The organism is Ruegeria sp. F5 (assembly GCF_056533845.1).
The window spans coordinates 230,687-288,357 of record NZ_JBQFOU010000001.1 but is presented as its reverse complement, the minus strand read 5'-3'; the positions used below and the strand labels follow the sequence as shown (position 1 = coordinate 288,357).

The following is a 57,671-nucleotide window of genomic DNA, read 5'->3' as shown; positions in this document are numbered from 1 at the left end:
TCGCGCAACAGCGTGGTCTCGCGCGCCGAACGGATGATCGTGCAGGAATTCGAGCTGATCGGCGACGATTTGATAGATACCGCACGCGAAAATCTGCTAGAACGGTTGAATACGGTTCTGGATCACTACCTGGCGTTGTTGGCCGGGCATCTTGAACACAGGGCCGGAACCGGAGAAACAAATGCCAAGGCCGAGGCGCAGGGTGCCTTCGACCGGGCGCGCCGCATCTCGGACGAGCTGGGAACAGTTTTCGGCACGGACGCGGTGATTGAACGACAGGCAGAGGCTGCGGAATGATCGAATTTCCCGGAACCGAACAGGAAGTGCGTCAGCTTGAGCGCTTTCTGACTGCGACGGAATCCCTGCCCTCGGACGCGGCGCTGGACGACATGCGCACCCGCGCGGTGGCCCATGCCGAGCGGCTTTCAAACGCGGTCAATATCGGTTTCGCCGGGGAATTCGGCGCGGGAAAATCCAGCCTTGCCAATATGCTGGCAGGGGCCGACATTCTGCCCACCGGGCCGCAGCACCTGAAGCTGCCGCTGGTGATCGTGGCCTATGCCGACGCACCGGAAACGACCGTGGGCTGGTGGGGCAAGGAGCCCAAGACCTATTCCGGCATCGCTTTGGAAAAGGCGGCTGCTGACAACCCCGATTTCATCTCGGTCGGGTTGAACACCCCTGCCCTGCGCGAAATCTCTCTGTTCGATCTGCCAGGGTCGGGCGCTTTGGACGATACCTACAAGCCGACGCTGGATCTGCTGGAATATGTCGATTGCGCCATTTGGTGCACCAACGGCACCAACGCCTGGCGCGAAACTGAACGGCATCTTTGGGCACAGGTTCCGCAGGAGCTACGTGCCAACAGCCTGCTTGCGGTGACTCATGCCGACCTGCCCCCGGTGCGCGACGCGCTGGACCGGGTTGTGGCCCGTCTGAACAAGGAAAAGGGCGACATGTTCCGCGCGGTCGTTCCCATCGGCACCCCGGTCGCTGTGCGGGCCATGGCGCAGGAGCCCGAGCCGGATTTTGACTTATGGGAAACCTGTGGTGGCCAGACTCTGGCCGAACAGGTCCTCGAGGTTGCCTCGCGCCGACGTCAGAACGATCTGGACGCAGCCCGCAAGGATTTGCAGCAGGACTTCCTGCCCTATCTCGAAGCGCTGGGTGAAGCTGAACCGGAACCCGAACCTGCCGAAAGCCCCGCGGTACAATCGGCGCTTGAATCCGCGCTGCCGCCGTTGAGCAACCCAATTCTGGAAGACTGGCTGGCTGCGATTGCAAGCATCTACGATGATCTTCGGGAATCCTCGCACATCGAACCGGCGGCCTTTCTGCAAAGCTGTCAGGAAATTGTCGAGGATTTTGCCGAGCGTCTGGAACAGGGTGGCGAGATCGACCCCGACGCGGATTGGATTCCGGCCGAGTTCGAAAAGGCGACCGACCTGCTGTTGCTGCTGCAGTTTGAAAGCGGCGATGCCCCGTTGCAGGATGCGATCAGCATTCTGGCGCAACTCAGCGACAATCTGGCATGGGCTGGCAGCACTGTGGCAACGGTGCAGACCAAAACCGGAACATGACAGTTTCCCGCTACAATTGAGCTGCACCGCGGCGATTCGAAGCCGCCAGGAATCGCCCTTCTATTGTTTCGCAATCAGAGACCAAGCACCTTGAATCGAGGTGTCAGTCCACATTTTTTACACCCGAATAATCTATATATAGATTCTAGTCCAGCCAGAACACTAAATATGGGATTCATTCAAAATCGATCCTTAGTGAAGCCATGCGGCGGCCCCAATAAAGTCAAATTTGAAACGTCTAACCGTTCTCAAGTGTCCTGCGGTTGTGTTTGGTTGTGAGTTTGCGGGTCGTTTGCCCAGTTAAGAAACCGCAAAACGATTAGAACGGGCGAAAAGAAATGAGCCACAACCAGGCTGTCGGCGCAACGCACGACGAACCAAAAATCGAAGGACTGCAGCCAGGCGCAAAGCTGTTGCGCGGGCAGTACGAAATCCTCCGTTTTCTCAGCAATGGCGGTTTCGGAATTACCTATCTGGCACGTGACAGTCTGGAACGCGATGTCGTCATCAAGGAATGTTATCCAAGCGCCCTGTGCCGCCGCGTCGGCGATCTGGTCGAGCCGAACGATCCCGCCCACAAGGACGACCTGCGCTCGATCATCGACCTGTTCATTCAGGAAGCCCGCAACCACGCACGGCTGGTGCATCCCAATATCGTCGATGTCCATCAGGTGTTCGAAGACAATGATACCGCCTATATCGCGATGGACCTGATCCGCGGGTGCGACCTGCTGGACTATGTCGAGAACCCCGACAACGACGGCGGGCCGGACTTTATCGTTCAGGTCACGGAGAAGATGCTGTCGGCGGTTTCCTTCATCCACCAAAGCGGGATGCTGCATCGGGACATCTCGCCCGACAACATCCTTATCGACGAAAACGGCGACCCGGTCCTGATCGACTTTGGCGCCGCCCGCGAACAAGCGGCCAACAAGTCGGCGGCTTTGCTGACCTTGCGTGTCATCAAGGATGGGTATTCGCCGCACGAGTTCTACGTGCGCGGGTCCGAACAAGGCCCCAGCAGTGACCTCTATGTTCTGGCGGCCACGCTGTATCACGCCATCAGCGGCGAGCGCCCAATCGACGGTCAGACCCGCCTGAACGCGTTCAACAACAGTCAAGACGACCCCTATTCGCCGCTGGCCGGGCGTTTCGAAGGGTATCCCGAAGGGTTCCTTGAAGCGATCGACAAGGCGATGGAGGTGCATGCCACCGACCGTCTGCAATCGGCGCTGGACTGGCTGCGCATGTTCCGTGGCCCGGGCGTGATGTTCGACACCTTTGCCTATCGCCCGGTTTCCGTCATCGTGGGCATGGACCGTGAAGACAAGGAAGCGGAAAAGGCCCGGATCAAGGCTGAAAGCGAAAACGCAGAAGCTGTGGTCACGGCCCTGCTGGCCGGCAATTCCGATCTTGTTCGGGGTGCCGAGGACAAAAAAGACGAAGGTCTCGCGAAGCTCGCCCCGAAAGAAGAAGCCCCGGTTGCCGTAGACACCGTCGTGCAAAGCGGATCGGGCGGCAGCGGCAAGACCATCGTCGCCGCGGTGGTTGTTTTGGCGGCTCTTGCGGGTGGCGGCTATTTCCTGATGGAAAGCGGCCAGTTTGGCCCCGGTGCAGAGACCAAGACCGTTGCGGTGCAAACCCCTGCCACTCCGGCACCAGAAGAAACAGTGACAGCGGAGCCTGAAGCGCCCGCCCAAGATACAGAAATTTCTCCGGCGAAACCTGTCGAGCAGGCTCAGGCCGAAACTGCGGAACCGGCCACCACAGAAGTGGCCCCCGCAGAACCGGTGGTCGCCGAAACCGCAGAGGTCGCAGCGGAGCCCGAAGTGCCCGCTGCCCCTGCAGCCCCAGTTGACATGCTGGAAAATCAGGTCGCCTTTTCGCATTGGGACGTGGAAATCCCGTTTGCAACCTCGCGCCGTCGTGCCTCGACCGGGAACATCATTGCGGTGACGGGCCTTGAAGCCGAAACCGATATGACAGTTATCGGTGAATGGGTGCAGCGCGGTGTCGCGATCTTTACCCTGAACGGTGATCCGGTGCGGGCCGATGCCTCGCTAGCGGCGCAGGTTCTGGAAAACCTCATGGTTGACCCGGACGGCTATACCCGCGTGACGGCCCGGTATCGCCCGCTGGGCGAAACGCGCGCGCAGAACGGGCTGCTCGCCCTGCCCGCGATCCGGTCGGTTGGTCTTGAGAACGGGTATTCCTTCTTAATCCGGGGCACGGGGGAAACGGGGTGGAAACCCACTGTCACCGACGTTCCGTCCGAAACCGCCGGTACCCTGCAGCCGGGCGATGTCCTGCTGGGCGAAACCCAGACCGGCGCTGTGTTTGACGGGCCTGAAAGTTTGGATGCCGCGCTGGCCGGTCTAGTCACCGAAAATCATCCCGAAGCGCGTCTGACCGTGATGCGGAACGGGGCCGAAACAGATGCGGTCATGCAATTGGCGCAGGAGTAATCAGACCGGTTCGAAACAATCTGCCAGCGTGTGTTTGCTGAGGATGGCAACGTCCTGACGGGAACCGGACCGTCGCAGCCATTACAAGTTCCCTTTTGTTTTCAAGTTCGTAAGTGCCACTGCGCGAGTTGTGCAGCGGATTGTAGCAGCCCCAGGCACAGGTTTTCGTGCCGTCAGTTTAAAAAGGTGTCGACACCATGTTCAAATACAAAAGCCCTCTGAGCCGGCTTCTAGAAGGTGCCGGCAAAGCCAAAGAAGAAGCGCCGGAAGAAACCCCCGCCGTTGCCGAGGAAAAACAGGAACCCATCGCCGATTTCAACGCCCTGCGTGAGGCGCTGGCGGGCGGGAACATGACGTCTGACTCCTACGAGGAAACAGACGAGCTGATGCCTGAAGACAAGATGCCCGACTTCGCGCAAGACGAGGCCGAGGTCAGCGAGCAGGAAGAACCGGTCGAGGAATCGCTCTTTGCCGAAGAGCCGGCAGTAACCGATGAGGTCGAAGCTGAGACGCCGACCATTGAAGAGGAGCCCGAGGGTGAAACTGAGCAGGTCGTGACCCTGCTGCAGACACCCGAGGTTGAAGTTCAGGTCGCACCCGAAGACGTCGTGATTGTGGAACCCGAAGAGACGGTCGAGGTCGTGGCAGAGGTTCAGATGGAAACCCCCGAACCCCAACCCGAACCAGAGGTCCTAGTGACGCCGGAACCAGAGGTCGATGTAACTCCGGAACCGGAACAGCCCGTCCCCGCCCCGGTCGAAGATCGTCGTTCGCGTGTCAAAACCACCTTCCTGGGCTTTGAACGCGCCGACACCCATGTTCAGGACCTGATGGAAACCGCCGAACCGGTCGCCAAGGCCGAGGCCGCGCAGGAAACCTATCCGGTTGGCTGGCTGGTTGTCACCAGCGGTCCTGGCCGAGGCGCAAGCATCACCCTGACCGAAGGGCTGATGCAGATCGGGCGCAATGACGATCAGGCCATCCAGCTTGATTTCGGCGACACCGGTATTTCGCGCTCCAACCATGCCGTGATCGCCTATGACCCCGAGGATCGCAAATGCTATCTGGGCCATGGCGGCAAGGCCAACCTTGTACGGCTGAACGGCAAGCCCGTTCTCAGCACGGTCGCATTGGCCAGTGGCGATCTGATCCGCATCAGCGAAACCTCGATCCGGTTCACCGCCTTCTGTGACGACGGCTTTGACTGGCGGGATTCCTGATAGATGCTGGCGACCCCGGCATATGATATTGCGCTGATCCTGGATCAGGGTCAGCGCGACACGCAGGAAGATGCGGTTGCCGCGCATATGTATGACGCGGTGAATGCTGGCTACGTCGTTGTGGCCGACGGGATGGGCGGGCATGACGCGGGCGAGGTTGCCTCGGACATAGTGGTGTCGACATGGCGTGACGCGCTGGATGCGGAACTGGACGGTGATGAGCTGACCGAGTTCTCGGCCATTGACGCGCTGCCTCTGGCCGCGATGCAAGCCAATGCCGCGATTTCCAATCATAACGAGGCGAAAGGCGCCGGGTTCAACATGGGCTCCACCCTGCTGGGCACCCTGTTACTGGGGTCGCGGCTCTACTGGATTTCGATCGGAGACAGCCCGCTTTACCTTTTCCGCGAGGGCACGCTGACGCAGATCAACGAAGATCACTCGATGGCCCCGGTGATCGACGCCAAGGTCGCGCAGGGCGAGTTGACCGAGGCCGAAGCGCAAGCACATCCGGATCGCAACCAGCTGACCTCGGTCATCATGGGCGGGGCCATTCCCAAGGTGGACTGCCCCGAAGAGCCCCTGACGCTGACGCCCGCCGATATCCTCGTTCTGGGCAGTGACGGGCTGCAATACCTGGGCGATGCAGACATCCAATCCATCCTGCAGGAACACAAACAGGCGCTGGCGCAAGAGATTGCGGACGCGTTGCTGCAGGCGGTGCAGGCCAAGAACGATCCGGATCAGGACAACCTGTCCATCGCCGTCGTGAAACTGACAAGACCCTAAGAAGGCAAAGCAACAGGACCCATGAGAGCACAACTGATCATATCCAGCCTGGCCCTGGCAGCTGCAGCAGGCGCAGCTTCGGCCCAAGAGGCATGTTCGACCTACGAAATTCAGCGCGGCGACAGCCTGCGGGAACTGACAGTTCAGGTTTATGCGACCGAAGATTTTCGCATCATCTTTGACGCCAACCGCGATGTGATCGGCGCCAACCCGAATATCATTCGCGTCGGCGACGTGCTGACCCTGCCCTGCCTGGAAGAGGTCGGGCGCGCACCCGCCGAGCCCGAAACCGAAGCCGAACGTCTGGCATCTGAAATGGCGGCAGAACTGGTCCGCGCCGCTGAAGAGCGCGCCGAGAAAGCCATCGCCGAGGCCGAATCCCGTGTGGCAGAGGCTGAAGCAGAGGCTAAGAAAGCCAGCGAGGATGCGGTCATCGCCGCCAAGGCTGCGGCAAAAGAGGAAATCGAGGCCGCGCGCGTGGAAGCCGCAGCGTTGATCCGGGATGCCGATGCCGGAGAGCGGCCGGAAGTCCGGGATCGTCAGGTTCTGTTGATCACAGGCGGGAACTATGCCCCGTTCACGGATGAGGCGTTGCCGCATCGCGGGCTCTACACGCATCTGGTCGAAACGGCGCTTTTGCGCGCGGCCCCGGAACAGTCCTACAAGATCCAGTTCGTGAACGACTGGTCATCGCATCTGGACCTGCTGATGCCGACCCTGGCATTTGACGGCACTTTCCCCTGGTCACGCCCAAACTGTGAAGAGGCAGCGGCCTTGTCCGAAAGTGACCGGTCGCGCTGTGAAACCTACAACTTCTCGAACCCGTTCTACGAAGTTGTGGATACATTCTTCGCCCGCGACGGCTCGGGTTATGAGCAAACGCTGACCTATGCCGATTTCGCAGGCGCCACAATCTGCCGGCCCGAAGGGTGGTCGCTGTCGCATATGGATGCTGTCGGCCTTTACGAGCCTGTCATCACGCTGATGCGCCCGGTGTCCCCGGATGATTGCTTTCACGCAGTCATGGACGGCACCGCCGATATCGTCGCCGTCGAAGCGCATCTGGCCGTCGAGGCCATCGGGCGGCTGGGCTATGAACACCGCATCATCGAAAACCCCAACCTGGCGGCGATCAAGTCGCTTAACGTCATGACCCACAAAGACAATCCTGATGGCAAGGCGATCCTCGAGACGCTGAATCAGGGACTGGCGATCATGCAGCAATCCGGCGAGTGGCGCGACATCGTCTCGACCGCTCTTCGTCATCAAATGGAAAATGGCTAAGGCCCTGAACGGCCTGACACCCCAATAGTCTGGAGGACGTGAACATGTTTGATTTCAACCTTAAGAAAGTCGTGATGTCGGCCAGCGCCGTCACCGCCCTGAGCGCCGGAGCCGCCGTCGCGCAGGAAGCTTGTACGAACTATACCGTCGCGGATGGCGACACGATGGCCACCATCGCCATTGCGGCCTATGGCACATCGAACTACCAGCCGATCTTCAACGCGAACCGCAACGTCATCACCAACCCGAACGCGCTGGAGCCCGGCCTGGTCCTGGCCCTGCCCTGTGCCGACGGCAGCCTGCCCAACGGTCAATCCGCGCAGGAAATTATCGCTGCCGAGGAACAGCGTGCGGCAAGCGTGAAACGCTCCAGCGTCTATCAGCCTCCGATCAAACTGGTGACGGGCAATGGCTGGGCCCCGTTCGCGGATGAATCGCTGAACGGTGGCGGGGCGATCACCCGTCTGGGCACCACCGCCCTGCAGCGCGGCGGCAACGCGCGCGACTATTCGGTCAGCTTCGTGGATGACTGGAACGCGCATCTGGAAACCCTGCTGCCGCTGGGCGCGTTCGACGTGTCGATGGCGTGGAACATGCCGGACTGCACCAACCGCACCTACGACTGGTCGTGGGAAACCGAAGTGCGCTGCACCCAGTTCGACTCGTCGGTTCCGGTCTACGATATCGTGGTCGGCTTCTACACCATTCCCGAAAGCGAATACGCCAACGCCACCACGTTTGAAGAACTGAAAGGCTCGACCATCTGCCGCATGGATGGCTGGTTCATCCACGACATGGAGCAGGAAGGCCTGATCAACGGCGATACGATGACCCTGATGCAGCCGATCACCGCGCGGGAGTGCCTGGATGCCGTTCTGACCGGTACAGCCGATGTCGCAACCTTCGAAGTTCAGCTGTTCTCGGACACCATGGTCGAGATGGGCCTGAACCAGAACGATCTGGTCGAGAACCCGTTTGTGACCTCGCTGTCCTCGCTGCGGTTCATCAGCCACCGCAGCAACCCGTTCGGCAAGCAATATCTGGCCATGCTGAACAAAGGCCTGAACGAGATGCGCGAATCCGGCGAATGGTACGCCATCGTTTCGGACACGCTGCGCGAACATAATGACAAATTGACGGCAGCTTCGAACTGATCCCTCGGTTCAGCTGATCAACTGGGCCGGTCCTGCGACCGGCCCTTTTTTGGCAACAGACTTCGATTTTCACGCCTCGTTTCAATGAACCGCGTACTCAATGACCGGCAAATAGGATACCGTCACAGCACGCAGTTTGATCTGAAGGACACTGGACGCTCATGAACCAGAGCACGGGAGATTTCATAAGCGACGTCTTGGTAACGCCTGAGCTGCAGGCGCTTGATATCGCTGTAATTCTGCCCTGTTACAATGAGGCTGTCGCCATCGGTGAAACCGTCACGCAGTTCCGGGCTGCGTTGCCCAATGCGACGATTTATGTGTTCGACAACAACTCGACAGATGGCTCGATCCGCGCGGCACAGGAAGCGGGCGCGATTGTCCGTACCGAGGCGCTGCAAGGCAAAGGGAATGTCGTGCGCCGGATGTTCGCGGATGTGGATGCGGATGTTTATGTCATGGCCGATGGCGATGCGACCTATGACAGTGCCGCCGCGCCGGATCTGGTCAAGATGCTGGTCTCTCAGAACCTCGACATGGTGAACGGCGCGCGGGTGAACAAGGAAACACAGGCGTACAGGCCGGGGCACAAGTTCGGCAATGCTTTGTTTTCCGGGCTGGTGAAACTGTTCTTCAATAACAATATCGACGACCTGCTATCGGGCTATCGCGTTTTCAGCCGGCGATTTGTCAAAAGCTTTCCCGCCGCGTCGAACGGGTTCGAGATCGAAACCGAACTGACCGTTCACGCGATGCAGATGCGGATGCCGATCAGCGAGGTCGAAACAGATTACGTCTCGCGCCTGCCGGATTCGAATTCGAAACTGTCGACCTTCAAGGATGGCTGGCGCATTCTCAAGATGATCAGCCTGCTGATCAAAGAGGAAAAGCCAATGTCGTTTTTCCTGTCCCTTGCCCTGTTCATATTTGCCCCGTCGCTGCTGGTCTTCATCTCGCTCCTGACCGAGTTTTTTGAGACGGGCCTGGTGGAGCGGTTTCCGTCGCTCATCGTGGCGGCGTCAGGCTTTGTCGCGGCAATGCTTTCCGTGGTGTGCGCCCTGATTCTGGACTCGCTGGCGCGGGGCCGCCGGGAAACCCGGCGCCTGTCTTACCTGCAATATCCGGGCGTGGCCCGGGTGCTGGAGTTGAAAACCAAAACCTGAAGTTTTAGGTCCGGGTTGGCCCTTGGGCAGTGCTCGAAACAGTAAATGGCCAGCACCCAAAATGCTGGCCATTTCTTCTGAGTGAGTGGTAGTGCCGAACGGCGCCACCGGTAGTTATCTCTGGTTGCTCCCAATTTACCAGGACGAGGCCGCGACGGGTACTAGGGGAATCCCGTAAGTTTCGCAGTTTTTTGGGTGTAGGCGCGAGAAAGTGTTTCTTTTTCGCAGTTTGACCGAACAACCACTGGTGCTAACACGCTATATGTTCAGGCAAATGGCCGCGCGGCCATTTCTGACCGTCGCCCGGTATCAGTGATTTTGCTGGGGATGAAGTGGCTCGCGCCGTGTTGGCGCGGGCCGATGGTTTTAGTCGATGATCGCGTTCAGGGTCGCGCTGGGACGCATGACCGCTGCGGCCTTGGCAGGGTCTGTGTGGTAGTACCCGCCCAGATCAGCAGCACCACCCTGAGCTGCCGCCAGTTCTGACAGGATCTGCTCTTCCTTCGCCGCCAGTTCCTGCGCAAGCGGCGCGAATTCGGCGGCCAGTTCCGCGTCGTCCGTCTGGGCGGCCAGAGCCTCGGCCCAGTAGCGGGCGAACCAGTAGTGGCTGTCGCGGTTGTCGGGCTGACCGACCTTGCGGCTGGGCGACCGGTTGTTGTCCAGAATCCCCTGCGTTGCGGCCTCGGCTGCGGACCCAAGAACACCCGCTTTGGCGTTGCCCTTGCTGTCGGCGAGGAAGTTCAGCGATTCACCCAAAGCGCAGAACTCACCCATCGAATCCCAGCGCAGGTGGTTTTCTTCGACCAGCTGCTGCACGTGTTTCGGGGCAGAACCGCCAGCGCCGGTTTCGAACAGACCACCACCGTTCATCAGTTTCACAATCGACAGCATCTTGGCCGAAGTGCCCAGTTCCAGGATCGGAAACAGGTCGGTCAGGTAATCGCGCAGCACGTTGCCGGTGATCGCAATCGAGTCCTTGCCTGCGGTGATGGTTTCCAACGACTGCCGGGTTGCCTCACGCGGGGCCATGATCAGGAACTTGTCGGCAACGCCTGCGGCCTCAAGCGCCGGTTTCACGTATTTGATCAGTTCCGCGTCATGGGCACGGTTGGCGTCCAGCCAGAAGATCGCTTCGGACCCGGTCAGGCGCTGACGGTCCATTGCCAGTTGAATCCAATTCTCGATCGGGGCCTTCTTCACGGTGCAGGACCGCCAGATATCGCCCTGCTCGACCTCATGCGAATGCAGCACCTCGCCATTGGCCAGAACGATGCGGATCGTGCCGTCGGCGGGGGCCTGGAACGTGGTCGGGTGAGACCCGTATTCCTCGGCCTTCTGCGCCATCAGGCCCACATTGGCGACGGCCCCGGCAGTGGCCGGGTTCAGCGCGCCATTGGCTTTGAAGAACTTGATCGCCTCGTCATAGACGGGCGCATAGCAACGGTCGGGGATCACACAGTTGGTGTCGCCCTTGGCACCGGTCTCATCCCAGCCCTTACCGCCTGCGCGGATCACGGCGGGCATCGAGGCGTCGATGATCACATCCGACGGAACGTGCAGGTTGGTGATGCCTTTGTCGCTGTCGACCATATACATGGAGGGACGGTCGGCTTTGATCGCATCAATTGCCGCCATAATGTCGGCGTTGTCCTTCACACGCTCCAGCAGGTCTCCGAGCCCTGAGTTTGGGTTCACGCCCAAGGCATCCAGTTCTGCGCCGAACTTGTCGAAAACCGGGGCCAGCCACGCCTTAACCGCATAGCCGAAGATGATCGGGTCGGAGACCTTCATCATCGTCGCCTTCATGTGCAGCGAGAACATGGTGCCGTCTGCCTTGGTGTCCTCGATGGCTTCGGTCAGAAACGCCGACAGGGCCTTGACCGACATGAAGGTCGCATCGGCCACCGTGCCTTCCTCCAGCGGCCAGGCGTCTTTCAGAACGGTCACGCTTCCATCCTTGCCGACAAATTCGATCCTTGCGTCCCCGGCCTGCGCGGCGGTGATGGTGGCCGATTTTTCGTTCGCGTAGAAATCGTTACCGGGCATCGACGATACTTTGGTCTTGCTGTCCGAGGACCACTCGCCCATCGAATGCGGGTTCTTCTGAGCATAGTTTTTCACTGCCCGCGCCGCACGGCGGTCGCTGTTGCCCTCACGCAGAACCGGGTTCACGGCCGAGCCCTTGATGGCATCATACCGCGCTCGGATCGCCTTTTCTTCGTCGGTCGAGGGCTCTTCGGGGTAGTTCGGAATGTTGTAGCCCTGCGACTGCAGCTCTTCGATGGCCGCCACAAGCTGCGGGACCGAGGCCGAGATGTTCGGCAGTTTGATCACGTTGGCATCGGGTGTCTTCACCAGCTCACCCAAAGCAGCCAGATCGTCGGTGATGCGCTGATCATCGGTCAGGTTCTCTGGGAAGGTCGCGAGGATGCGGCCTGCAAGCGAAATATCCTTGGTCCCAACGCTCACCCCTGCTGCCGAGGCAAACTTGCGAATGATGGGCAGGAACGAAGCGCTGGCCAGTTCGGGCGCTTCGTCTACAATGGTATACAATACGTCGAAGTTCGATTTATCTGCCATATTCTTTTACCTTTTTTAAGCCTTTCAGGGGCGAACGATCCAAGAGTTGGGGCCACAGCATCGCGGCGCGGGAGGGGCAAACCAATCTTATCGCCCCTGGGTGACTCTGTTTTGACAGGGCCTCCCTTAAATCAGGTTCGGGTTGAAATCAATCGTTGGAGGGCGCGCGTTTTGCCACGGGTTGGTTAGAACCTTCGGCTCTCAACGATCAACTGGACTTAGGACCCAGTTTCGAGAACCCCATTTTTTGTTCCAGGTGACGGATGTGGTCACTAATTGCCTGATCGATGTGTTCCGCCGAGCCTGCGCGCGCGTGTTTGGAAACTGGCACGCCGTCGCGTTCAATTATATCCAGAACAAGCTTTTGTGCGTGGTGTCCGCCGTTGTTCAGAAAACTTTGGTATTCTGCTCGCGCGAGGCCTACTTTGCCTAAAGCCGCATAGGCGTGGCTTCGGAAAATCCATTCTGTGTTCTGTCCGGTTATTATGTAGAAAAAAAATGGGCAATTGTATCTCTGAGAACACCTCTTCTACGTGAAGGGAGTTTATTGCTCTCTTCCGCGTAACGTCTGACGTATTTGATTCCTTCATTTTCATTGCCGAGCTTCATGTGGATCATTGCAAACAGAAAGAGGTCGTTGGTCGGATCTGGCTTTATGCTTGTGCTCAACTCGGCCGCCCGCAAGGCTCTCTCTGGATCAAAGCCTAAGAGTAGTTCGTGATAAACACGACCTTCGTGGGGCCAAGCCTGATCCGCCCAACGAATTTCGGCGGCAGCTAACGAGGTCTCATACTCCTCCCGGGGGAAGTTCGCATAAAGCAAATCCAGATATTTGAGACCAGCATCATGATTGTCTGGGTCAGTTTCCAAGACTTGCTCATTGCCCCGCTTTGCAGCGTCCAACTCGCCCAGCAAAAAGTGCATCTTTGCCTTATTAAACAAAACATATATGTCGTTGGGGTCTATGTTTGCAGCCGCATTGATGTCAGCCATGGCACCAGACTTGTCTCCCAAGGCGTTCTGCGAAACCGCACGTTCCACCAAGGAATGTGAGTCTTCTGGGTTTATCGCCAAGGCTCGGTTTGCGTCAGCAAGGGCAAACTCATGCTTGCCATAAATATTGAGCGCGACGGCACGTTCCGCAAAATAGGCTTGCCGCTCTTCTTCAGATGCGTCCTCCCGTTCCAATAGTGCTGTGCATGCGACAATCACTTTTGAAGCCGTGCCGTCATTTTGGCATGTGGAGACCAATTCAGAGTGCTCGGTTTCAGGTTTCGGCGCATTAAGCAGCAAAACCAACGTCGCAGCGACAATAATCAGCGCAGCAATACGGACGTGCATTCAATCTCCTATGTGTCAGCAATACACACCTTAAAGTGGTATCCACCCGCTAACACACAAGAGCCCGCCGCCTCGACAAATCGCCAAAGATGCAGCAAGGTTACAGTGGTTTACCGGAACCGCATCCCCGTCTCGGGATCGAACACCATTGCACGTTCCGGCTGTACCGAGATACCGATGCGCTCACCGTTCGTACTGCGCTGGTCGTCGCGTTCCTCAACGATCAGCTTGTCGCCATTGGGTGTCAGCAGATACGTATAGGACACACCGCCAAGCGCCTCGGTCAGGTCTACCGTGCAGGTATCGGCCGCGCGGTCGATCAGTATATGTTCCGGGCGCATGCCCAGTGTCAGCTTGTTCAGACCGGGTGGGACATTGGCCGAAACGGGCAAGGGTTGGCTCAGCGCCGGGTGGGTCACGTGGCCGTCGGCATAATCACACTCAAGGAAGTTCATCGCCGGCGACCCGATGAACCCGGCAACAAAACGGTTGTCGGGGTCGCGGTACAGGTCCATGGGCGCGCCAACCTGTTCGATCCGGCCATCGCGCAGCACGACGATCTTGTCGGCCATGGTCATCGCTTCGACCTGATCGTGGGTCACGTAGATCATGGTCGCGCCGATCTCCTGATGCAGGCGCGCGATTTCCACCCGCATCTCGACGCGAAGTTCGGCGTCGAGGTTGGACAGCGGCTCGTCGAACAGGAACACCTCGGGGCCGCGAACGATGGCCCGGCCGATGGCGACACGCTGGCGCTGACCGCCGGACAAGGCCTTGGGTTTGCGCTTCAGGTACTGGTCCAGCTTCAGGATATTCGACGCTTCCTGCACCTTCGTGTCGATCTCGGACTTCGCCACGCCGTTCATGCGCAAGCCAAAGCCCATATTCTCGGCGACCGTCATATGCGGATACAGAGCGTAGGTCTGGAACACCATCGCAACACCGCGCTTGGCGGGGTCCATATGGGTCACATCGCGGGCGCCGATGCGAATCTCACCCTCCGAGGTTTCTTCCAGACCCGCGATCATGCGCAGCAAGGTGGATTTACCACATCCCGAGGGGCCGACGAAGACGCAGAACTCACCATCCTCGATCTGCAGGTCAATGCCGTGGATGACCTGGGTCTGGCCATACCGTTTGATCGCCTGATTCAGTGTAACACCTGTCATGTCGCTTGCATCCTGTTGTTTCTGGCGTTTCGGCGGTTCTCGGGGAACTGCCATGTTTGGGCTTCGGTCCCGATCTGTTCAGCCACGTGGCGAACCAGCGGAACCCATGATTCCAGTTGTTTCAGATCTATGCGTTCGGTGGATCCGGTCACCGAAATCCCGCCCAGCATCCGGCCGCCCGAGGTCAGAATCGGGAAGGCGATACAGATAATTCCGGGCTCGTGTTCTTCGTCATCGACGGCATATCCGCGGCTGCGAATAAGGCTGAGATCGTCCCGAAGCGCCTGTTCCGAGGTCAGGGTCTTGTCGGTAAACCGATGGAAGCTCTGCTGCGAGACCGCCTTGTTCAGCGCCTCATCGTCCAGATAGGCCATCATCGCCTTGCCTACCCCGGTGCAATAGGCCGGGCCGACCTTTCCGGCCTGCGAATACATCTCGACCGGCTGCGCGGCGTTGCGTTTGTCGACATAGAGGACCTGACTGGAGTCAAGCTGCGCCAGGTGAACCGTCTCACCTGTCTTGCGGCTGAGCGCGTCAAGGAACGGCCGCGCGATGGGTGCCAGCGAGCTTTGCGTCCACGCCGCATGGGCCAGCCGCACCAGACGCATACCGGGCGCATAGGTTTGCCGGTCCGCATCGTATGACAGCATGCCCTGATTGGTCAGGGATTGCAGAAACCGATACAGCGTCGCCTTGGGGAAACTGCTGCTATCCAGCAATTCCGCAAAACGAACCGGGCGTTGAAACGCCGCCACCTGATCCAGCACATCACATGCTTTGCCTATTGTTCCGTCACCTGCCACGGGTGCCTGATCTCCTCCACTTACCCGGTGGCCGAGCCACGTGGGTCTTGACAACGCTAACCGATTCGATGTGTAGTTTTCAATATGTAAAACACGGTTTCACTATTTGGAACCAAAAATGGAAGCTTCTAGGGAGGAAACCATGCATTCCATGTTCAAGCGCACGACGGCGGCGCTGGTTGCCAGTGTCGCACTTGCTGCGCCTGTTGCCGCCGAGTTGACCGGCGAACTGAGAATTTTCCTTGATACATCGAACCCGGCGCCCCGCGCGACGATGGAAGCGATGATCGAGCGCTTTGCGGCACAGCATCCGGGGCTGGAGATCGAAACGACGGTGATCGACCGCGAGGCTTACAAGACGCAGATCCGTAACTTCCTGACAGCAGACACGCCGGACGTCGCCAACTGGTATGCTGCAAACCGCATGAAACCCTATGTCGAGGCGGGCCTGTTCGAGGACGTCTCCGACCTTTGGGAAGAACCCGAGATCGCCGAGAATCTGGCATCGACCAAGGGCGCGATGACGCTTGATGGCAAGCAGTGGGGTGTACCCTACACCTACTATCAGTGGGGCGTTTACTACCGCAAAGATATCTTCGACGAGCTGGGTCTGACCGAGCCGACCACTTGGGAAGAAGAGCTGGCAAACTGCCAGAAGATCGTCGATTCCGGGCGCACCTGCTACACGATCGGCACGCGGAACTATTGGACCGCCGGCGGCTGGTTCGACTATCTGAACATGCGCACCAACGGGTTTGATTTCCACAATCAGCTGGCAAATGGCGAAGTCAGTTGGGAAGATGACAGGGTCAAGCAGACCTTTGCGAACTGGAAACAACTCCTCGATATGGGCGCGTTCCCCGACGACCACACGGCGCGTAGCTGGCAGGAATCCCTTCCTCTCATAGTTCAGGGCGACGCCGCAGCCATCTTGCTGGGCAACTTTGCCGTGGCGCCCCTTCGCGACGCTGGTCTGAGCGATGATCAACTGGACTTCTATCAGTTCGTCGCGATCAACCCGGATGTCGAACTGGCCGAAGATGCGCCAACCGACACGTTCCACATCCCGGCAAATGCAACGAACAAAGAAGCTGCGCGTGAATTCTTGCGCCATGTGGTTTCTGCCGAGGAGCAGACCGAGATCAACAATGGCGCGAACCTTGGTCAGTTGCCGGTGAACGCCCAATCGTCGGTGGATAACGACAAGTTCCTGCAGCAGGGCTTTGAAATGCTGTCCACCAACAGCCCCGGCGGTATTGCCCAGTTCTGGGATCGCGATGCACCGGCTGAAATGGCGAAAGTGTCCATGGAAGGGTTCCAGGAATTCATGGTCAAGCCAGACGATCTGGACCGGATTCTGGCCAAACTGGAACGCGCTCGCGGGCGTATCTACGACAATTGAGCAAAGTTGCTGACCGGGCATCCATCCGGTTGGCATCAAACAGACAAATTGTGAGGCGGGTGTTTTCTCGCCTCATCCACCTCACAACGTGAGTATACAAATGACTGTTGCAGCCGAAGTCCCACAACAGGAAAGCTGGTTCCACAGGAACCAACAACGCATCGCCCCTTGGCTGTTTCTGGCCCCCGGTCTTTTGTTCTTTTCTGTTTATGTGATCATCCCTTTGTTCGAATCCATAAACCTGTCCTTTTATGAATGGGACGGGCTGGGTGCGGCGGAATATGTAGGCGTACGCAACTACGAGGACCTCTATTGGGAATGGGTTGATCGGGATGCGTTTTATGTTTCGCTTAAGAACAACCTGATCTGGTTGATCCTGTATCTCGCAGCGATCCCAGCGGGGCTGTTCATCGCCCTGTTCCTGAACCAGACGGTTTGGGGCATCCGGCTTTACAAGTCGTTGTTTTTCTTTCCCTTCGTCATCTCTCAGGTCGTCGTTGGCCTCGTGTTTACGTGGTTCTATGACCCGACCTTTGGCCTGCTGAACGAGTTCCTCGGCCTCTTTGGCCTTGGCCCGATTAACGTGCTGGGCGACGAGCGTTATGTCACCTACGGCATCATCTTTGCCGGCCTCTGGCCGCAAACCGCCTATTGCATGATCCTCTACCTCACCGGCCTGAACGCCGTGGACCCGGAACAGATCGAGGCCGGACGTCTGGACGGCGCAAAAGGCGCGCGGATGCTGTGGCACATCATCCTGCCGCAGCTGCGCCCGGCCACCTTCATCGCCTTTGTTGTCACCATCATCGGCGCGCTGCGGTCCTTCGACCTGATCTCGATCATGACGCAAGGCGGTCCGTTCGGCTCATCCCGCGTGCTGGCCTATTACATGTTCGAGGTCGCGCTGTCCGAATACGGGTTCCGCATGGGATATGGCGCCGCCATCGCCGTGATCCTGTTCCTGATCATGCTCTGCTTCATCGCCTACTTCCTGTGGTCGATGTACCGCGAAGAAAGGGGGCACTGAGATGTTTCCCAAACCCATCGAAAAACAGCCCCGCGCGGCACAGATCACCTATCAGGCCATGCTGCCGCTTGCCCTGCTGCTGTGGCTGGGACCCTTGCTGGCGGTCGCCCTGTTCTCGGTCAAACCGGCGGCGGATTTCACCAACGCGAATTACTGGGGCATGCCGTCCAGCTTTGAAGGCGCGTTCAACTACGGGCAGGTGTTCTTCAACTCGGACATGCCGCGCTATCTGCTGAACTCGTTCCTGATCACCGTACCGACCGTTATCGGTGCCGTGGCGCTAAGCTGCATGACCGGTTTCGCGCTGGGGATCTACAAGTTCAAATCGAACCTCTGGATCTTTTTCATGTTCGTGGCGGGCAACTTCGTGCCCTTCCAGATTCTGATGGTGCCTGTACGCGACCTGACCTTGGAACTGGGTCTCTACAACACCAAAACCGGCCTCGTGCTGTTCCATATCGCCTTCCAGACGGGCTTCTGCACGCTCTTCATGCGCAACTTCATCCGCGCCCTGCCCTTCGAACTGATCGAGGCCGCACGGGTCGAGGGCATCAGCGAGGTCCGCATCTTCTGGTACGTGGTCCTGCCGCTAATGAAACCCGCGATTGCAGCGCTGAGCGTACTGATCTTCACCTTCATCTGGAACGACTATTTCTGGGCCGTCGTCCTGACGCAAGGCGCCGAAAGCCAGCCTGTCACCGCCGGGATCACCAGCTTCAACGCGCAATTCCGCGCCGCCTATCAATTGATGAGTGCCGGCTCCATCGTCGCGGCCCTGCCGCCGGTGGCCATGTTCTTCCTGATGCAGAAACACTTCATCGCGGGCCTGACCCTCGGGGCAGTAAAATAATGATAAGAACATGGTCGCTTCACGATGAGCGACAATCGCTGGTGCTTGCGGCCCATCGCGAGCATCTTCCCGAGGTTGTGTATTTTGGCCCCCGGCTTCCCGAGGGCGAAAACACCGAAACCCTGTTCAGAACCTATGGTCTGGACGTCACCGGAGGCATGCTGGATGCCAACCCGGAACTGTCCATTTGCCCCGAAGCCACCCGCAGCTTTCCGGGACAGCCCGGGCTGATCATCCGGGACGGTGACGGCACGCCGATCCTGCCGAAATTCTGCTATGAAAGCGAGGATGTCGGCACCAACCATCTGACCCTGACATTTCGGGATGAAACACACAGGATCACCTATCAGGCGTCCTTTTCGATCGACCGGAAAACCCACATCATCGAGGCCCGCGCAACCCTCGAGGCAGACCGACCGGTTCTGTTGCACTGGCTGTCTGCCCCGGTCTTTCCGGCACCGCAATTGTCGGATGAACTGATCGACTTTGCCGGGCGGTGGTGCGGCGAGTTCCAGATGAACGCGACCCCCTGGTCGCCGGGCATCCGGTATCGGGAAAACCGAACAGGGCGCACCGGACACGAGCACTTCCCCGGCCTGATTGTTCCCGTGCGCGGCGCGACCAATGCACAAGGCCAAGCCTATGGCTTTCACTATGGCTGGTCCGGCGGGCATCGGATGGTTGCTGAAGAACTGCCGGACGGGCGCCGTCAGATTCAGTTCGGGCACGCCGCGCGCATGGAACGCGAAGCATCGACGCGGTTTGAAACCGCGCCGCTTTACGCCGTGTTCTCCGCCGACGGGATCAACGGATGCGCAGTTGCATTTCAACGCCATGTGCGGGACCGCGTTGTCGCCTTCCCCAAGCCGGACCGCGCCCGCCCGGTTCACTACAATTGCTGGGAAGCCGTCTATTTCAATCACAATCTGCCGGAACTGAAGGATATCGCCGAACGCGCCGCATCCCTTGGGGCCGAGCGCTTTGTTCTGGATGACGGCTGGTTCGGACAACGCGATGACGACACGTCATCGCTCAGCGATTGGGAAGTGGATCGGCGGAAATATCCCGATGGGCTGGACCCGTTGATCAAACATGTCCACGCACTGGGAATGACCTTTGGACTCTGGTTCGAGCCCGAGATGATCAACCCGGACAGCAGCATTCACAGGGCCCATCCCGAATGGGCGCTGGGGAGCGAGGACCAGATTCTGGGTCGTGCGCAAAAGGCGCTGAACATGGCGCTGCCCGAAGTGCGTGACTTTTTGTATGACCGAATGGCTGCGATCCTTTCGGAATACGAGATCGACTATATAAAATGGGATCACAACCGGGTTCTTCCGATGCCGGACGCCGACCAGACTCGCGGATCTTATGCGCTGATCGACCGGCTGCGGCGAGATTTTCCGCATACAGAAATCGAAAGCTGCGCCAGCGGCGGTGGACGCATCGACTTCGGTATTCTCAAGCGCACGCAACGGGTGTGGCTCAGCGACAGCAACGACGCGCTGGAACGGCTGCGCATACAGCACAACGCTGCGATTTTCCTGCCCATGGCCGTCACTGGCAGCCATGTCGGACCACGTGTCTGCCACACGTCGGGCCGCCTGCTGGACATCCGGTTCCGGGCATGGGTCGCAGCGCAGCGCCACATGGGGTTCGAGATGGACCCACGCGAACTTGCCGAGGACGAAGAAACCGTCTTGCGCGAGGTGACGCAATGGTGGAAAGACAACCGCGACTGGCTGTATTATGCGGATATCCTGCGGCTCGACAGCCCGGACCCGTCCGTTGTCGCGGAACAGCAGCAAACCAGCGACGGATCGCGTTTTGTCGTCTTTGCCGGAAAGCTCGACACCTCACCGCAGATCGCGCCGCGCCCGCTGCGCCTGACACGGCTTGAGGCGAACGCGCAATACCATGTCGCATTGCGCAATACGGCTGAGGCACCTGCAACCCTGTCGCGCGGCAACCCCGCGCTGAAACAGGGACCGATAACCGTAAGCGGCCAGTATCTGATGAGCCATGGCTTGTCGCTGCCGTGGAGCTTCCCACAGTCGATGTGGGTCATTGAAGGCTATAAACTATGACACAGAAACGCCGATCACAGCACTGGTACGGAAAACTCGACAAGGATGGGTTCATCCATCGCTCGTGGATGAAGAACCAGGGCTTTCCCGATCACGCCTTTGACGGGCGTCCCATCATCGGCATCTGCAACACATGGTCGGAACTGACCCCCTGCAATTCGGGCCTGCGCGATCTGGCCGAGGGTGTGAAACGCGGCGTGTGGGAGGCCGGAGGCTTCCCGGTCGAATTCCCCGTCATGTCGCTGGGCGAAACCCAGATGAAACCCACCGCCATGCTGTTCCGCAACCTGCTGGCAATGGATGTCGAGGAATCGATCCGCGCCTATGGCATCGACGGCGTCGTGCTGCTGGGCGGGTGTGACAAGACCACGCCCGGTCAGTTGATGGGCGCGGCCTCGGTCGATCTGCCCTCCATCGTGGTCAGTTCCGGTCCGATGCTGAACGGCAAGTTCAAGGGTAAGGATATCGGCTCGGGCACCGATGTCTGGAAGTTCTCGGAAGAGGTCCGTGCGGGCGAAATGACCCTGCAGGATTTCATGAATGCCGAATCCGGCATGTCGCGCAGCGCGGGCGTCTGCATGACGATGGGGACCGCGTCCACGATGGCCTCACTGGTCGAGGCGATGGGCATGTCCCTGCCCACCAACGCCGCCCTTCCGGCGGTGGATGCCCGCCGCATGGCGCTGGCGCATCTGACCGGCAAACGCATTGTTGAGATGGTGGACGAAAACCTCAAACCCTCGGACATTCTGACGAAAGAAGCATTCGAGAACGCTATACTGGCCAATGCCGCCGTCGGTGGTTCGACCAACGCGGTTGTGCATCTGCTGGCAATGGCAGGCCGTGTCGGGGTCGACCTTACCCTGAAGGATTTCGAAATCGGATCGGAAATCCCGCTGCTGGTGAACTGCATGCCCTCGGGCAAATACCTGATGGAGGATTTCTGCTACGCAGGCGGTGTGCCGGTCGTTCTGAACGAACTCAAACCCTTTCTGCGTCCGGCGAAAACGGTGCTGAACAAGGATATCTCGGCCCATTTCGAAGGGGCCGAGTGCTATAACACCGACGTCATCCGCCCCTTTGATGATCCCGTCAAACCCGCCGCAGGCCTGCGCGTGCTGCGTGGTAACCTTGCGCCGAACGGTGCCATCGTGAAGCCCTCGGCGGCGACGGATGAGTTGCTGGAAACCGAGGCCGAGGCCTATGTTTTTGAAAACATCGAGGACCTCAAGGCCAATATCGATCGCGACGATCTGCCGGTGACGGCCCAGACCATTCTGGTTCTCAAGGGCTGCGGCCCCAAGGGCTATCCGGGCATGCCCGAGGTCGGCAACATGCCGATCCCGGCCAAGCTGGTGCAGGAAGGCGTACGCGACATGATCCGGATTTCGGACGCGCGCATGTCGGGTACCGCCTACGGCACCGTCATCCTGCATGTCAGTCCCGAGGCGCAGGCGGGCGGCACGCTGGCGCTGGTGAAAACCGGCGACCGCATTCGGGTCTCGGCCAGCAAGGGCGAGTTGGAACTGCTGGTGGATGAAGCCGAGCTTGCAACCCGCCGCGCCGCGTGGCAACCGGACGATCCGCATTACACCCGCGGTTATGCCAGACTTTATATCGACCACGTGTTGCAGGCCGATCAGGGTGCCGACCTTGATTTCCTTGTCGGCAAAGACACCCGCCTTGTGACCAGAGAGAGCCACTGATGGACCAACCCGCCACATTCCACGACCTGAACGGAGCCTCTGTCTACATTACCGGCGGCGGCTCGGGCGTTGGTGCCGCGCTGACCGACGGGTTCATGGCCCAGGGTGCCAATGTCGCCTTTATCGGCCGGTCCGATGCAAGCGATTTTGTCGAACAGATGCACGACAAACACGGCCGCGCGCCGCTGTTCCTGCAAGGCGACATGACCGATACCGAATTGCTGCATGCCACCATGGCCAAGGCATCTGAGGCGCATGGCCCGATCAAAGTGCTGGTCAACAACGCCGCCAATGACAAGCGGCACTCGCTGGAAGAAACCACGACCCAGTTCTGGGACTGGATGATCGAGGTCAACCTCAAGGCCTATTACTTCGCCTGTCAGGAGGCCGCCCGGCAGATGAAAGACGGCGGCGCGATCATCAATTTCAGTTCGATCAGCTATATGATGGGGAACGCGGGCTATCCGATCTACACAACCTCGAACGCGGGGATCACCGGCATGACCCGCTCACTGGCGCGTGAGTTGGGACCGCAAAAGATCCGCGTCAACGCGCTTGCCCCGGGCTGGGTTCTGACGCAGAAACAACTGGATATGTGGGCCACGCCCGAGGATCTGGCCGCGCATCTGGATCGTCAGTGCCTGAAAGAGCATCTGACGCCCGAGGACATGATTGCCCCGACGCTTTTCCTGGCGTCCGAGGCCAGCCGCGCGATGACAGGTCAGTGCATGGCCGTCGACGGCGGCGTTGTGGTGACGGGGTGAGCCGATGAACGTGGAATGGATCGCTGTCGATTGGGGGACCTCGCACCTGCGCGCCTGGGCGATGCAGGGCGATACAGTGGTGGATCAGGCGCAATCGGATCGCGGGATGGGCCGGTTGGCCAAGGGCGAATTTCAGGCGGCGTTGATGGATCTGGCCGAAGGCTGGCTGGGAAGCTCTCCGGTGGATGTCATTGCCTGCGGCATGGTGGGCGCGCGACAGGGTTGGGTCGAGGCTCCGTACAGCGCGGTTCCGTCCCCGCCAGTCCCGGATGCGCCGATCCGCGTGCCAGCCACCGACCCGCGCATCCGCGCCTTTGTGGTGCCGGGTCTGAAACAGGTCACGCCGCCGGATGTCATGCGCGGTGAGGAGACCCAGATAGCCGGTTTTCTGGCCGCGCGTCAGAACTGGGATGGCGTCCTCTGCCTGCCCGGAACCCATACGAAATGGGTGCAGGTCAGCGCGGGTGAGGTCGTCAGTTTCCGCACCTTCATGACTGGTGAGATGTTCGAACTGCTGCGCAAGCAATCGGTTCTGAAGCACTCGGTGGCCGAGGGGTGGGACGATGCCGCCTTTGCCGAAGCCGTCGCTGATGCATTGTCGAAACCCGAGCAGCTGGCGGCACGATTGTTTTCGCTAAGGGCCGCCGATTTGCTGGAAGGTCAGGACAAAGGCATCGCCAGTGCCCGCCTTTCCGGAACGCTGATCGGTGCAGAACTGGCCGCCACGCGTGCCTATTGGCTGGGCCAGCAACTGGCCATCATCGGGTCGGACACGGTCGCGAAAATCTACGCGCAGGCACTGCGTCAACAGGGTGCGTTTGTCGACACCGCGAACGCAACGCAAACCACATTGGCCGGTCTGGCACTGGCCCGAAACCTGACGAGGCAGACCGCATGAGACGTCCCATCATCGCCATCCTGCGCGGAGTGCAACCGTCCGAAGCCGAAGCGGTCGGTCAGGCCATCATCGACGCAGGCATCGACCAGATCGAGGTGCCCCTGAACTCGCCGGACCCGTTGCGCAGCATTGGCCTGATGGCCGACGCTTTTGGCGACCGCGCACTTGTAGGCGCTGGCACGGTGCTGACGCCGGAACAAGTTGAAGATGTCGCGCGGGTTGGCGGCAAACTGATCGTCTCTCCCAACTATGACGCCGAGGTGATCACCCGCACGGTCGCGCTTAACCTGCAAAGCTGGCCGGGTATTTATTCCCCGACCGAGGCGTTCGCTGCGCTGAAAGCCGGTGCAACCGGCCTGAAACTGTTCCCCGGTGTCATGGCCGGGCCGGCGGGCCTTGCCGCCCTGCGTCCGGTGCTGCCCGAAGGCACGCTTGTCTTTGCCGTCGGCGGAGCTGGTCCCGAGAATTTCGGGCAGTGGATCAAAGCCGGGGCCGATGGGTTCGGCATCGGTTCGGCCCTCTACAAACCCGGCATGAGTGTTGCGGACATTGCGGAGCGGGCGGCCAAAATCGTCGCCGCCTATGATGAGTCGGTGGGATGAGCTCTGTTTTTGACGACCGTCCTTGCGAACTGGGCGAGGGCCCCTTGTGGCATCCCGAACGGCAGCAGCTATTCTGGTTCGATATCATAAACAAGCGCCTGATGACGCAAGAGGGCGACGCCCCAAAACACTGGGATTTCGACGAACATGTCTCGGCTGCTGGCTGGGTTGATCGCGACACCTTGCTGATCGCGTCTGAAACCGGTCTCTGGCGGTTCGATCTGACGATAGGGCGGAAAGAACTGGTTGCGTCGCTTGAGGCTGACAACCCGGTCACGCGTACCAATGACGGGCGCGCTGACCCGTGGGGCGGGTTCTGGATCGGGACGATGGGCAAACAGGCTGAATCCGGCGCGGGCGCGATCTATCGGTTCTGGCGCGGAGAATTTCGACGTCTGGTGCCGGATGTAACGATCTCGAACGCGATCTGTTTCGCGCCGGACCGGTCCTGTGCCTATTTCAGCGATACGGCAAGGCAACAGGTCATGCGCCAGCCGCTGAACCCTGAAACCGGCTGGCCCGAGGGCGAAAGTGCCGTCTTTCTGGATTTGCGCGCTGACGGGCTGCACCCTGATGGCGCTGTGGTTGACGCGGCGGGCAACATCTGGATCGCGCAATGGGGTGCAAGCCGGGTGGCTGTTTACGACCAGACCGGAGTGTTTCAGAACGCCATCCCGGTTGACGCCGCGCATACCTCCTGCCCGGCTTTCGGCGGCGACAATCTGACCACGCTGTTCTGCACAACGGCCCGTCAGGGGCTGGGTGCGGAACATATCGAAGCCCAACCCTCGAACGGAATGACCTTTGCTGCATCCAATGCCGGGCAAGGTCAGGCGGAACACAGAGTCATCTTATGAAGCCGGAACTTGGCGTTTGCTACTACCCTGAACACTGGCCCGAAGCAATGTGGGCCGAGGATGCCGCGCGCATGGTCGAAACCGGCCTGACATGGGTCAGGATCGGAGAGTTTGGCTGGAGCCGGATGGAACCCACACCGGGCGACCTGTGCTTTGACTGGCTGGATCGCGCGATTGAGACGCTGGGCGCGGCGGGCCTGAAGGTGGTGCTTGGTACGCCCACCGCGACGCCTCCGCGCTGGATGTTGGACAAGTATCCGGACATGCTGGCCGTTGATGCGAATGGCAATCCGCGCAAGTTCGGCTCGCGCCGACATTATTGCTTTAGCCATCAGGGGTATATCGCCGAATGCGCGCGGATCGCGCGGATCATGGGCGAACGTTATGGCCGCAACCCGCATGTGGCCGCATGGCAGATCGACAACGAATATGCTTGCCACGAGACAACTGTCAGCTATAGCCAACCCGCCCTGCAGGCCTTTCGCAGATGGCTTGCCAAGCAATACGGCACCGTCGATGCGCTGAACGAGGCGTGGGGCAATGTGTTCTGGTCAATGGAATACAATGATTTCGCCCAGATCGACCTGCCGAACCTGACCGTGACCGAGCCCAGCCCGGCCCATGTGCTGGCGTTCCGGCGCTTCAGTTCGGATCAGGTGGTGGCGTTCAACAAGGCGCAGGTGGATGTTCTGCGTCCGTTGACCGATGCGCCGCTCTTGCACAACTACATGGGTCGCGTGCTGGAGTTCGACCATTTTGCGGTCGGCGCGGATCTGGATATCGCCACGTGGGACAGCTATCCGATCGGGTTCCTGTCCGATCGGCTCGAGGCGGATGAGGATCACAAGACTGCCTTTCTGCAACAGGGCGACCCGGATATGCAGGCCTTCCACCACGACCTTTACCGCGCCGTTGGGCGTGGCCGTTGGTGGGTGATGGAACAGCAGCCGGGTCCAGTGAACTGGGCCCCCTACAATCCGGCCCCCCTGCCCGGCATGGTTCGGTTGTGGTCGCTTGAGGCGGTGGCGCACGGGGCCGAAGTGGTCAGCTATTTCCGCTGGCGGCAAGCCCCATTCGCGCAGGAACAGATGCATGCGGGTCTGCTGGCACCGAACAACCGCGCGGCACCGGGCCTGTCGGAAGCACGGCAAACAGCGGATGATTTGGGGGGTCTGGGGGCGGTAAAACCCGGGAAAGCCAAGGTTGCGATCCTGTTCGACTATGCCTCGGACTGGGCCTGGGCGACGCAGCCGCAAGGGGCCGGGTTTGACTATTTCCGGCTTGTATTCTCAACCTACCGCGCGTTGCGCCGCGCCGGGCTGTCGGTGGATTTCGTCCCGCCGACGAACATACCGGCGGGCGGGTATAAACTGATACTCGCGCCCGGGCTGGCAACGCTGGAGGACGATCTGGCGCAACGGCTGATTGATGGCTGTGACCTCGCAATCCTCGGTCCCAGAACAGGAGCGATCACGCGGGATTTCCAAATCCCGCGACAGGGTCGTCCCGGCCTGAGTGGTCTGGACTGCGACGTCGATCTGGTCGAGACCCTGCCCCCAGATATCACCCGCCCGGTCCAAGGCGGCGGCGCGGCGCAGCATTGGATCGACCGTGTGTCAGGTGATGCGCCGGATCTGTTGTCATTTGCGGACGGGACTGCCGCGCTCAAGGGCATGGATGGTGTCTGGTATCTGGCAGGTTTCCCGGATGAAACCCTTTGGGACCGTGTCGTCGCCATGGCGGCGCAGGAAACCGGACTGGATCTGCACCCTATGCCCAATGGGCTGCGGCGCCGGGAAACGGCGGATCATGAGTTCCTGATCAACTACAATGCCGATCCTGTCGAGTGGAACGGCCACACAATCCAGGGTTGCGATGTTGCCATCCTGAACCGCACCCCGCCCGGACCGGCCTGAGGCCAATCCGGGCGGGTCCTGCGCCGCGATCAGTCGCTTTGCAGGGTGTTGGGATCAAAGGCCCCGCCGAAACCACCGTTGTTTGACGGCTGGTCTTCGCTTTCCGGAGCCTCCTCATCACCCTCGCCGCTCAACGTATTCGGAGCGAATACGTTGCCGAAGCCAGAGTTGTTGCCCTCGGCCTCCGGCTGCGCGTCCTCTTCCGTTGCGCCGGGCTGCAGATCGCCAGGCTCAAACACGCCTTCGAAGCGTCGCTTGCGCTCTTCCTCGCGCAGTCTGCGCTGCTCTTCGCGCTGCTGTCGCAACTCCTGAATACGCTGTTCCGCCTCGAGCTGCTTTTGCTCGCGTACATCGGCGATACATTGGCCGGGGTTATAAGCCGTTGCAGTGCCAACCACGGTGATCGTGGCGACAGCAAAAACGACAACCAGAACCGCCGCCATGTTTCCGGCGAAGAAACTGGGCAGTTTGATCTTGCCCGCCAGTTCCTCGACCGTGGCTTCCCTGCGCGCGGCTGCAACCAGTTCCTGACGTTTCAGCTTGGCTTCGTTCAGCAGGGCAAAGAACACGGTCAACGCCACGATGATGAAGGCCAGCGCCGAGATCGACGGCGTGATGCCATAGCGCACCTTTTGCGCCAGTTCGATGGTCAGTGTCGGGTATTCGCCAAAGGTGAAGGTGGTGGTGTTGTAGTTCTCGAACGAGGCAAGAAACGCCAGCACGGCAGCGCTGGCAATCGCCGGGCGCATGAACGGCAGCAGGATCTTGCGGAACGCCTGCGCATGGGATGCGCCAAGGTCCAGCGCGGCCTCGGTCAGCGCGATGTCATAGCGCTGCAGCCGCGCCACCAGCACCAGCATGCAGTAGCTGGCGATAAAGGTGGACTGGCCGATCACCGTCAGGAAAATCCCGTTCGACAGCACGCTATCCGCGCCCAGCCCCAGCATACGGTTGATCCGGTCCCAGAACACCAGTGTCGAGATACCCAGAACCACACCTGGGATCAGGATCGGCGCGATGATGATGGTGTAATAGGTCGCGCGCAGCTTGGGCCAGATCTGAGTCAGCATCAGCGCCCCCGCCAGACCCATCGCGACCGACAGAACCACCGTTCCGGCCCCGATGATCAACGAGTTCTTGATGCCGTTCAGAATGCGCTGATCCTGAAACAGCTCTCCGAACCATTGAAAGGTCAGACACTCCCACGGAGTCATCCGCGGGAACGAGGATGAGTTGAACGCCGTGACCGACATGATCACCAGCGGACCCAGCAGGTACAGGAAGAAGAGGGCCAAATAGACCCAGACGCTTACACGAAGGAACGACAGGTTCATTTCCCGATATCCCCCATGTTCACCTTGAACAGGCGCATCACCGCCAGCACGAACAGGATACAGGTCACCAGCAGCACGATGGCGTAGGCGGCCCCCTGCGGCCAGTCATTGTTGTCGTTGAACTGCTGATAGATCAGCTGCGTGAACCACAAGCTGGACGGCCCGCCCAGAATTTGCGGCGCGGCCAGCGCACCGGCGCTGAGCATGAAGACCATGGTGCAGCCCGAACTGATCCCTGGCTTGGCATAGGGGATCACGACCCGCCAGTGAATTCGCCACCATGGCGCACCCAGATCGCGTGCAGCCTCGATCTGGTTTCCGTCCAGGCTTTCGATGACGTTATACATCGGGAAGATCATCAGCAGGATGTAGGCGTATCCCAGACCGGCGTAGAGCGCGATGTCGTTGCGGATGAAGTCGAACGGCGTGTCCCAGATGCCCAGCCCCATGAACAGCGTGTTCAGTACTCCGGTCTCGCCAAAGATGATCCGCAGGGCAAAGGCGCGCAGGATCTCGTTGATCCAGTAGGGGATGATCAGCATGATCGCGAAGATACGGATATGGCTGCCCTTTGACTGGCCCAGATAGTATGCGATGGGGTAGCAGATGATCAGATTGAAGATCGTCACACAGACCGCGGCCAGCAGCGTCCGAAAAAATACCCGCAGATCGACGGTGTTATAGTCCTGACTGCCGCCTTCGGGGCCGTAGATCAGGTATTTATAATTCTCTAGCGTGTATACATCCTTTGGCCCGCCGATTTCAGGGGGCGGCAGGTTTGGGCGGAAGGAGAAGTCCAGCATCGACAGCTGCGGCAGGATGATCAGGCCAATGGTCCAAAACAGGACAAGGCCCAGGATCGCGATCCCCATGCCGGTGCCATTGCGGTTGAAGAAGTCTTTCAGGAACTGGGGCATGTGACCGACCCCTTATTCCGCAGCCAGTTCACCCGCCGGAACCAGAACCGCGTTGCGGGTCTCGTATTCCAGCGTGATGTTCTGGCCGGTGTGATCCTCGAAGGACTGGCCGAGGTTCGGCAGGGATACCTTGATCTCTTTGCCGCCGTCCCCTTCGGTGAAGATATTGAAGACGTTGCCCTCGAACTCTTCATGCGTCACGCGGGCGGTGACGAATTGGTCCCCGGACGCGCCATCAGGGGCGATGGCAAAGGCTTCGGGGCGGATGAACATCATCGCGTCGTCACCCACTTTCAGCTTGCCCTGATTGGCGGTCGAAATCCGCGCCACCAGATCGCCCGAACGGTTGGTTGCGATCAAAGCCTCGTTGCCCATGACCTGTTTGATCTTGCCACGGAAGACATTGTTTTCCCCCACGAAAGAGGCCGCAAAGGCGGTGTTGGGGTCGTTGTAGATGGTCTTGCCATCGGCAATCTGGTCGATCACGCCTGCGCGCATGACGGCGATGTTGTCCGACATGGTCAGCGCCTCGCCCTGATCGTGGGTGATGTAGATAAACGTGATGCCGACGCGCTGCTGGATTTCGCGCAATTCGGTGCGCATATGCTGGCGCAGCTTGAGGTCGAGCGCCGACAGCGGCTCGTCCAGCAGCAAAACGTCGGGCTCTGCACAAAGGGCGCGGGCGATGGCGACGCGCTGGCGCTGACCGCCCGACAGTTCACTGGGCAGCTTGTCGCCCTGCCCCGGCAGCGCGATCATGTCCAGCAGCTCATCCGCGCGCTTGCGCCGCTGGGCGGCGCTGGCCCCCTTGATCTCCATCGAGAAGGTGATGTTTTCCCACACTTTCATCAGCGGGAACAACGCGAGGTTCTGGAAGATCAGCGCGGTCGGGCGTTTGTTGGGCCCGATCCCGCGCATGTTGTTGCCACCGATCAGGACGTTGCCCTCGCTGGGTTCCAGAAACCCCGAGACCGCGCGCAGGATCGTGGTCTTGCCGCAGCCCGACGGGCCCAGAAACGAAAAGAAGTCGCCCCCGTTGATGTTGACGTTGGCATCGCGGACGGCGACAAAATCGCCGAAACGGATCCACAGGTTTTCCAGATCGACTCCGACCCCTGCACTCATGGCTGATATCTCCGTATTGGCCGGTTTTCACCGCACCACAGTAGGTCCCGGCACGCCCTTTAGACGCACGGGGGTAGAACCCCCCGCATCGCTGCGAGGGGCCAGTCTGCAAAGCGATCAGGCGCTTTTGAACTTGTTGACGAACTCGGTCCGGGTTTCCGCATACCAGGGCGCTTCGGCCGGCCACGGATTGAGGTTGGCCAGCGAGTCGCCCGGATAGGCCTCGGCAAAGTTCTTTTTGTAGGTATCGCCCGAATACTGGTCGGCACCCAGAACCGGCGAGTTGTAGCCGTGGCTGTCGATCGCCACACCGGCCGGTTTCGCCTGATAGGCGAAGTCGATAAAGGCGTAGACCTGATCGATATTGGCAGCACCGGTGGGCATCGAGATACCGTCCACCCATGCCATCGCGCCTTCGACCGGAGCCTGATAGTGCACCGGCTCACCTGCGGACTTCAGCGCCAGCGGCGGGCCATCCCAAGTCTGGCCGACAATAACGCCTTCGTTCAGCAGGCCGTTTTTCTGGGTGTCGGCGTCGTTCCAGATCAGTTTGATCCGATCCTTGCGGGCGATGCACCAATCGGTGATCTGGCCCCAGACTTTGCGCATCGTCTCTTCGTCGCCATACGCGGCCCAGACCGAACCGGGCTCCATCTCGCCTGCGCGCTCCATGTAAAGGCCAGCGCCCAGCATCATGGAATGCGCGCGGCCCATGGTCTTGCCGGCATTTTCTTCCGACCAGACGTCGCCGTACGAGGGCGCGTCGCCTTCCGGCAGCCACAGATCGGTGCGATATGCGATGCCTTCGGTGCCCCAGATATGCGGCAGCCAGTGCGAGCCGCTGCCTCCGAAATCCCACGCGTCGGTGCCGATTTTGGCCATCGCCGGGTTCACCAGATCAATCGGCACCTTGTTCATGTCGAAGGGCTGCAACAGTTCCAGCGGTTCCCACTGCAGTGACCGGTTGTTGGTGGGCGAGACGATGTCAAAGCCCTGACCCTTGGTGGCCTTCATCTTGTTGATGATTTCTTCGTTCGAACCGATGCCGGTGTAGTTCACCTTGATGCCGGTCAGGGTTTCGAACTCCTGAATGAAGGTCGGCGGCAGATAGTCCGACCACATCAGGATGTTGATCTCACCCGACGAGGCCAGCGCGCTTTTGCTGTAGAGCGGCGCCGCCAGAGCAGCAGCCCCCGCGCCCTTCAGCACCGTGCGCCTGGATATTGATTTCATGTCAGCCATTGTTTTTCCTCCCGATATTGGACTGATTCTTTTTGTTATTTTCTATTGATAGGACTTTCTGTGCGCGTTGGTCAGCCAAAAAGTGACAGTTCGCGAAATTCATAAGTCCAGATTGCCAGAGGCCCTGCAACACTGGTTTAGCCGGACGGCTCTTCCGCGTGCCAGATAGCAAGGCCATGTGGTGGAATCGGATCTTCGCCAACAAGCAGTTTCCTGTGCCCCTTGGGCAACGAAATCACCGTATCGCCGAAATTGAACGCAAATCGCAGACCGCCCCGCCGGGTTATCCGCAGGTCGGGTCCGTAATCCGCCCAATCAAGGCCGCACCAGTCCAGCACATCCTGAACGATTTCAGACAGCAACGCACCACGCGGCACCATCGCCAGATAAGTCGCCCGCTCGGACCGGACCACCGCCGGACTGCCGTTGCGATATGGGCTGACGAAGTGGCCAATGACGTCCCTGTCGGTCTCCAGAATCTCTCGCCAGCCCGTGAAGTCCAATTGTGCCCCGCCGGACAAACGCACGGTCTCCTGCGCCAAATCAGGCAGGGATTCCACGCGCAAGACACGAACGCCTGTCAGGTCGGCCAACGGCCCCGGTGCCAGATTGGCCGGAGTGTGCATTTGCAGCGTTTTGCTGCCGGATCGCGCTCCGACCAGCAATTTGGCTTTGCTGTCGCGCAGCTGTGCTGCAAGCGCGTCCGTCACGATCATGCTTTGCGGCAGCGCGATCAGAGTATACCCGCTCAGATCGTCATCGGGGCCGATGAAATCCAGATCAACGCCGCTTTGCGAAAAGGCCGTATACCACTCCCGCAGAATTTGCGCATTCGGGAATTCGTCGTCATGCGGCAGGATGTCGGCGGCCCAAATGGACGCATAATCGACCAGCATAGCCACTTTGGCCCGCCCCCGGGTTACGGGTGGCAAAACGCTTCGGTCTTTCACGATCTGCGCCAGTTCCTCTGCCGCCTGATCCCGGCTGTCATCCGATCTGAACAAGGCCGTATGATACTGTTCCTGCGCGCATTTCGCCTGCCGCCAGCGGAAGAACATCACCGCCTGTGCGCCATGCGCATAGGCGGTCCAGGTCCACAGGCGCACCATGCCGTCGGCGGGTGAAGGGTTCTTGTCGGCCCAGTCCACCGGCCCCGGCTGTTGTTCCAGAACCCACATCCGGCCTTTCCCCAGCGAACGGTAGAGGTCACAGTGGAACCCCTGATAATCCGGCGCGCCAGTGCGCAGGTAGCGGCGTTTTTCGGCATCAGACAGCGCCGAGCCCAGCAAATTGCCCAGCGGGTAGCTGTCAAACCCGGCGATATCCAGATCGGCTGCAACCGCATGGTGATCGAACTCGAAACTTCCGGCCATGAAGTTATGGGTGATGTCGCGGCCCGGGGCGTGTTCGCGCAGGATATCCACCTGCGCCCGGTTGAACAGCCGCACCCGGTCTGAGGAATAGCGCATGAAATCAAGCGCATGGGTCGGGTTCGGAGAGGCAACCAGCCCGTTAGGCAGTTCGATCTGATCAAAGCCGGAATAGACCGCGCCCCAGAACGTGGTGCCCCATGTCTGGTTCAGGTCTTCGATCGATCCGTACCGATCCGCAAGCCAGCGCCGGAACCCTTGCCGGGCCGCCTCGGAGTAACTGAGGGCGGTGTCGTGGTCGTTATATTCATTGTCGATTTGCCACGCGTGCACATGCGGGTTCCGGCCATAGCGGCGGGCGTATTCGGTGGCAATCCGGCGGGCCTCGGCCAGATAGGTCTCGCTGGAAAAGCAGTAGTGCCTGCGAGACCCGAAGCCGCGCACCCGCCCGTCGGGACCAACCGGTAGAATGTCCGGGTACTCGTCGATCAGCCATTTGGGTGGTGAGGCTGTGGGCGTCGACATCATGATGCGCAGCCCGGCCTGCCCTAATATGTCGATCACCTTGTCAAGCCAGTCCCACCGAAATGTTCCGCGTTCAGGTTCGATCAGCCCCCAGGTGAATTCGGCGATGCGCACCCAGTCCAGCCCCATCCCGACCATCCGCGAAGCATCCTCGCACCATTGAGAGGGGTCCCATTGTTCTGGATAGTAGCAGACGCCCAGTTCCAGCCTGCTCATCGGTGGTCCTTTGCGGTGCGGCGTTCGATCCACTTCAGGAAACTGGCGCAGCCAAGGGTGATGACGACATACAGGATCGCCGCCGTGTTGAACGGCGCAAAGGGCAGGAAGCTGGCGGCCTGAAATTCGCGCATCCGCTGGGTCATGTCGCGCACCGACAGGATCGACAGCAGCGATGTATCCTTGATCATCGCGATGAACTCATTGCCCAGCGGCGGCGTCACGATGCGCAACGCCTGCGGCAACACGATCAGCCGCGCGGTCTGCCAGCGCGACAGACCCAGCGAGCTTCCGGCCTCGAGCTGCCCCTTGGGGATGGCTTCGATGCCGGATCGGAAAATCTCGGCCATATAGGCGGAATACCCCACCGATATTGCGATGATCCCGCGGGTCATGTTCGTCATGTCGATGCCTCCGCCGGTGGCATCCTTGACCGCCCCGGCCAGCGGCAGGCCGATATACAGGATGATGACCAGCATCGGGATACCCCGGATCGTGTCCACGAAGAATTCGGCCCCAACGGCGAGCGGGTGTAGCTTGTGCTGGGCCCCGCCGATGGTCAGGGTCAGCAGCAGGAAGCCAAAGACCGCGAAGGCAAGCGCCGGATTGCGGTACTTGTCGGGCAGAAAGCTGGTCTGCCAGAGAACGGGATAGCCCTGCGTGTGCGCCTCGACCGGGACAAACGCGCCCGAGACACTGTCGACCGTTTCAATCTGTTCCAGCGCGCTGGCTGCATCCGTGGCGCTGCGGATGCGGTATTGCCGGTCTTCCCCGCCTTCGAATTCGCCAAACCTGATGATATCCGCCTGTGCCTGCGGCGTGCCGCGCACGATGGCAATACGGGCATCCGTGCTGCCGACGAGAACATAGTTCACTTGCGGCTGCATGAAGAAGAACGTGGAAACCGCCAACAAGGCCAGGCTGATCGACCCATAGACTACAGTTGTCCGGGCTTTCTGCTTGAAGGATTGCAGACCCACCCAGATCAGCCCGAGGATGGCTGCAAAGATGTAAGCGAAGATCGCCGCCCGGAAAGTGATCGCGACGCCCGTGGCGAATTGCCAATGCGCCATGAACAGCAGGTAGAACAGAGCCGCTCCGGTCAGGATTTCAAATCCCAATCGCGCATAGTTGCCCGGTTTCGCGGGCAGCCGCCCGGAAAGCAAAGACAGACCGACCAGAGCGGCGTAAAAAACCAGCAGAACCTGAAGCCCCAGCTGAACCTGCGCCACGACCTCGGGGAACAACACCCAGGTCTGGCTGGATCGATCGATCAGGGCCGAGGTGTTTTCGCTGAGGGCGTGAAAGAAGACCGACTCGGCGAATGGCATCAACACGTGCGGTGCGAGGAACCCCAGAACGGCCAGCCCAACCGCCGCCGGAAGCGCGGCCAGCGCCGAAAGGCGCAGCCAGACCGGGGCCTGCGCGGCAAACCGGGCGTGCCGGGCGCAGAGATATCCAAGAACAGCGACGATCAGGACCAGCAGGAACCCCACAAAGATCGGTCCTGCGTTGTTTCCGATCCCCAGAATGGCCACCAGCGACCTGAGGTATTTCGACGAGGTGGCGAACAGGTAGATGATGAACGGGGCGGCTGCGAGCAACACAAGGTTGCTCGGGCGGATCGAACGTAGGCGAGACATGGGGTTCTCCGCTGGGCTGTGGCTCCGGCGGCAGGAACCGCCGGGCCAGAGAAGGTTTCAGAGGCTCAGTCAGCGCCCCAGTATTTGCCGACCAGCGCATCCAGCGTGCCGTCTTCCTTGATCGCGGCCAGCCCTTCATTGATGGCGTCAACGGTTGCGTCGCCCTCCTGGAACACAATGCCCAGCGGGTCGGATTGCAGGCCGGTGATGCCAACGGTCAGTTCGCCCGCAAATTCCTGTTCATAGGCCGCGGCCGAGGTGCCATCGATGATCACACCCTGCACATCCGCGTTCTGCAGCGCCAGAATTGCCGCCGAAAAGTTGTCATACAGGCTGACATTCTCGCGCCCAACCAGTTCTTCGGCCAGTTGTGCATTGGTGGTGCCGGTCTGGGCCGCCAGTTTCTGACCGCCAGCCTTGAAGTCGTCCAGGGTCATATCGGCATTGTCGACCTGCAGCAGGACGGCCTGACTGACGACGATGTAGGGCTCGGAGAAATCCATCGTCTCTTCCCGTTCCGGCGTGATCGACACGCCCGAGATCACAAGGTCGAACTCGCCCTGTTGCAGCGCGGCAAAGATACCGTCCCATGCGGTGTTGACGAAGTTGGGGACGCAATTGACCTTGGCGCAGATCGCATTCATCACATCGACATCAAAGCCGACAATCTCGCCCGTCGTCTCATCGACCGTTTCCATCGGTGGATAGGTGGCATCCGTTCCGATCTTGAGCACACGCCCTTCCAGATCGGCGGCAAAGGCAGCCGGGGCCGTGATCGCGGCCAGGGTTGCGGCGGCTAGCAGTTTCTTGAACATGTCCGGTTACTCCTGTGTTGGGTCAGTTGGTTCACGCCGGTGCCGGCGCGGGTTTGTCAGGTTGCCGCTCGATGAAGGTGGCCCTGATCTTTTTCTGGGTCTCGGTCGGGTCGGCCCCGTCCAGAGATTTCAGCATGAATTCCCCCAGCAGGCGACTGGTTTCGCCAATCGGAACATAATAGGTGCTGGGAGGCGGGACAAAATACTGGCTGAGCCGCAGATCATCGGTCGAGATCACGACCACATCGCGCCCGACCTGAATGCCGGATTGTGCTGCAGCCGAAAGGGTGCCCAGCGTCATCGCCTCATTGGCGCAGATGATTGCGGTGGGACTGTCGGGCAGAAGTATCAGAGCGCCAAAGGCCCGCGCCCCGCTTTGCGCCGTGGTCGCGCCGTTGAAGACCAGCGCGGGGTCAAAAGGGATTTTGCTGGCGGCAAGCGCGTCGGAATATCCCTGCTGCCGTTGCGTGGCGTAAACCAATTCTGCCGGTGGATTGACCAGAGCAATCCGTTTGTGCCCAAGCCGCAGCAGCCGGGCGGTGGCCTCATGCGCTGCGGTCTGGCTGTCGAAATCGACGAACGCGTGGGGAATGTCGCTGTCGCTCATGCCATAAGTGACAAAGGGAAAATCCTGCGCCTGCAGGTAAGTAATACGAGGGTCGTTGTGCCGCGTGCCCGAGAATATGACGCCATCGGCCAGCCCTTCTTGCACGATACCGCGCAGGGTCTCCATCGAGTCTGGAAGGCTGGCAACGCTGAAAACGCTCAGATCATACCGTGAGCCCTGCAGGGCGGCGGCAATCCCGGCCAGGATTTGGGTGAACTCCACCCCCTCCCACTCCTCGGATGCGTCTGCTGAGACACCGACCAGCACCGCAATCCGGTAGGATTTGTTGGTGCGCAGTTTGAGCCCGTCGAGGTTGACGCGATAGCCAAGACGGGAGGCAACCTTTTGTATGTCGTCGCGTGTCTCGGCTTTGACCGTTTCCGAGCCGCGCAAGGCGTTCGAAACCGTGCCGACGGAATAGCCCGTCAGCTTGGCAATCGATTTGATCGTGGGCCGCGCCATCACGCGACCCGTTCCAACTGTTCCATCAGGAACTGCCGCCCCTTTTCCAGCGTGCGCTTGGGGTCTGGCGAGTCATCATGTTCGACAAACAGGTCGGTGCAACGGGTGGCGCGAAGCGATCGGAGAACGGCGGGCCAGTCCACGACCCCATCCCCTAGATCGCACCAACGTGCGTCACCCTGTTCTGCCGGATTCACATCCTTGGCGTGGATCGACAGGATACGGTCGCTATGGTGTCGGATAAGGTGCGCAGGGTCCAGCCCGGCGGCCACCAGCCAGCCAATGTCAGGTTGCCAGTAGATTTCGGGCTGCGACAGGATCAGATCCAGCGGCGTTTCTCCGGCGTCTCCGATCACATCGAAATCGTGGTTGTGATAGGCCAGTTTCACACCCTGCCGGGACAGGCGTTCCGCCCACTCGGATAACTGGCCCGACACTGCTATCCATCCCTTTGCAGTGCCGGGCCGCGCCTCGGGCGCCAGCCAAGGCATGACGGCCACTGGGCATTCCAGAAGGTGCAAAACTTCCAAAATCTCGGGAAACCGGTCGTCGAACTCTTCCCAGTCGAAATGGGCGGATCGCACACGCAGGTCGGATTGCCGGACAAGGCTTGCCATTTCGCCCGGCGACAAATGGTGCAGGCCAGTCGTTTCGACATCGGTAAAGCCGCACGCCGCCGCAAGCTGCAGCTGATCGCTCAGATCACCGCAATGCCGGACCGTATATAGCTGCGCCGAAACCCGCATTTCCCACCATTGAAACGTTTCAATTATGGTGAAACAGGCAAACCCGCGTTGTCAAGCGCCGCGAAACGGCGCTAGCGCATGGACATTCCGTTATGGAACAGGTGCACTTTCTCGGGGCTGGCCGTGACCGAAACACTCTGCCCCCGCAGGTTCCGCTGCACACCCGGCAGTTTTGCGATGACCTGATCCGCGCCGCCCGTGTTAGCGAAATACAGCAAAGTGACTTCTCCCAGAGCTTCGGTGAAATCCACCTCGCCCGTCAGAATTGGGTTGCTGTCGGTCATGACATAGTCTTCGGGCCGGACACCGATATTGACCTGTTTGCCCTCATCCGCCGCGTTCGTCGGAATTGCCGAAACGGCGACCCCACCGGCATCCAGCGCCACAGTCGTCGTCGCCCCTGTACCGGTGATCTTGCCGGGCAACAGGTTCATGGCTGGCGATCCGATGAACTGCGCGACAAATTCATTGTCGGGCGTCTCGTACAACTCCAGCGGCGTTCCGACCTGAGCAATGCCCTTGTTGGCCAGAACCACGATCCGGCTGGCGAGCGTCATCGCCTCGACCTGATCGTGGGTCACGTAGATCATCGTGCTGTCGGGCATCGCCTCTTTCAGCCGCGCGATCTCGATCCGGGTGGCAACGCGCAGCGCGGCATCGAGGTTCGAGAGCGGTTCGTCAAACAGATAGACCTTGGGGTCCCGCACGATCGCCCGCCCGATGGCGACGCGCTGGCGCTGCCCGCCGGACAGGGCTTTGGGCAAGCGGTCAAGGAACGGATCAAGCTGCAGGATACGGGCGGCGCGGTCAACTGCGGCGTCAATCTCGGCCGCGGGCAGTTTGGCGATTTTCAGTGCAAAGGCCATATTCTCGCGCACGGTCATGTGCGGATACAGAGCGTAGGACTGGAACACCATCGCGATACCACGTTGGGCGGGCGGCACGTCATTCATGACCTGCCCTTCGATCTCAAGCGTGCCACCGGTGATCTTCTCAAGCCCCGCGATCATCCGCAGCAAAGTGGATTTCCCGCAGCCCGAGGGGCCGACAAAGACGATCAGTTCGCCCTGTTCGATGTCCAGATCAATATGCTTCAGGACATCAACCGGCCCGTAAGATTTGGCCACATCCGTGAGTTTGAGTTCCGACATGGCTTACCCCTCGTCCCTGATCAACAGGCAGAACTGAGCTGCGTTCAGCGTGACTTTGCCCTGACCTTCGATTCCGCCCAATTCCTGACCGATGACACGCCAGTCACCGGTTGGCAGAGTGACCTCGCTTGGCTCAGAACCCAGGTTGAAGGCGCAGAAAACCTGCTCAGCCGCATCTGTGCGCAGGAATGTCAGCACAGGTCCGGATTGCGTCATCTCTGATTGCGCGCCGGATGCCAATGCAGGGTGTGCGTGGCGCAGCGCTATGGCCCGGCGATAGAAATGCAGCATCGATTGGGGGTCATGCTCCATCCGGTCGACGGCGCGTTCCGCTTGCGGGGCGCTGACCGGCAGCCATGGAGAGCCGGTGCTGAACCCGGACTGCTCATCCTGCGCCGCCCAGACCATCGGGGTCCGGCACCCATCGCGGCCTTTGTATTCGGGCCAGAACTCAATGCCATAGGGGTCCTGCAACTGCTCAAACGGCACGTCGGCCTCGGGCAGGCCCAACTCCTCGCCCTGATACAGGCAGGCCGAGCCGCGCAGACACATCATCAGGACCGCATGCTGACGAATGGCGGCCTCATCCAGATTCCAGCGCGAGGCGTGGCGTTGCACGTCATGGTTGGAGAACGCCCAGCAGGGCCAGGCGTCACCGGCCTTGGCCTCAAGTTCATCGAACACATGCTTGGTGTAAGAGGCTGTCAGCGCGCGCTTTTCCAGGAACTCGAAGGCATAGCACATATGCATCCGCTTATCGCCGGTTGTGTACTCGCCCATGATCTCAAGCCCGCGTTGGGCATCGCCGATCTCACCCAGACAGGCGCGGCCTTCATATTCATCGGTAAGGGCACGCAGCCGTTCAAGGAAGGCAAGGTTTTCGGGCTGGCTTTTCGAATACAGGTGATCCTGATGGTTATACGGGTTGACCTGCGGCGCGATCGAGGCGTTGCGCTGGTCCAGCGGCAGTGCCGGATTGTCGCGCAACTGCTTGTCGTGGAAATAGAAGTTGATCGTGTCCAGCCGGAAACCATCGACGCCCATCTCAAGCCAGAACCGCGCCACGTCCAGCAGCGCGTCTTGCACCTCAACGCAATGGAAATTCAGATCCGGTTGCGAGGTCAAGAAGTTGTGCAGATAATATTGCTGGCGGCGCGAATCCCACTGCCAGGCCGGGCCGCCAAAGATTGACAACCAGTTATTCGGCGGCGTGCCATCCGGCTTCGGATCGGCCCAGACATACCAGTCGGATTTCGCATTGTCCCGGCTGGCACGGCTTTCGCCGAACCACGGATGCTGGTCCGATGTGTGCGACAGCACGAGGTCGATCATCACTTTCAGCCCCAGCGCATGCGCCTGATCCAGCAATTCCTGAAAGTCACTTAAAGACCCGAACATCGGATCGACGTCGCGGTAATCGCTGACATCGTAGCCGAAATCCTTCATCGGAGATTTGAAGAACGGCGAAATCCAGATCGCATCGACGCCCAGCGACGCGATATAGCCCAGCCGCTGGGTGATGCCTTTCAAGTCCCCGATCCCGTCGCCATTGCTGTCCTGAAAGCTGCGCGGGTAAATCTGATAGATCACCCCGCCGCGCCACCAGTCGGACGCTGCTTTGGTTACACGGGAAAGCTCTACGGTGTTCTGCACGTTCATCAGACGCCTCTATTTAACGGACCCGGCCAGCAGGCCGCGGACCAGGTATTTTTGCATTGCGAAGAAAACGACCAGCGGCACGGCAATCGATACAAAGGCCGCTGTGGCAAGGATTTCCCAGTTACCCCCACGCGTGCCCAGCAGTTCGACGATGCGGTTGGTCATGACCGTGGTCTGACCCGTGGCATCGATCAGGAACACCTTGGCGACCAGCAGGTCATTCCATGTCCAGAGGAACTGGAAGATCGCAAAGGATGCCAGTGCCGGAAAACTGAGCGGCAGGATCAGTTTGGTGAAAATCTGGAACTCGGTCGCGCCATCGACCCGCGCGTTCTCGATCAGGTCGCGGGGCAATCCGGCCATGTAGTTGCGCAATAGGTAAATCGCCAACGGCATCCCGAACCCGGTATGGGCCAGCCAGACCCCCAGATAGCCTTTGCCGATCCCGATATTCAGGTGGAACTTCAACAGCGGGATCAGCGCCAGCTGCAACGGCACCACCAGCAAGCCGACCACCGCAGCAATCAAAAGCGCACGACCGGGAAAGTCCATCCACGCCAACGCATAAGCCGCGAAAGCTGCAACGAGGATCGGAATGATCGTCGCCGGAATCGTCACGGTCAGCGTGTTGAAAAAGGCCTTGCCCATACTGTCGGTACTGCTCTGATCCAGCAGGACTTTCTGGTAGTTCTCAGTGGTGAATTCGGGCGGCAGTTCGGCGGTCACAAAGATACGCGCGCCGCGATTGCCGGTGAACTCTTCGGTGTTTTCCATCCGGTAGTTGCCCTCGGCATCCACGGTGATGGTGCCACCCCGGCGCAGCTCGGCGATATCGCCGGGCGCATAGGCGTCAACGTCGCGCGAACTGATGCCCCAGCGCGAGATAACGGCCTGCTGGTCCCCATCGAACAACTGCCCTTCGATCACGTAAACGCCGTTTTCCAGCACCTGCGTCTCGGGCGCTGCGCTGCGCAGGGTCAGGTTCTGCTCGGACGGGAAAAGAGAACGCCACCAGCCGCTGCCGGAAATCTGATCGGCCGTGCGGAAGGACGAGATCAACAGGCCAAGCGTCGGAATGATCCACAAGACGACCAGAAAAACGACCGAGGCATGGACGACCCAGCGCAGCGCCGGTTTGGTTCCTGCAATATCGTTCATCGCCCTACTCCATTTCCTTGCGCGCATTGCGCACGTTCCAGACCAGGATCGGAGCCACCAGCAGCATGATCACCATGGCCGAGGCGGACCCGACGCCCCAGTCATTGGCGCGGAACAGTTTGTCGTACATGTAATTGGCCAGCACCTGCGTCTCCCACTGGCCGTTGGTCATGGCGAACACGATGTCGAAAACCTTGAGCACGGTGATGGTGATGGTGGTCCAGACGACCAAAATCGTAGTTTTGATCTGCGGCACCTTGATGCGGAAGAAAATCTGGAACGGGTTTGCGCCGTCCAGAATGGCGGCCTCGATGGTTTCTTCGGGGATGCCGCGCAACGCGGCGGACAGGATGACCATGGCAAAACCGGTTTGAATCCAGATCAGCACGATCATCAGGAAGAAACTGTTCCAGAACGGAACCGTCAGCCATGTTTGCGGCTCGGTCCCGCCAAAGAAGATATAGAGCGCGTTCAGAATGCCGATCTGATCCTGCTCCGCCGGACGGGCGTCGTAGACCAGTTTCCAAATCACCGAGGCGCCCACGAATGAGATCGCCATCGGCATGAAGATCAGCGATTTGGCAAAGTTGCCCCAGCGGATGCGGTCGGTCAGCTGCGCTACCAACAGGCCAAAGGCCGTGGACATGGCAGGCACAACGATCAGCCAGAACATGTTGTTGCGCATGGCTTCCCAGAACTTCGGCTCAGCCGCCATCTGGGTGTAATTGTCCAGACCGACCCATCTGTACCCGCCGCCGGGCACACGTTCCGTGAGTGACAAGCGCAACGTTTCAACAACCGGATAGGCCAGATACAGGCCAAGCGCGGCAAGCGCCGGGAACAGAAACAGCCAGGGCCGGATCATGTTCGCCCGATTGATATTGCGGCCCGCATTTGGCCCGCGCGGCGGGAACAGGACTTTGTCCAGAAACTGGTTCGAGAGGTAGAAATAGCCTACGCAGCCCGACACGCCGATGGCGATGGTCAGCAGGCCCTGAAGTGCCGGAGTCATGACGCCCTCGTCCGTTGAAAGGCGGGACGGCGTGAAGACCGCCCCAAACCTTTGGTTACTTTGCTGCGTCCCACGAAGACTGGATTTCGCTGGCAACAGTCGCCGCGTCCTTCGCGCCCGAGGAATAGTCGACCATGCCGGTCCAGAACGTCCCTGCCCCGACCGCGCCGGGCATCAGGTCCGAACCGTCAAAGCGGAAGGTTGTGGCATTGGTCAGAATCTCACCCTGTCCGCGCTGGGTGTCGTTCGAGTAATTCTCGGGGTTTGCGCCAAGGTGCGGGGTCAGGAACCCGTCCTGCGACATCATGATCTCATGCGCGAAGGGGGTCTTGAGGAATTCCATGAATGCCTCGGCCGCCGGGCTGGCGTTGGTGATCGTGAACAGCGTTCCGGCGCCCAGAACCGGGGTGCCCAGGTCCTTTTCGGCATAGGCCGGGAAGTAGAAGAAATCCGCATCCACGCCCAACTCAGTCCCTTCCGGGAAATAGGCCGGAATGAACGACGCCTGACGGTGCATCATGCAGGCCGGCGGGCTGTCGAACAGGCCTTTGGGGCTGTCGCGGAAGTCGATGGCCGCGGTGTCGTCCGCGCCGCCGACAACGTAGTCGTCAATGCGGGTAAAGCTGCCATATTCCTCGATCGCGGCGATGACGCGCGGGTCGTCGAACTTCATGTCATTCGACACCCAGTCGTCATAAACCTCGGGCGGCTGGGTGCGCAGCATCAGGTCTTCGACCCAGTCGGTCGCAGGCCAGCCGGTCGCCCCGCCAGACGCCAGACCGACGCAAAGCGGCGTCTCGCCGTCTTCGACCATCTGGTCCATCAGCGCCTTGAAGTCTTCCATCGTCTCGGGGACCTCATAGCCGAAATCCTCGAAGTTTTCGGGGATGTACCAGACCAGAGATTTGACGTTCACGTTGAAGAAAAAGCCGTAGAAGCCGTCTGCGCCTTCGGCGTTCTCAAATGTCCCCAGATCGACCCAGGACTGACCGGCGGCGAAGTTTTCCTTGATCCAATCCGCCGACCCTTCCGGCAGCGGCGTCAGATAGCCGTTCTTGGCCATATTCGCGGCCAGCCCCGGCTGCGGGAAGACCGTGAGGTTCGGTGCGGACCCGGCAGCGGCGTCGATCAGGATCTGCTGTTCCAGCGAGTCCGATCCCACATAACTGGAATTCGCCCCCGTCGCCGCGTCGAAATAGGCGACCAGATTTTCGAACGATTTCCCCTCACCCGCCAGCCACGGACCGAAGATTGTCAGGCTTTCGCCGGACAGGTCGGTCGCATCGGCAAAGGCCTGATAGCCGTCCCAGTCAAAGCTTCCCTCACCCGCGGGGTGGATCAATTCACCCTGCGCCTGTGCCGCCCCTGCCATCAGGGCGAGCGTCGCCGCACCTGCATAAAGCGCGTGTTTCATGAATAGTCCTCCCGACGATATCATGCGCATCTGGATTTTTCCAAAGCGCTTTGGATGATTGGTGTTATCCGCTAACATTCACGCTCTGTCAACATTCTGTTTCCACTTAGCCATAATATTAACATTCTTGGCAAAACGGGTTGACGGAATGGGAAATTGGCCACAATACAGAAAAGAGCACTCGTTTGAAGGCGCTTTGAGATCGAAATGAACCTGAAGCAACTCTCGGAAATCCTTGGCTTGTCGCAGACAACCGTCAGCCGCGCGCTGAACGGCTATCCCGAGGTGAGCGAGGATACGCGGGTTCGCGTTCAGGCCGCAGCCGCCAAACATGGCTATCGCCCGAACAGCCGCGCCAAGGGGCTGGCGACAGGGAAATCCATGGTGATCGGGCATGTGATTCCCAGCTCATCCCAGCATGAAATGGTGAACCCGATTTTCGGGGATTTCGTGGCCGGTGCCGCGCGCAAATACGCGGAACATGGCTACGACATGATGTTCACCAGCGCCGATGACACCTCGATTGAAGAGGCGTATCGCAGCCTGTTTCAACGCGGTGCCGTGGATGGCGTCGTGCTGCAGGGGCCCAAGGTGAACGAACACCGGATCGAGGTTCTGAACCGCATGTCCGTTCCGTTCATCGTGCATGGACGGTCGACCGGCATCACCGTCCCCTATGACTGGGTCGACGTGAACAACAAAAGCTCGTTCCTGCGGGCAACCCAGTTTCTGATCGATCTCGGCCATCGCCGCATCGCGCTGATTAACGGGATCGAGGATATGGATTTCGCGCAACGGCGGCGCGAGGGGTACCTTGAGGCGTTGCAGCAAAGCGGCGTGGAGCCCGACCCGGACCTGATGCGCAGCGCCGAAATGACCGAGGTCTATGGCCATCACGAAACCCGCGACATGCTGCGGCTGGCCAACCCGCCAACGGCCATATTGTGCGCATCGATGATCTCGGCCATCGGGGTGCGCCGCGCGCTGGACGAAGCCGGGTTTCAGATGGGGCGCGATGTGTCGGTCATCGCCCATGACGATGACCTGTCCTACCTGAAAAACGGTCAGGATATACCGATATTTACCGCCACGCGCTCATCTGTCCGGCGGGCCGGTGAGTTTGCGGCGGACATGCTGATCGAACGGATCAAATCGCCGGGCGATCCGATCAAAACTAGATTGCTCGAGGCGGAACTGGTAGTTGGCCGGTCAACCGGCCCCGCCCCTAACAGGTTCTGAACATGAAATATGCCCGCAGCGATTTTCCCAAGGATTTCCTCTTTGGCGTGGCGACCTCGGCCTATCAGATCGAAGGCCACGCGCAGGGCGGTGCGGGTCAGACCCATTGGGATACATTCGCGGCCTCACCGGGCAACGTGGTTCGGGAAGAAAACGGCGATCTGGCCTGCGATCATCTAAACCGGTTCGAACAGGATTTCGATCTGGTGCGCGAGGCCGGGTTCGATTGCTACCGGTTTTCGACCAGCTGGGCCCGCGTGCTGCCCGAGGGGCGCGGTCAGGTCAACCAAGCCGGTCTGGACTATTACGACCGTTTGGCCGACGCGCTGCTGGAACGCGGCATTCGCCCCTGCGCGACGCTGTATCATTGGGAGCTGCCTTCGGCACTGGCCGATCTGGGCGGTTGGCGGAACCGGGATATCGCCGGATGGTTTGCCGACTTTGCCGAGGTGATCATGGGCCGCATCGGCGACCGGATGTATTCTGTCGCGCCGATCAACGAACCCTGGTGCGTAAGCTGGCTCAGCCATTTCGAAGGCCACCACGCGCCGGGTCTGCGCGATATCCGCGCCGCGGCCCGCGCGATGCATCACGTTCTGCTGGCCCATGGCCGCGCCATTCAGGCGATGCGCGGGTTGGGCATGTCCAATCTGGGCGGCGTGTTCAATCTGGAATGGGCCGAACCCGCCGATGACAGCCCCGAGGCACGGCAGGCCGCAGACCTGTATGACGGAATTTACAATCGGTTCTTTCTGGGCGGCGTGTTCAAAAAAGCCTATCCCGACAATGTGTTGAAAGGGCTGGAGCCTCATCTGCCCTCCGGTTGGCAGGATGATTTCGACACCATTGGAACGCCGGTCGACTGGTGCGGGCTGAACTACTATACCCGCAAGCTGATCGCCCCGGCGGGTACCGCATGGCCCGGTCTGACCGAGGTTCCGGGCACGCTGCCCAAAACCCAGATGGGATGGGAAATCGACCCCGCCGCCCTGACCCGTTTCCTGACGCGGACGTGTCGGGAATACACCGGGGACCTGCCCCTCTTGGTGACCGAGAACGGCATGGCCAGCCCCGAGAGGGGGCAGGATGATGACCGGATCGACTATCTGAACAGCCATCTGGCTGCGGTACAGGACGCACTGAATCAAGGCGTTCCCGTTAATGGCTATTTCATCTGGTCGCTGCTGGACAATTACGAATGGGCCTTTGGCTACGAGAAACGCTTTGGTCTGGTGGATGTGGATTTCGAAACGCTTGAGCGGACCCCCAAAGCCTCGTTCCATGCCGTGAAATCGATGCTGGGTGCCAGTAAGGTTTCCCTACCGCTGGCGCAACCGGCAGGTGCGGTGCATGAGCACTGGAATCTTGTTGCGGATGTCGGTGGCACGAACACCCGCCTTGGCGTGGTTTCCAACGGAGAGTTGGTCGATCTGCGTAAGCATCCGACCGGGTCTCTGCCTGATCTGCTCGAGGCGTTTCACAGCCTGCGCGACGACATCGGAACCGACCCTCAGGCGGTTGTGGCCGCCGGGGCCGGGCCGGTGCGGGACGGCGTGATCCGCCTGACCAACGCCCATCTTGACCTGTCCGAGGTCGAGCTTGCGCAGGCCACAGGCGCGAAGAATACGTTTGTCATCAATGATTTCACCGCCGCTGCCTGGTCCGTGGCCGAGGTGACACGCGCCGATGTGGCGGTTCTGCAAGGGCACGACACGCCGCCAACAGGAACCCGCCTTGTCGTGGGGCCCGGCACGGGGCTGGGCGTTGGCGCGCTGCTGTATTCGGAAGGTCATTATCACACTGCCTCGGGCGAAGGCGGCCATGTGGGCCTGTCTCCGCGCCATCGGGATGAGGTGGATGTGTTCGACGCCGCCCGCCGCATCTCGCCCGAGAGTTTCTTTGACGACAGCCTGATGCTTGAGGCTGAAATGTTCCTGAGCGGCACGGGCCTGCCGGTCCTCTATCAGGCCGTTGGCATAGCAAGTGGCCAAACCGACACGCCGGTGCGGACAGCCAAGGACATTCTGCAGGATGCCCGCGATGGCTCTGACCCCATCGCCGCCAAAGCGGCACAGATGTTCACATGGCATCTGGGGGCTTTGATGGGCGACATGGCGATGACGCTGATGCCGACCGGAGGGGTGTTTCTGGTCGGCGGTGTGGCCGAAAAGAACCGCTGGCTTTTCGGCGATACGTTCCGGGCGGCTTTCAACGCGGGCGGGCGGTTCAGCGATTTGCGCCGCTCGATGAACCTGTATGTGTCGGAACAGGCCGAATTTGGCATTGTTGGCGCTAACAATTTCTGCAAAAATGCGCTCGCGCGGTAGACTGGCCGCCTGAACTTATTTTTGCGGAAGGAATTCGGGATGATCCTGTGCTGCGGTGAAGCCCTGATCGACATGATCGCCGAGCCCACAACCTCGGGCGCAAGCGGGTTTGTGCCGCATTCGGGCGGGGCGGTCTTCAATACGGCAATTGCCCTTGGCCGGCTGGGCGCACCGGCGGCCATGCTGACGGGTCTGTCCTCGGACATGTTCGGCGATCAACTGGCGCAGGCGCTGAAAGACAGCCATGTGGACACCGCGCATGTCATTCGGTCCGAACGCCCCAGTACTCTGGCCTTCGTAAAATTGAAGGACGGGCACGCCTCGTACACCTTCGTCGATGAAAACACCGCTGGCCGGATGCTGCGCGCCGAGGATATGCCGGATCAGTTAACCGCCGTATCGGCCCTGTATTTCGGTGGTATCAGCCTGGCTTGCGAGCCCTGCGCCGACGCCTATGCCGACCTTCTGAACCGCCATGGAGCAAACCGCGCGGTCATGCTGGACCCTAATATTCGCCCGGGGTTCATTCAGGACCAGACCCGGTATCGCACGCGGCTGAACCGGATGATCGCGCAGGCGGATATCGTCAAGGTCTCGGACGAGGATCTGGACTGGATCGTCCCCGGCCCGGAAACCCTGGCCGAGAAAGTGCCGCTTTTGCTGCAGGCAGGGCCTTCGGTGGTCATTGTGACCAGAGGTGGCGAAGGGGCCACAGGGTATCTGTCGGACGGAACCGAGGTCTCCGTACCGGTTCAGCGGGTCGAGGTTGTCGATACGGTCGGTGCTGGCGACACGTTCAATGCCGGGGTTCTGGCCGAACTGCATCGCGCCGGACATCTGACCAAAGACGGTATTCGCGCGCTCAATGCCGACAGTCTTCGCGCCGCCCTGTCGTCCGGTGCCGCCGTAGCAGCCGTCACCGTATCCCGCGCCGGGGCAAACCCGCCCTGGGCGCACGAGCTTTAACCCCTTAAAAGGGCAAAACCATGAAACGATCCGACATCAACCGCATCAAATCCGAGGCGCAGGCGTTCATTTACTCTTTCGGTGCCGTGCTGCCCCCTTTTGCCGACTGGTCCCCTGACCAGATGCGCAGCGAAAAGGCGGCGGGCATACGGGACCGCAATCTGGGCTGGGACATAACCGATTACGGTCAGGGCCGATTTGATGAACTGGGCCTGTTTCTGTTCACCCTGCGCAACGGCGACGCCAATGACCTCAGCCTCGGGCGCGGGATGTTATACGCGGAAAAGCTGCTGATCTCGCGCGACAAGCAATTGTCCCCGATGCATCGCCATATCATAAAGGCCGAAGACATCATCAACCGGGGCGGTGGCGATCTGGTGATGGAGATTTACGCCTCGGATGAAGATGGGGGGATCGACCGGGAAAATCCTGTCATCGTGCCCAGCGATGGCTGCCCCGTCACGATCAAACCCGGTGAGCTTTTGCGGCTTGCCCCGGGGCAAAGCGTCACGCTGATGCCGGGCATCTGGCACGCGTTCTGGGCGGAACGCGGTGACTGTCTGATCGGCGAGGTTTCGACCGTCAATGACGACCGCACCGACAACGTGTTTGAAGACCCGATCCCGCGCTTTGCGACAATCGAAGAAGATGCCGAGCCCGATTTCCTTCTGGTCGCAGATTACTGACAGGCGCCGGCCCCGGCTGGATCGAGACTCTTGACAATTATTCTATCCCCGGACTAGCTGCACGGGATGGTTCCCGACGGCGCGCCCGAGGGACGAAAATGGGAATATGGTGCGGCCTGTGCAGGCCAAAGCCGTGACTGCCCCCGCAACTGTAGGCGGAGAGCGACGTCAAATCACCACTGGCCAAAAGGCCGGGAAGGTTGACCAAGCGACGACCCGCAAGTCAGGAGACCTGCCATCATATGTTCAACCAACCCGGGGCGGGGTGTCCTGGAAGGAGGCTTTGATGGCACGCTTGCGTGTTCAAGATACCGGCACCACGTGTCCGCCATTGGCATTTTTCGGAGCGAAGAATGCCGCACGACACTGATCACTACGTTCTGATCTGCGAGACCTGTCAGGGGCCTGTGTCGGCGGACGCAGCAAAAGACGCTCTGGACCGACAGCTTCCCGACGGTTTCAAAACCCGCCTGATCGCCTGCATGGCCGGGTGCGAACGGCCCATGACCGTTGGCCTGCAGGCCGCAGGCAAGGCCCAGTATCTGTTCGGCGACATTCAGACCGACAAGGACTTGACGGCGCTGGCCGACTTTGCCCGCCAATATCGTGATAGCGCAGATGGCTGGACCAGCGCATCCGAACGCCCCCCTGCCCTGCTCACTAAAACTCTGTCGCGCATGCCCCGTCTGCCGTCGGAGGACGGTTCATGAGTTTTCTGGTGGCCGAGGGTTTGGGGTACTACGCCCTGAACGGGGATATGCTGCTGCAGGACACCTCGTTCAGCCTGGAAGAAGGCTCGATCCTGGCCATCGCCGGACCGAATGGCGCGGGCAAGACCACGCTGCTGAAACTGTTATGCGGGGCCGAACGTATGGCCCTTGGCGATGTCCGCATTCAGGGTCAAAGCCTGCGGAACCTCTCTGCCAGACAGCGGGCGCGGACGATTGCCGTGGTGGGGCAACAGGAATTTCCCGATGGTCGGCTGCAATTGCGGGAATATGTGGCGCTGGGTCAGATCCCGATCAAAGCGGACAGATCAGCCACTGACCACGCAACCGACCTGAACCGCGTTCTGGATGTCACCGGCCTGTTCCATCTGGCGGAAAAACCGCTGGGCAGATTGTCAGGCGGGGAAAGGCAGCGCGCCCATATCGCAAGGGCGCTGGCGCAAAACCCGGTTTTGCTGTTTCTGGACGAACCGACCAACCATCTGGACCCTGACGCCAAGGGACACATGCTGTCGCTGGTGGCCGAACTGGGCGTGACGGTCGTCATGATCGTCCACGATCTGGTCATGATCCCGGAATTTGCGACCCATGTCGCGCTGATGAAAGCCACGTGCCTGACTGGGTTTGGACCGGTGAGCGAGGTGCTGACACCGGGCCGCGTCCGCGAAACCTTTGGCGTGGATTACCTGTGCTTTCAGCACGAAGGCCGCGTGATCCCCGCGCTCGATATCCGAAAACGCAAACTGTCACCTCAAAAGGATTTAGGATGATGCAGAAACTCTGGCCCGTGGTGCTGATCACCGGTCTGGCAAGCGGCGCGGCGGCGCAGGAAGTTACGGTTGATAACTGTGGCGAACCGCTGGTGTTTGACACCCAGCCTGAGCGGTTGGTCGTGCATGACATGAACATGACCGACATGGCGTTTGCGCTTGGCCTGCAGGACAAGATCGTTGGCCTGACCGGCATCACAGGCTGGTACAAGACCAGCCCCGATTTCGACGCGCAGCGCGGCGATATCCCCGAGCTCGCGCCAAAATACCCGACGATCGAGAACCTCGTCGCGGTAGAACCCGACCTGTTCTTCGCGGGCTGGTATTACGGCATGAAACCGGGCGGAGATGTCACGCCCGACACACTGGCCCCCTTCGGCATCAAGACCATGATCCTGACCGAAAGCTGCGTGCATCTGGACAAGGACCGCCCCGAAGCCAGCATGGACCTGCTGTTTGACGATGTTCTGCGTCTGGGCAAGGTGATGCATGTCGAAGACCGGGCCGAGGCGCTGGTGTCCGGCTGGAAAGAACAGCTTGCCGCGATCAAGACCAAAACCGCAGACGTGACCAAGCCGCGTGTCTTCCTGCTGGACGGGCCTGCTGATGCGCCCTTTACCGCCGGAAAATTCGCCATTCCCGACGCGATGATCACGGCTGCTGGCGGTGTGAACGTGACCCATGATCTGGACACAAGCTGGGGCCGCACCTCGTGGGAGGCTGTTGCCGCCGCAAACCCGGAATTCCTGGTCTTGCTGGACTATCAGACCGGCAACGGGGCGGAAGACACGTTCAAATTCCTGCAGGAACATCCGGTGATGTCGCAGACCGATGCGGTCAGGAACAAACGCTGGATCGGGTTGCGCTACGAAGAGCTGACCCCTGGACCGGCCAACATCGACGCCATCGAGAAGATGACAAGGGCCATGCATCCGGTGAGCAACTGATATGGCCCAAACGGGCCGGTTGATACTGCTGGGGGCGGTCGTTCTGATCGCCCTTTTGCTGTTGTCCGTGGTCTACGGAACAACACCGATCCCGGTGCAGGACGTCATCACGGCGATTGGCCTCGGCACCGGTCTGACCGAAGGTGAAATGTCGCCCATGCACCGGATCGTGTTTGATCTGCGCCTGCCCCGGGCCCTGTTTGCCGCCGTCATCGGGGCCGGGCTTGGCGTTGTTGGCGTGGTTCTGCAAACCACCACGCGCAACGATCTGGCGGACCCGTTTCTGTTTGGCCTGTCCTCGGGCGCCGCGGCGGGCGCGGTTCTGGTGATCACTGTCACCGGTGACGTTCTGGGCATCTGGACCTTACCGCTGGCCGCGTTCTGCGGCGGCCTGATTGCATCCGGCATTGTTCTGGCGCTGGTCCACAGCCTGCGCACCAGCGCGCCGGAGAAGCTGATCCTGGCCGGACTGGCCGTGTCATTCCTGTTCTCGGCCATCACCAACTATCTGATCTTCGCCGGAGACAGCCGCGCCGCGCATTCGGTGATCTTCTGGATGCTGGGCGGGCTGGGTCTGGCCCGGTGGGAAACCTTCCCGCTGGTCCTGATCGGGCTGGGGCTGATCCTCAGCTATGCGCTCTACCGCAGCCGGTGGCTGGATGCATTGCTGACCGGAGACTTCACCGCCGCCACGCTGGGCATTCCCGTGCAGGGCCTGCGATTCAGCATGTTCTTTGTGGCCGCGCTTGCGACGGCCAGCTTCGTGTCGGTCGCAGGTGTGATCGGCTTTGTCGGCCTGATGGTCCCTCATATCGCCCGGGGCATTGCAGGCACCCTGCATCGCAACCTGCTGGTGGCCTCTGCCATCGTCGGAGCGATTCTGCTGACCTTGTCCGATATCCTGTCCCGGCTTCTGCTTGCGCCGCAGGAACTGCCCGTGGGGATCGTGACCACGTCGATCGGATCGCTTTTCGTGTTCCTGTACCTGTTCAAATCGGCCAAAGGCGACTGACATCGCTAGTGCGTGCCGCGCGGGACAAAAAACGGGTCGATCAACAGCGTTTCACTCTTGCTGGCGGGGTCTTCCAACCTGCGTTCAAGCAACCGGATAACATGCTCGACCGACTGGTTTATCGGGTTGTTCACGGTGCTCAGATTGAACATCGGCCAGCCAGCCATTTCGATATCGTCAAACCCCACAATCGACAGGGACCCCGGTACATCCACGCCAAGCTCGCGCGCTGCGGTCAGGGCACCGATGGCGCTGGCGTCATTGGCGCAGACAAGCGCGTCCAGATTGTGATCTTGCAGCATCCTCATCGCGGCCCGGTACCCGGCTTCGACGGTGAACTCTCCGGCCTCTTCCGCGATCAGGGGCAGGCCCGTCTGGTCAAGAGCGGCGATCAAACCCGATCTGCGCTCGGCTGAGGAAGCAAAACAGGACGCGCCAGCGATGTACCCGAATTTCCTACGGCCCCGTTCGACCAGAGTCTGCGCGGCGATTCGCGTTCCTTCGGCGTTCTTGCAGCACACGTTATCGACGCCCGGCGCGTGCACGATTCGACCGGATGAGATCATGGGCACACCAAATTTGCTGCATTGTGCGACCAGCGCGCCGGGCATGCTGCCGCCCCGCAGAATCAGAGCGTCCAGCGGGTAGCGCAGAACCTGATCAATCGCGGCCTCGGCCCGCGCGTCACCGCCATCGATCAGGATCGGCCATTTGTTCAGAACGTTGAGTTCACCCACCAGCCGGTTGACGAACTCGGAATCGTAGGTGTTGCGCATGTTGCCCACGAAAACGGCCACCAGATGCGACCGCCCGCCTTTCAGACCCGCCGCCAAAGCGTTGGGTTGATAGCCCATGCGAGTCGCGACCTCGTGAATCTTTTTCCGTTTATCCGCATCGAGATAGGCACCGGGCGTAAACGCCCGCGACACCGACGAACGCGACACGCCCGCCGCATCTGCAACGGCTTGCGCGGTTACCCGGCGCGGCCTCTCGGCTGGGTTGATCACGTCGTCACTCACATCCAAGGCTTCCCCTTTTTTGGCCGAATTTGTCAATATTGCTAGGAAAGTTTCAAAAAACCGTCATATGATACGCGTATGTGACCACGTGTGCACATCGGGGCCGATTTTCGGATCTACCGGCGCGTGCATTTGAATTCACTTTTGGGGGGCAGACCTCCCGTAATCTGGCGCGATGACGCGAGTTGCGGCATCGCCAGCGCCATTACTGGACCGGAGAATCAACATGACCAATCTCAAGTTCTGCGCAACTGCTGCGGCATTCGCTTTCACCGCGACTGCAGTATTTGCCGAAACCGAAATCACCTGGTGGCACGCTCATGGCGGTCAGCTGGGGGAAACCGTCAACAAGGTGGCTGAGAAATTCAACGCCTCGCAAGACGAGTACAAGATCACTCCGATCTACAAGGGAAGCTACGAAGAGACGCTGACCGCCGGCATCGCCGCCTTCCGTGCCGGTGAACAGCCAAACATCATGCAGGTGTTCGACGCCGGTGCCGCGACCGTGATCGCCGCCAAAGGCGCAACTGTTCCGGTTCAGGACCTGCTGGCTGACAATGGCGTCGACTTCGACATCAATGACTACATCGCCGGTGTGCGCTACTTCTACGCCGATAGCGACGGCAAGATGATCGGCATGCCGTTCAACTCGTCGACCCCGATCCTGTATTACAATGTTGACGCGCTGGAAGCCGCAGGCGTCACCCCGCCGAAAACCTGGGAAGAGTTCCAGTCGACCACCGCTCCGGCCCTGAAAGACGCGGGCTATATCGCGCTCAGCCAGTCGCACCTGCCCTGGATCTTCACCGAAAACTTCATGTCGCGCCACAACCTGCCGTTTGCAACCAACAACAACGGCTATGACGGCACCGACACCCAGATCCTGGTCAACAATGACGCCATCAAGGCGCATTTCACCGCGGTAAACGATTGGAAAGAAAACGGCCTGTTCGAATGGTACGGCACCGGCTGGGGCGACAACGCAAAGCCGTTCGAAGAAGGCAAAGTCGCCATGTGGCTGGGCTCATCGGGGTCCTTCGGTGGCCTGCTGCAGAAAGACCTGCCGTTTGAATTCAGCGCCGTTCAACTGCCCTATTGGGAAGGCGTGACCGCTGAGCCGACACAAACCTTCATCGGTGGTGCAGCGCTGTTCGCCATGGCCGGAAAATCGGATGAGGAAAACAAGGCGACCGCCGAATTCTTCCGCTTCCTGACCGCGCCTGACACCCAGTATTTCTGGCATCAGGAAACCGGTTATGTGCCGATCACCGAAGCGGCCTATGAGGTTGCCAAGAAAGACGGCCACTATGACCGTTACCCGGCTGCCCAAGTTGGCGTGAATCAGCTGCAGGAAAAAGCAGGCGACAACACCAAAGGCTATCGCATGGGCTTCTACGTCCAGATCCGCGACATCATGAACCGCGAATATGGCCGTATCCTGACCGGTGAAACCGACGTGGAAACCGCGTTCAAGACGATCGAAGAGGAAGCCAACGAACTGCTGGCCCGCTTCGCCAAGACCCAGGGCTAAGCCCCGGATCACCCCCAAGATGGTCGCGCTTTCAGGGCGCGGCCATCCCTCTTTTCTACTGGACGGACCATGAAACGCGCGGGCTTTGACAATATCTGGCTACCGGTGGCGCTGTTGCTGCCGCAACTGATGATCATCGCGATCTTCTTCTACTGGCCCGCGGGCTGGGCTCTGCAATCCTCGTTCTTTCTGCAGGACCCGTTCGGGTTCGGATCGACCTTTGTGGGTGCGGATAACTACACCTCGTTGCTGGGCAACAGTCAGTACACGCGCATCGCGTGGTTTACCGTGGTGTTCTCGGTTCTGGTCACGTTCTTCTCGCTTGCCATTGCCCTTTTGCTGGCGGTCAAGGCCGACAAAGTAATCCGCGGGGCCAAGACCTATCGCACGCTGCTGATGTGGGTCTACGCCATCGCACCGCCGGTCGCCGGTTTTCTTGGCATCCTGTTCTTTGATCAGAGCACAGGAGCAATGACCAAGTTCTTCGGGTTCTTTGGTTGGGATTTCAAACTGGGCGTGAACTACAACGCAACCGCGACGGCCATGATTATCGTATCCGTCTGGAAACAGATTCCCGTCAACTTCATCTTCTTCCTGTCCGGGCTGCAATCGATCCCGCGTTCCGTCAGAGAGGCGGCGATGATCGACAACCGCTCGGCCACCGGCCGGTTCTGGCAGGTTACGTTCCCGCTGCTGGCGCCGACCGCCTTCTTCCTGCTGATCATCAACATCACCTACGCCATGTTCGATACTTTCGGCATCATTGATGCGCTGATGAAGGGTGAGCCCGGCAATAACCCGATGACACTGGTCTACAAGGTCTATCTGGACGGGTTCCGTGGCAATGACCTTGGCGGTTCATCGGCACAGTCGGTTGTTCTGATGGTACTCGTACTCATTCTGACCATCTTCCAGTTCCGGCTTGTTGAACGCCGGATCCATTATACCTGAGGGGGGCTATCGATGGCTGAAACAACACTCGAGACGCCCACCGCCACCCGCCGTACCCGCAGAATTCGCTGGGAGACGGTCGGAGATCACGTGGTCCTGATACTGGGCTCGCTTCTGATGATCCTCCCGCCCCTGCTGGCGCTGACCACGGCCAGCCATGATGCGGTGACGATCCACCGCCAGGGATTGCAACTGACCCTTGGCGATGATTTGGGCAAGAATTTCCACGCTGCCATGTTTGAAAAAGGCGGGTTTACCCAGACGGTGGACGGCACGCTGATGCTGATGAACTCGTTCATTCTGGGCATCGGTTTTGCGGTCGGGAAAATCATCATCTCGATGATGGCGGCCTATGCCATTGTCTATTTCCGGCTGAGGTTCGCCACGCTGGCCTTCTGGGTCATCTTCACCACCCTGCTGCTGCCGCTCGAGGTGCGGATCC

General features: G+C 60.1%; 48 protein-coding genes, 1 pseudogene and 1 riboswitch (2 of these 50 running past the window's edge). Of the genes and pseudogenes, 30 read left to right on the top strand and 19 right to left on the bottom strand.

Translation table 11 applies throughout. From position 1 onward, the window contains the following. The 8 genes from ACR0K1_RS01230 to ACR0K1_RS01195 form a co-directional block, all read left to right on the top strand. Positions 1-297 carry the 3' portion of a dynamin family protein gene (locus ACR0K1_RS01230; RefSeq protein WP_480848274.1) on the top strand. It extends 1,746 nt beyond the left edge of the window, so 297 of the gene's 2,043 nt are visible here — the last part of the coding sequence; the start codon falls outside the window, past its left edge; it ends in the stop codon at positions 295-297. Continuing rightward, positions 294-1,580 carry a dynamin family protein gene (locus ACR0K1_RS01225; RefSeq protein ID WP_480848272.1) on the top strand — a complete coding sequence of 429 codons (1,287 nt, stop codon included), beginning with the start codon at positions 294-296 and terminating at the stop codon, positions 1,578-1,580. Before ACR0K1_RS01230 ends, ACR0K1_RS01225 begins: the two co-directional genes overlap by 4 nt. Before the next feature lie 338 nt (positions 1,581-1,918). Continuing rightward, the gene (locus tag ACR0K1_RS01220; RefSeq protein WP_480611554.1) at positions 1,919-4,045 is read left to right on the top strand and encodes a serine/threonine-protein kinase; all 2,127 of its coding nucleotides are present in this window, start codon (positions 1,919-1,921) and stop codon (positions 4,043-4,045) included. A 197-nt stretch (positions 4,046-4,242) separates the two neighbouring features. Continuing rightward, positions 4,243-5,265 carry an FHA domain-containing protein gene (locus tag ACR0K1_RS01215; RefSeq protein ID WP_480611555.1) on the top strand — a complete coding sequence of 341 codons (1,023 nt, stop codon included), beginning with the start codon at positions 4,243-4,245 and terminating at the stop codon, positions 5,263-5,265. 3 nt (positions 5,266-5,268) lie between these two features. Then, positions 5,269-6,054 carry a PP2C family protein-serine/threonine phosphatase gene (locus tag ACR0K1_RS01210; RefSeq protein WP_480611556.1) on the top strand — a complete coding sequence of 262 codons (786 nt, stop codon included), beginning with the start codon at positions 5,269-5,271 and terminating at the stop codon, positions 6,052-6,054. A gap of 21 nt (positions 6,055-6,075) precedes the next feature. Next, positions 6,076-7,338, top strand: a complete 1,263-nt coding sequence (locus tag ACR0K1_RS01205; protein WP_480611557.1) for a type 2 periplasmic-binding domain-containing protein — start codon at positions 6,076-6,078, stop codon at positions 7,336-7,338. A 44-nt stretch (positions 7,339-7,382) separates the two neighbouring features. Further along, positions 7,383-8,492, top strand: coding sequence for a peptidoglycan-binding protein LysM (locus ACR0K1_RS01200; protein WP_480611558.1), 1,110 nt, complete (start codon positions 7,383-7,385; stop codon positions 8,490-8,492). Positions 8,493-8,653: 161 nt separating this feature from the next. Then, the gene (locus tag ACR0K1_RS01195; protein ID WP_480848269.1) at positions 8,654-9,655 is read left to right on the top strand and encodes a glycosyltransferase family 2 protein; all 1,002 of its coding nucleotides are present in this window, start codon (positions 8,654-8,656) and stop codon (positions 9,653-9,655) included. Positions 9,656-10,021: 366 nt separating this feature from the next. Here the strand turns inward: ACR0K1_RS01195 and ACR0K1_RS01190 are convergent, their stop codons facing one another. The 4 genes from ACR0K1_RS01190 to ACR0K1_RS01175 all read right to left on the bottom strand — a co-directional run bounded on the left by ACR0K1_RS01190 (position 10,022) and on the right by ACR0K1_RS01175 (position 15,548). Next, positions 10,022-12,235 carry an NADP-dependent isocitrate dehydrogenase gene (locus ACR0K1_RS01190; protein WP_480611560.1) on the bottom strand — a complete coding sequence of 738 codons (2,214 nt, stop codon included), beginning with the start codon at positions 12,233-12,235 and terminating at the stop codon, positions 10,022-10,024. 483 nt (positions 12,236-12,718) lie between these two features. Next, positions 12,719-13,576 carry a hypothetical protein gene (locus ACR0K1_RS01185; RefSeq protein WP_480848266.1) on the bottom strand — a complete coding sequence of 286 codons (858 nt, stop codon included), beginning with the start codon at positions 13,574-13,576 and terminating at the stop codon, positions 12,719-12,721. A 110-nt stretch (positions 13,577-13,686) separates the two neighbouring features. After that, positions 13,687-14,745 carry an ABC transporter ATP-binding protein gene (locus tag ACR0K1_RS01180; RefSeq protein ID WP_480611562.1) on the bottom strand — a complete coding sequence of 353 codons (1,059 nt, stop codon included), beginning with the start codon at positions 14,743-14,745 and terminating at the stop codon, positions 13,687-13,689. Continuing rightward, positions 14,742-15,548 carry an IclR family transcriptional regulator gene (locus tag ACR0K1_RS01175; protein WP_480611563.1) on the bottom strand — a complete coding sequence of 269 codons (807 nt, stop codon included), beginning with the start codon at positions 15,546-15,548 and terminating at the stop codon, positions 14,742-14,744. The genes ACR0K1_RS01180 and ACR0K1_RS01175 overlap by 4 nt, the downstream gene beginning before the upstream one ends. Positions 15,549-15,690: 142 nt before the next feature. On the opposite strand from ACR0K1_RS01175, the gene ACR0K1_RS01170 reads away from it, so the two are divergent. From ACR0K1_RS01170 to ACR0K1_RS01125, 10 genes are all read left to right on the top strand, one after another. Continuing rightward, positions 15,691-16,950 (top strand): ABC transporter substrate-binding protein, encoded by a 1,260-nt coding sequence (locus tag ACR0K1_RS01170; RefSeq protein ID WP_480611564.1) that lies wholly within the window; start codon positions 15,691-15,693, stop codon positions 16,948-16,950. A gap of 100 nt (positions 16,951-17,050) precedes the next feature. Next, positions 17,051-17,977 (top strand): carbohydrate ABC transporter permease, encoded by a 927-nt coding sequence (locus ACR0K1_RS01165; protein ID WP_480611565.1) that lies wholly within the window; start codon positions 17,051-17,053, stop codon positions 17,975-17,977. A gap of 1 nt (position 17,978) precedes the next feature. Next, a complete protein-coding gene (locus ACR0K1_RS01160; protein WP_480611566.1) occupies positions 17,979-18,827 on the top strand; it encodes a carbohydrate ABC transporter permease in 849 nt (282 codons plus the stop codon). Further along, positions 18,827-20,914, top strand: coding sequence for an alpha-galactosidase (locus ACR0K1_RS01155; RefSeq protein WP_480848263.1), 2,088 nt, complete (start codon positions 18,827-18,829; stop codon positions 20,912-20,914). Before ACR0K1_RS01160 ends, ACR0K1_RS01155 begins: the two co-directional genes overlap by 1 nt. Further along, on the top strand, positions 20,911-22,620 hold the full coding sequence (locus tag ACR0K1_RS01150) for an IlvD/Edd family dehydratase (protein WP_480848261.1): 1,710 nt from the start codon (positions 20,911-20,913) through the stop codon (positions 22,618-22,620). Before ACR0K1_RS01155 ends, ACR0K1_RS01150 begins: the two co-directional genes overlap by 4 nt. Next, positions 22,620-23,384 (top strand): SDR family NAD(P)-dependent oxidoreductase, encoded by a 765-nt coding sequence (locus ACR0K1_RS01145; RefSeq protein ID WP_480611569.1) that lies wholly within the window; start codon positions 22,620-22,622, stop codon positions 23,382-23,384. The genes ACR0K1_RS01150 and ACR0K1_RS01145 overlap by 1 nt, the downstream gene beginning before the upstream one ends. A gap of 4 nt (positions 23,385-23,388) precedes the next feature. Further along, the gene (locus ACR0K1_RS01140; protein ID WP_480848258.1) at positions 23,389-24,282 is read left to right on the top strand and encodes a 2-dehydro-3-deoxygalactonokinase; all 894 of its coding nucleotides are present in this window, start codon (positions 23,389-23,391) and stop codon (positions 24,280-24,282) included. Further along, positions 24,279-24,884 carry a 2-dehydro-3-deoxy-6-phosphogalactonate aldolase gene (locus ACR0K1_RS01135; protein WP_480611571.1) on the top strand — a complete coding sequence of 202 codons (606 nt, stop codon included), beginning with the start codon at positions 24,279-24,281 and terminating at the stop codon, positions 24,882-24,884. Before ACR0K1_RS01140 ends, ACR0K1_RS01135 begins: the two co-directional genes overlap by 4 nt. After that, the gene (locus ACR0K1_RS01130; RefSeq protein ID WP_480611572.1) at positions 24,881-25,741 is read left to right on the top strand and encodes an SMP-30/gluconolactonase/LRE family protein; all 861 of its coding nucleotides are present in this window, start codon (positions 24,881-24,883) and stop codon (positions 25,739-25,741) included. Before ACR0K1_RS01135 ends, ACR0K1_RS01130 begins: the two co-directional genes overlap by 4 nt. Then, entirely contained in the window at positions 25,738-27,657 is a 1,920-nt protein-coding gene (locus ACR0K1_RS01125; RefSeq protein ID WP_480848256.1) for a beta-galactosidase, read from the top strand. The genes ACR0K1_RS01130 and ACR0K1_RS01125 overlap by 4 nt, the downstream gene beginning before the upstream one ends. A 29-nt stretch (positions 27,658-27,686) precedes the next feature. Here ACR0K1_RS01125 and ACR0K1_RS01120 read toward each other — a convergent pair whose 3' ends face one another. From ACR0K1_RS01120 to ACR0K1_RS01055, 14 genes are all read right to left on the bottom strand, one after another. Next, positions 27,687-28,991 carry an ABC transporter permease gene (locus tag ACR0K1_RS01120; RefSeq protein WP_480848254.1) on the bottom strand — a complete coding sequence of 435 codons (1,305 nt, stop codon included), beginning with the start codon at positions 28,989-28,991 and terminating at the stop codon, positions 27,687-27,689. Next, a complete protein-coding gene (locus ACR0K1_RS01115; RefSeq protein WP_480611575.1) occupies positions 28,988-29,908 on the bottom strand; it encodes an ABC transporter permease in 921 nt (306 codons plus the stop codon). The genes ACR0K1_RS01120 and ACR0K1_RS01115 overlap by 4 nt, the downstream gene beginning before the upstream one ends. Before the next feature lie 12 nt (positions 29,909-29,920). Beyond that, positions 29,921-31,033: an ABC transporter ATP-binding protein gene (locus tag ACR0K1_RS01110; RefSeq protein ID WP_480848251.1), complete on the bottom strand. Its 1,113-nt coding sequence runs from the start codon at positions 31,031-31,033 to the stop codon at positions 29,921-29,923. Between the two features lie 117 nt (positions 31,034-31,150). Beyond that, positions 31,151-32,275, bottom strand: a complete 1,125-nt coding sequence (locus ACR0K1_RS01105; RefSeq protein ID WP_480611577.1) for an extracellular solute-binding protein — start codon at positions 32,273-32,275, stop codon at positions 31,151-31,153. 137 nt (positions 32,276-32,412) lie between these two features. Further along, the gene (locus tag ACR0K1_RS01100) at positions 32,413-34,386 is read right to left on the bottom strand and encodes a beta-galactosidase (protein WP_480848249.1); all 1,974 of its coding nucleotides are present in this window, start codon (positions 34,384-34,386) and stop codon (positions 32,413-32,415) included. Continuing rightward, positions 34,383-36,029, bottom strand: a complete 1,647-nt coding sequence (locus ACR0K1_RS01095; protein WP_480611579.1) for an amino acid ABC transporter permease — start codon at positions 36,027-36,029, stop codon at positions 34,383-34,385. The genes ACR0K1_RS01100 and ACR0K1_RS01095 overlap by 4 nt, the downstream gene beginning before the upstream one ends. 65 nt (positions 36,030-36,094) lie before the next feature. Then, the gene (locus ACR0K1_RS01090) at positions 36,095-36,844 is read right to left on the bottom strand and encodes a basic amino acid ABC transporter substrate-binding protein (protein ID WP_480611580.1); all 750 of its coding nucleotides are present in this window, start codon (positions 36,842-36,844) and stop codon (positions 36,095-36,097) included. A 31-nt stretch (positions 36,845-36,875) separates the two neighbouring features. Continuing rightward, positions 36,876-37,913: a LacI family transcriptional regulator gene (locus tag ACR0K1_RS01085; RefSeq protein WP_480848246.1), complete on the bottom strand. Its 1,038-nt coding sequence runs from the start codon at positions 37,911-37,913 to the stop codon at positions 36,876-36,878. Further along, entirely contained in the window at positions 37,913-38,659 is a 747-nt protein-coding gene (locus ACR0K1_RS01080) for a sugar phosphate isomerase/epimerase family protein (protein WP_480611582.1), read from the bottom strand. The genes ACR0K1_RS01085 and ACR0K1_RS01080 overlap by 1 nt, the downstream gene beginning before the upstream one ends. 71 nt (positions 38,660-38,730) lie before the next feature. Then, positions 38,731-39,810, bottom strand: coding sequence for an ABC transporter ATP-binding protein (locus ACR0K1_RS01075; RefSeq protein WP_480848244.1), 1,080 nt, complete (start codon positions 39,808-39,810; stop codon positions 38,731-38,733). A gap of 3 nt (positions 39,811-39,813) precedes the next feature. After that, a complete protein-coding gene (locus ACR0K1_RS01070; RefSeq protein WP_480611584.1) occupies positions 39,814-41,469 on the bottom strand; it encodes an alpha-amylase family glycosyl hydrolase in 1,656 nt (551 codons plus the stop codon). Between the two features lie 9 nt (positions 41,470-41,478). Further along, complete coding sequence (locus ACR0K1_RS01065) at positions 41,479-42,627, bottom strand: carbohydrate ABC transporter permease (RefSeq protein ID WP_480611585.1); 1,149 nt, start codon at positions 42,625-42,627, stop codon at positions 41,479-41,481. A 4-nt stretch (positions 42,628-42,631) separates the two neighbouring features. Beyond that, entirely contained in the window at positions 42,632-43,639 is a 1,008-nt protein-coding gene (locus ACR0K1_RS01060) for a carbohydrate ABC transporter permease (protein WP_480611586.1), read from the bottom strand. Positions 43,640-43,694: 55 nt separating this feature from the next. Continuing rightward, the gene (locus ACR0K1_RS01055) at positions 43,695-45,053 is read right to left on the bottom strand and encodes an ABC transporter substrate-binding protein (RefSeq protein ID WP_480848241.1); all 1,359 of its coding nucleotides are present in this window, start codon (positions 45,051-45,053) and stop codon (positions 43,695-43,697) included. A 207-nt stretch (positions 45,054-45,260) separates the two neighbouring features. Between ACR0K1_RS01055 and ACR0K1_RS01050 the strand changes: the two genes are divergently transcribed. The 9 genes and pseudogenes from ACR0K1_RS01050 (at position 45,261) to ACR0K1_RS01010 (ending at position 53,728) form a co-directional block, all read left to right on the top strand. Further along, entirely contained in the window at positions 45,261-46,292 is a 1,032-nt protein-coding gene (locus ACR0K1_RS01050) for a LacI family DNA-binding transcriptional regulator (RefSeq protein WP_480848239.1), read from the top strand. Positions 46,293-46,294: 2 nt separating this feature from the next. Next, positions 46,295-47,593: pseudogene (locus ACR0K1_RS01045) on the top strand (GH1 family beta-glucosidase); the annotation flags it as partial. Beyond that, positions 47,588-48,619: a glucokinase gene (locus ACR0K1_RS01040; RefSeq protein WP_480848584.1), complete on the top strand. Its 1,032-nt coding sequence runs from the start codon at positions 47,588-47,590 to the stop codon at positions 48,617-48,619. The pseudogene ACR0K1_RS01045 and the gene ACR0K1_RS01040, both read left to right, overlap by 6 nt. Before the next feature lie 39 nt (positions 48,620-48,658). Continuing rightward, positions 48,659-49,585, top strand: a complete 927-nt coding sequence (locus ACR0K1_RS01035; protein WP_480848582.1) for a carbohydrate kinase family protein — start codon at positions 48,659-48,661, stop codon at positions 49,583-49,585. 20 nt (positions 49,586-49,605) lie between these two features. Then, on the top strand, positions 49,606-50,271 hold the full coding sequence (locus tag ACR0K1_RS01030; RefSeq protein WP_480848237.1) for a D-lyxose/D-mannose family sugar isomerase: 666 nt from the start codon (positions 49,606-49,608) through the stop codon (positions 50,269-50,271). A 50-nt stretch (positions 50,272-50,321) separates the two neighbouring features. After that, positions 50,322-50,525, top strand: a riboswitch (cobalamin riboswitch). 99 nt (positions 50,526-50,624) lie between these two features. Then, positions 50,625-50,981, top strand: coding sequence for a DUF1636 family protein (locus tag ACR0K1_RS01025; RefSeq protein ID WP_480848234.1), 357 nt, complete (start codon positions 50,625-50,627; stop codon positions 50,979-50,981). Beyond that, complete coding sequence (locus tag ACR0K1_RS01020) at positions 50,978-51,769, top strand: ABC transporter ATP-binding protein (RefSeq protein ID WP_480848232.1); 792 nt, start codon at positions 50,978-50,980, stop codon at positions 51,767-51,769. Before ACR0K1_RS01025 ends, ACR0K1_RS01020 begins: the two co-directional genes overlap by 4 nt. Continuing rightward, the gene (locus ACR0K1_RS01015; protein WP_480848230.1) at positions 51,769-52,716 is read left to right on the top strand and encodes an ABC transporter substrate-binding protein; all 948 of its coding nucleotides are present in this window, start codon (positions 51,769-51,771) and stop codon (positions 52,714-52,716) included. Before ACR0K1_RS01020 ends, ACR0K1_RS01015 begins: the two co-directional genes overlap by 1 nt. 1 nt (position 52,717) lies before the next feature. Then, positions 52,718-53,728 (top strand): FecCD family ABC transporter permease, encoded by a 1,011-nt coding sequence (locus ACR0K1_RS01010; protein ID WP_480848228.1) that lies wholly within the window; start codon positions 52,718-52,720, stop codon positions 53,726-53,728. Between the two features lie 5 nt (positions 53,729-53,733). Here ACR0K1_RS01010 and ACR0K1_RS01005 read toward each other — a convergent pair whose 3' ends face one another. Then, the gene (locus ACR0K1_RS01005) at positions 53,734-54,747 is read right to left on the bottom strand and encodes a LacI family DNA-binding transcriptional regulator (RefSeq protein ID WP_480848225.1); all 1,014 of its coding nucleotides are present in this window, start codon (positions 54,745-54,747) and stop codon (positions 53,734-53,736) included. Positions 54,748-54,973: 226 nt separating this feature from the next. Between ACR0K1_RS01005 and ACR0K1_RS01000 the strand changes: the two genes are divergently transcribed. From ACR0K1_RS01000 to ACR0K1_RS00990, 3 genes are all read left to right on the top strand, one after another. Next, complete coding sequence (locus ACR0K1_RS01000; protein WP_480611595.1) at positions 54,974-56,278, top strand: extracellular solute-binding protein; 1,305 nt, start codon at positions 54,974-54,976, stop codon at positions 56,276-56,278. Positions 56,279-56,347: 69 nt separating this feature from the next. Further along, on the top strand, positions 56,348-57,229 hold the full coding sequence (locus ACR0K1_RS00995; protein WP_480611596.1) for an ABC transporter permease subunit: 882 nt from the start codon (positions 56,348-56,350) through the stop codon (positions 57,227-57,229). Between the two features lie 12 nt (positions 57,230-57,241). Next, positions 57,242-57,671 carry the beginning of an ABC transporter permease subunit gene (locus ACR0K1_RS00990; protein WP_480848222.1) on the top strand. The gene runs 464 nt beyond the window's last position, so only the first 430 of its 894 coding nucleotides appear in the window; it begins with the start codon at positions 57,242-57,244; its stop codon lies beyond the right edge, outside the window.

What these genes read in the sequence shown, in the direction of transcription:
- ACR0K1_RS01225 (WP_480848272.1), top strand. Translation starts at nt 294, where the DNA reads ATGATCGAATTTCCCGGAACCGAACAGGAAGTGCGTCAGCTTGAGCGC.
- ACR0K1_RS01220 (WP_480611554.1), top strand. Translation starts at nt 1,919, where the DNA reads ATGAGCCACAACCAGGCTGTCGGCGCAACGCACGACGAACCAAAAATC.
- ACR0K1_RS01215 (WP_480611555.1), top strand. Translation starts at nt 4,243, where the DNA reads ATGTTCAAATACAAAAGCCCTCTGAGCCGGCTTCTAGAAGGTGCCGGC.
- ACR0K1_RS01210 (WP_480611556.1), top strand. Translation starts at nt 5,269, where the DNA reads ATGCTGGCGACCCCGGCATATGATATTGCGCTGATCCTGGATCAGGGT.
- ACR0K1_RS01205 (WP_480611557.1), top strand. Translation starts at nt 6,076, where the DNA reads ATGAGAGCACAACTGATCATATCCAGCCTGGCCCTGGCAGCTGCAGCA.
- ACR0K1_RS01200 (WP_480611558.1), top strand. Translation starts at nt 7,383, where the DNA reads ATGTTTGATTTCAACCTTAAGAAAGTCGTGATGTCGGCCAGCGCCGTC.
- ACR0K1_RS01195 (WP_480848269.1), top strand. Translation starts at nt 8,654, where the DNA reads ATGAACCAGAGCACGGGAGATTTCATAAGCGACGTCTTGGTAACGCCT.
- ACR0K1_RS01190 (WP_480611560.1), bottom strand. Translation starts at nt 12,235, where the DNA reads ATGGCAGATAAATCGAACTTCGACGTATTGTATACCATTGTAGACGAA.
- ACR0K1_RS01185 (WP_480848266.1), bottom strand. Translation starts at nt 13,576, where the DNA reads ATGCACGTCCGTATTGCTGCGCTGATTATTGTCGCTGCGACGTTGGTT.
- ACR0K1_RS01180 (WP_480611562.1), bottom strand. Translation starts at nt 14,745, where the DNA reads ATGACAGGTGTTACACTGAATCAGGCGATCAAACGGTATGGCCAGACC.
- ACR0K1_RS01170 (WP_480611564.1), top strand. Translation starts at nt 15,691, where the DNA reads ATGCATTCCATGTTCAAGCGCACGACGGCGGCGCTGGTTGCCAGTGTC.
- ACR0K1_RS01165 (WP_480611565.1), top strand. Translation starts at nt 17,051, where the DNA reads ATGACTGTTGCAGCCGAAGTCCCACAACAGGAAAGCTGGTTCCACAGG.
- ACR0K1_RS01160 (WP_480611566.1), top strand. Translation starts at nt 17,979, where the DNA reads ATGTTTCCCAAACCCATCGAAAAACAGCCCCGCGCGGCACAGATCACC.
- ACR0K1_RS01155 (WP_480848263.1), top strand. Translation starts at nt 18,827, where the DNA reads ATGATAAGAACATGGTCGCTTCACGATGAGCGACAATCGCTGGTGCTT.
- ACR0K1_RS01150 (WP_480848261.1), top strand. Translation starts at nt 20,911, where the DNA reads ATGACACAGAAACGCCGATCACAGCACTGGTACGGAAAACTCGACAAG.
- ACR0K1_RS01145 (WP_480611569.1), top strand. Translation starts at nt 22,620, where the DNA reads ATGGACCAACCCGCCACATTCCACGACCTGAACGGAGCCTCTGTCTAC.
- ACR0K1_RS01140 (WP_480848258.1), top strand. Translation starts at nt 23,389, where the DNA reads ATGAACGTGGAATGGATCGCTGTCGATTGGGGGACCTCGCACCTGCGC.
- ACR0K1_RS01135 (WP_480611571.1), top strand. Translation starts at nt 24,279, where the DNA reads ATGAGACGTCCCATCATCGCCATCCTGCGCGGAGTGCAACCGTCCGAA.
- ACR0K1_RS01130 (WP_480611572.1), top strand. Translation starts at nt 24,881, where the DNA reads ATGAGCTCTGTTTTTGACGACCGTCCTTGCGAACTGGGCGAGGGCCCC.
- ACR0K1_RS01125 (WP_480848256.1), top strand. Translation starts at nt 25,738, where the DNA reads ATGAAGCCGGAACTTGGCGTTTGCTACTACCCTGAACACTGGCCCGAA.
- ACR0K1_RS01120 (WP_480848254.1), bottom strand. Translation starts at nt 28,991, where the DNA reads ATGAACCTGTCGTTCCTTCGTGTAAGCGTCTGGGTCTATTTGGCCCTC.
- ACR0K1_RS01115 (WP_480611575.1), bottom strand. Translation starts at nt 29,908, where the DNA reads ATGCCCCAGTTCCTGAAAGACTTCTTCAACCGCAATGGCACCGGCATG.
- ACR0K1_RS01110 (WP_480848251.1), bottom strand. Translation starts at nt 31,033, where the DNA reads ATGAGTGCAGGGGTCGGAGTCGATCTGGAAAACCTGTGGATCCGTTTC.
- ACR0K1_RS01105 (WP_480611577.1), bottom strand. Translation starts at nt 32,275, where the DNA reads ATGGCTGACATGAAATCAATATCCAGGCGCACGGTGCTGAAGGGCGCG.
- ACR0K1_RS01100 (WP_480848249.1), bottom strand. Translation starts at nt 34,386, where the DNA reads ATGAGCAGGCTGGAACTGGGCGTCTGCTACTATCCAGAACAATGGGAC.
- ACR0K1_RS01095 (WP_480611579.1), bottom strand. Translation starts at nt 36,029, where the DNA reads ATGTCTCGCCTACGTTCGATCCGCCCGAGCAACCTTGTGTTGCTCGCA.
- ACR0K1_RS01090 (WP_480611580.1), bottom strand. Translation starts at nt 36,844, where the DNA reads ATGTTCAAGAAACTGCTAGCCGCCGCAACCCTGGCCGCGATCACGGCC.
- ACR0K1_RS01085 (WP_480848246.1), bottom strand. Translation starts at nt 37,913, where the DNA reads ATGGCGCGGCCCACGATCAAATCGATTGCCAAGCTGACGGGCTATTCC.
- ACR0K1_RS01080 (WP_480611582.1), bottom strand. Translation starts at nt 38,659, where the DNA reads ATGCGGGTTTCGGCGCAGCTATATACGGTCCGGCATTGCGGTGATCTG.
- ACR0K1_RS01075 (WP_480848244.1), bottom strand. Translation starts at nt 39,810, where the DNA reads ATGTCGGAACTCAAACTCACGGATGTGGCCAAATCTTACGGGCCGGTT.
- ACR0K1_RS01070 (WP_480611584.1), bottom strand. Translation starts at nt 41,469, where the DNA reads ATGAACGTGCAGAACACCGTAGAGCTTTCCCGTGTAACCAAAGCAGCG.
- ACR0K1_RS01065 (WP_480611585.1), bottom strand. Translation starts at nt 42,627, where the DNA reads ATGAACGATATTGCAGGAACCAAACCGGCGCTGCGCTGGGTCGTCCAT.
- ACR0K1_RS01060 (WP_480611586.1), bottom strand. Translation starts at nt 43,639, where the DNA reads ATGACTCCGGCACTTCAGGGCCTGCTGACCATCGCCATCGGCGTGTCG.
- ACR0K1_RS01055 (WP_480848241.1), bottom strand. Translation starts at nt 45,053, where the DNA reads ATGAAACACGCGCTTTATGCAGGTGCGGCGACGCTCGCCCTGATGGCA.
- ACR0K1_RS01050 (WP_480848239.1), top strand. Translation starts at nt 45,261, where the DNA reads ATGAACCTGAAGCAACTCTCGGAAATCCTTGGCTTGTCGCAGACAACC.
- ACR0K1_RS01040 (WP_480848584.1), top strand. Translation starts at nt 47,588, where the DNA reads ATGCTGGGTGCCAGTAAGGTTTCCCTACCGCTGGCGCAACCGGCAGGT.
- ACR0K1_RS01035 (WP_480848582.1), top strand. Translation starts at nt 48,659, where the DNA reads ATGATCCTGTGCTGCGGTGAAGCCCTGATCGACATGATCGCCGAGCCC.
- ACR0K1_RS01030 (WP_480848237.1), top strand. Translation starts at nt 49,606, where the DNA reads ATGAAACGATCCGACATCAACCGCATCAAATCCGAGGCGCAGGCGTTC.
- ACR0K1_RS01025 (WP_480848234.1), top strand. Translation starts at nt 50,625, where the DNA reads ATGCCGCACGACACTGATCACTACGTTCTGATCTGCGAGACCTGTCAG.
- ACR0K1_RS01020 (WP_480848232.1), top strand. Translation starts at nt 50,978, where the DNA reads ATGAGTTTTCTGGTGGCCGAGGGTTTGGGGTACTACGCCCTGAACGGG.
- ACR0K1_RS01015 (WP_480848230.1), top strand. Translation starts at nt 51,769, where the DNA reads ATGCAGAAACTCTGGCCCGTGGTGCTGATCACCGGTCTGGCAAGCGGC.
- ACR0K1_RS01010 (WP_480848228.1), top strand. Translation starts at nt 52,718, where the DNA reads ATGGCCCAAACGGGCCGGTTGATACTGCTGGGGGCGGTCGTTCTGATC.
- ACR0K1_RS01000 (WP_480611595.1), top strand. Translation starts at nt 54,974, where the DNA reads ATGACCAATCTCAAGTTCTGCGCAACTGCTGCGGCATTCGCTTTCACC.
- ACR0K1_RS00995 (WP_480611596.1), top strand. Translation starts at nt 56,348, where the DNA reads ATGAAACGCGCGGGCTTTGACAATATCTGGCTACCGGTGGCGCTGTTG.